The following is a 57,671-nucleotide window of genomic DNA, read 5'->3' as shown; positions in this document are numbered from 1 at the left end:
CTCAAGGTTATTCAGCACCAGCGTACGTGGACAGTAGTGGACAAATTTCGACCGTTTATCGAAAAAGGCACTGTCATATTCATCTGCCTCAATGACGAAAAACGGGCTATCGCCCAACCGTGCCGAGACATCGAAGTTACCCGGTACGCCGCCGATGACAAAACCCGGTGCCATCCCACACGACTCAAGGATCCACGCAACCATACCGGAAGTTGTCGTCTTACCGTGGGTCCCGGCTACGGCAATCACCCAGCGATCACGCAGAATAAAATCATGTAGCCACTGCGGGCCTGAGACATAGGGAATATTATTTTCGAGCACCGCTTCGACGCAGGGATTACCCCGCGACATCGCGTTACCGATAATCACTAAATCGGGAGCCGGATCCAGCTGCTGGGGATCGTAGCCTTGCGTCAGACTAATGCCTTGTTGTTCCAATAAGGTACTCATCGGTGGATACACGTTCGCATCAGACCCTGTTACCTCATGTCCCAAAGCGCGCGCGAGAATGGCTAAGCCACCCATAAATGTTCCACAGATACCGAGAATATGAATTCGCATAAAGAGATCTACCACTAAGTTTTTTGTACAGTTTACCTATATCGCATTTAGGAGCAACTGAGAGGATTGATTTGATCCGGTCCGCAGTGTAGCTTGACTAGACTGTTAATGAAAAGTAAACCAATATACGATCAGGATACGCAATGAAGACCTTAGGCGAATTTATTGTTGAAAAACAAGCAGACTTTCCCCATGCCACCGGTGAGCTCACCGCCCTTCTTTCAGCAATCAAACTTGGCGCGAAAATTATTCATCGTGATATCAATAAAGCGGGCTTATTAGATATTCTCGGCGCGAACGGGATCGAGAATGTACAAGGCGAGCAACAGATGAAGCTCGACTTATACGCGAATGAAAAACTGAAATCTGCGCTAAAAGCCCGTGGGATTGTTGCTGGGATCGCCTCTGAAGAAGAGGACGAGTTCGTTATTTTTGAAGGCTTCGAAGATGGCCGTTATGTGGTCTTGATGGATCCGCTGGACGGTTCATCAAACATCGATGTTAACGTTTCGGTAGGAACTATTTTCTCTATCTATCACCGCGTCACACCGGTCGGTACACCGATTACCGAAGAAGACTTTATGCAACCGGGTCGCCAACAAGTGGCCGCGGGCTACGTCGTCTACGGTTCGTCGACCATGTTGGTGTATACCACTGGTAACGGTGTTAACGCCTTCACCTATGATCCGTCTTTGGGGGTATTCTGCTTAAACCAAGAGCGTCTTACCTACCCCTCTACCGGAAAAATGTACTCCATTAACGAAGGTTATTACGTGCATTTCCCGGCTGGCGTGAAAAAGTACCTGAAATTCTGCCAAGCAGAGGATGAGGCGACGCACCGCCCTTATACCTCGCGCTATATCGGCTCATTAGTGGCTGACTTCCACCGTAACCTACTCAAAGGCGGCATTTACCTCTATCCACAAACAGCGAGCCATCCAAAAGGGAAACTCCGTTTATTATACGAGTGTAACCCAATGGCCTTCTTAGCAGAGCAAGCGGGCGGCAAAGCCAGCGACGGTGTCAACCGTATTCTCGATTTGAAACCGCAAACCATCCATGAACGTTGCCCATTTTATGTCGGTAACCAATACATGGTGGAAGATGTCGAACGTTTTATCAGTGAAAATCAGTAAGCGATTGAAAAAATCGGACACATACCGGTGCGTAATTCGCTATACTGCGCACCACGAATTTTACTGATAAATAGGAATCAATCATGAGCTTGAACCTCGTCGAAGCAGGTAAAGACTTACCTGAAGATATCAACGTTGTTATTGAAATCCCTGCAAATGCTGCACCGATCAAATATGAAGTTGATAAAGAATCAGGCGCTCTGTTTGTTGACCGTTTCATGGCAACCGCAATGTTCTACCCATGTAACTACGGTTACATCAACCACACCCTGTCTTTAGATGGTGACCCGGTTGACGTCTTAGTCCCAACGCCTTACCCATTACAGCCAGGTTCAGTCATCCGTTGCCGTCCAGTTGGCGTCCTGAAGATGACCGACGAGTCAGGCGAAGATGCTAAAGTGATTGCTGTGCCACACAGCAAACTGTCTAAAGAGTACGATCACATTAAAGATGTTAATGATCTGCCTGAGTTACTCCGTGGCCAAATCGCACACTTCTTCGAGCAATACAAAGCGCTTGAGAAAGGTAAGTGGGTAAAAGTTGAAGGTTGGGGCGACGCTGCTGCTGCGAAAGCAGAAATCGTTTCTTCTTTCGAACGCGCCCAACAGAAGTAATTGCTCCAAAAAAAACGCCGTCTATCGTGACGGCGTCTTTATTTTAAGGGTTATCACTCCTATCTAGCCAATCCCCACTCGCTATTTGTGGGCGACCTGCCACAGAACGCTGATAAATATACACCCACGCGCTGCCGTAAGGCGTCGAGACCAGCTGGCGTTTATATTCGCCCCCTTTGGTTCTCAAGGCATCCAGTTCACCTAAGGTCATGGCATCGATACGATACACTTCACCCTCAATCGTCCCTTCACCGGGGATCACCCCCGGATAGTGGCCAAGATTATAAAGCTCGTAGCCTTCGACTTTATAGTCACCCAGCCACTGAGCATTCGTCATCCAATGACTATTTCCCTGCTTACGTCGTAAACTGCCATAGACAATGATTCGCATAGCTAAAACTCAAACTTATAAAGCACATCCAATGCCTGGTCGACGCCAGACACTGCTTCCAGGTAGAGTTTAGGCATCAAACGATATCGTAGCGTAAGTGTTGCTAACGAATCGAAGAGTCCCACTCCGTATTTTACTTGTAGGCCTGGTAGTACATAGCCACTGACTTGGACTTGTTGGCTGTCGCCAACGCCCGCGGTATCTAACGCTAAATTGCTGACACCAAAAGTCTCGCCGATTTTACCCATAACTTGACCACTTTGTGCAACCCCTAAACCAACTAAAGCAGAAGTTAATGCATTACTGTCATCACTGTTTCCAAGACCTTGGCCTCTTAATAAATAAGAGAGTGCGGCTTGCTGAGACATCGTCGGGTCGGAGAAGACCTCAACTTTCGGCTCATCGGCTAAACCGGTGACACGGATACCCGCGGTAACGTTGTCCTCGGTTGCATCGGGGTTACGGATAGCCTCTAAGTTCACATAAGGTTGGTCCGGCGGCCCCGAGAACTGTAGCTGCCCTTTGCGCACGATTAAGTCTTGTCCATAAGCATGGAAGCGGCCTGAAGGAATATTGATTTGTCCATTTAGGCCCAAGCCATTTTTCCCTTGCCCAACTTTAAGGTCGCCATTCAACAGCGCGTTAAGACCAAATGCCGATAACCTTACATCATCGCCTACATGAATAATCAGGTTACTGTTAATCGCCATGCTAGTCGTGGTCGGTTTGATCGGCTGTAGATGTTCGTCGAGCATCACTTCATCCGACGATACGCCGACCGCGCTTTCTGGCACATCTTGCACCACGATTCTCGCCCACGGAATATCGACTCGCCCATCGAGGTTAAAGGCCGCTGGCGTGGCATCAAAAGTGAGGTCCGGCGAGACATCCATCCTCACCATCGGTGGCACGGTGACGCGGATTTTTTCACCCTTCGCGGCAATGTGCGCACGCCAGTTATCAAGCTGACGCCAATCGGCATTGCCCGACAGATTTAAATTACCATGAGCCGTTTGGATTAATCCTTCAAGCGTCGATGACATGCCATTAAAGACCATCGAAAGGTTCGCATCAGTCAATTCTACCGGCATCGCACTGGTTTGTGCTTTTGCATTTTTAAGCGCGAGTTGACCAAACACTTGTGGATTTTGTAACGAGCCGCCTAAGCGTAACTGGCTATTCAGTATCCCTTGAACACTTTCGCCTTTTGATAGCGCCGGATTAAGAATTGCCAAGGAGAGATTATCGATCCCTACCGTCCCGCCTAAGGTCCGACGATTCTCGGGATCAGCAACCTGTACATTACCGGTTAGCTGTCCATTGTTAGCCAGCTTGATAAGCCACTGCAGCTGCGCTTTACCTTTCACTAATGCCGCTTTCAGATCTAACCGGTCGAAAGCAATGGGTAGCATCTTACCTTGTACATCTTGACGTACCTCGACCCCTTGGCCGGTCAAGCTTAGGTTCGCGTCAGGTAGTCCGCCAGTCGCCGTCCAATTTACCCGCGTATCGCCACTAAAACGTCCTGATAGCTGCGTTTGTGCGGGCAGGAAGTCTTTTAGCATCGCCAGGTCGAGTTTGCGGATCTGCAGATGTGCATGCCCCGCTGGGCCCGCCACGATAGGTTCGGGTACGCATAGCTCCGCATTAGGATTCAACCAGCAATGGCTACCGACGGTAATCGTCTGTTTAAGATTCTGATAATCGAGGCTCATCGCACGGCTTAAGGTCACATTACCCACTGGCGTCGAGAATTGACTCCGAGTTAAGCTACCTTGCCAACGTTGCTGCTGACGATCGAAATGGCCTTTTAGCGCTAACTCGCCTGCCACCGGCTTGCCAGTGACTTTCAAGGTGAGTTGATGGGCTTGCTCATTACCGCCAGCGTTTAGCAGAATTTGCTGAATATCGACCCCTTCTTGATGCAACTGTTGCAGATTCAGGTTCAAGTTACCCGATATCTGCTCAGCAGAGCTGACATTGCCCTTCAAGGCTAATGACTGCAGGCGTATCTGCTGCCAACGCAAGGCTCGTCCTTGCAGATCAACCTTCAGCTCCGGCTGCTTGAGGGTACCTCGGGCATTGATCACCCCTTTAAGGGTTCCGCCAAGTCCTGGCAAGGCATTGTCGAGCGCCGGTGCATCAATATCCGCATCGAGCATCAGCGTATCGTTCAGTTGGCCATGAACATTGAAGTGGTTACGACCCAATGCGACTAACATTTTCGGCACTTTCCACTGCATGTAGCTATTGCCTTGCAGGCTGCCTTCAATATTGACCGGGTTCTGTTTAACGTTACCTTTAATATCAACTTTCGGCACACTTAACTGCCAAGTCCCACCAAACACACTCCCTTTGGTTGTAATTTGACCATCGAGCTTGGTAGGCCAGTCTGGGTATTGCCGTGCAGTATTGATGTTGTTTAGGGTTAACTCACTGCGCCAGCTGATCGCTTTATTCCAATCCACTAATGCATTGAGATCAATATTCCCTTGCAGGGCAGCGACACGGAGCCGGTCTAAGCTGAACTGGCCGAGATCGCCCTTACCGTTTAACGAGATTTGTGCAGGCGGAATATCCTGCCCGGTTAAGGCTGCCGCCAGGTGAATACGGTAATCAGAAGCCTTACCCGACGTCTCCACATTAATGTTATCGACCTGGACCTGTGCGGGGCCGGTGAGCGGCCAGCGTAAACGTGGGCTGTTCAGTTTTAAGGAGAAAGGTAAGCCGATCGTCGCCGGTTTTGCCATAGCATTCAGCTGAGCTTTCACCGGGCCTGAAAGATTTATTGCTAAATCAACTTGCTGTTTCATGTTCCCTTTCAGCGTCAGCTTCACTTTTTGCCCTTTAATCGGGTCAACATTTAGCGTGCTGTTAAGGTTCATGTTAACGGGCCAATTATTGGCTAAATCAGCGTCGCCGCTGGCATGCAGCTGCCCTTGTATCGCCTGAACTTGTAACTGTTGTAAGGCAATATGGTTATTCTGGGCACGAGCTTTCAGATTAAGTTGATTAATGGTTAACTCGGTGTCCCCCGTTACCCTCAAGGTATTGCCGGTAATCCCTTGAATATCGACATCCACCGGTAGGGTCACTGAAGGTAGATCCAATAATGGCTTAGCAAATAGCGCACGTAGGGTATCGCCCAATGGCGGCTGTTGCGCCGCAAGACGAGCCTGTTCGTCTTCCGCTTTCTTCTGCTGTGCGGCCTGCTCAGCCGTTTGAGTGATCGCGGTTTTGGTCGCTTGTGCAGCGTTATCCACCGCCACTTTCGCTACGGTCGGTAAGGCTAATAAGAAATTATTAATTTGGGTGGGGGCTAACGTAATTTGACGATTCTGCCAAGCAATACCTGTACTGAACTCGCCGAGTGCAATACTTGTATCATCGACTTTAACATTGATATTTCGCAAGCCGAGATGGTTAAGCGTCAGTGGATACGGTGTTGAAATATCGGTTAACGGTTCGCTTTTTGTCTCGTCAACCGGCGCAGTGGGGGCCATCTTACTGGTATCAACCACGACACTGACATCGCTTAGTGAGAGATCGTCAACACATACCGAGGAGTGCCAAAGACAGGAAGTTTTCACCGCCAGATGAAGCTGGCCCCCGCGTACCTCGACCCCCTGCATTTGATAAGTGATATCCCGCAACGTTAGGTCACGCCAGCCGCCTTCGACTTTGCTGATATGCAGGCCAGGCACCCAACGGTTTGCCCCTTTGAATAACAGATGCAAACCAGTGGTTGTACCAATTAAGAAGGCAACGGTCGTCATCAGCAGTAAGACGATGACGAGCAGGCCGATTAATCCTTTTTTCCACCAACTCATAATTCAGGTCCTAAGCCAATATAAAACTGAACACCATGGGAATCTTTGTCACCAAGCGGGGTAGCGATATCGAATTTGATCGGGCCAACAGGCGAAGCCCAACGTACCCCTACCCCAGCACCGGTTTTGATATCGCTATCTTTGAAATTGTTAACCGCTTCACCGCTATCGAGAAACGCCGCCCCCCACCATTTCCCAGTGACGTTATATTGATATTCAAACGACCCCGTCGCCATTTTGCTGGCACCGGTTAAGTTGTTATCGCTATCACGAGGTGAGACATCTTTATATTTGTAGCCACGGATACTGCGGTCGCCCCCGGCGAAGAAACGTAGATCCGGCGGGACTTTGTCAAAGTCGTCAGTTTCAATCCAGCCTAATGTCCCCCTCACGACGAAGCGGTGTTTCTCCGCATAGGTCCGGATCCACACATTAGAGGCTTGTAATATGACAAAGTCAGCCCCTGAGCCCCAGGTCGTATCGGAAAAATCGACTGAGTAGCGCTGTGAGTCGCCCCATGTCGGCATCAATCCCCCGCGCGAACGGGTTCTATTAATGCTCGCACCAGGATAAAGCAGCATCGTGGTATTGGTGTAATTACCTTGGGTATAGTGGTCCAAACGCCACGTTAAATTGAGCGCTTTTTGCCAACCACTGCTGTTTTCCCAATAGCGCGACCCGACGATCGTCGTCGAATCGGCCTTGGTATCGTTTAAGTCCGTGCGCTTCAGCCCACCCTTAATGGTGTAATACTGCTCGATAGGGTTTTTTAATAGTGGGATTTTATAGGTGAAATCTAATTGCTGCTCAGGTTGCGACAAATAGGTATTAGCCGTAATGCTATGGCCATATTCATTCACCCACGGTCGGTTCCAAGTGGCTTTAAGTTGCGGACCAACGTCGGTCGAAAAGCCCGCGCCGGCCTCTAAGCTGTTTTTCACCGCAGGGGTCACCGCTGCATTGATCGGTAAGACTTTAGTTTTTTGCGCACCCTCAAATTCAGGCGCAGCCACTACCGAACCGAACCAGCCCATTGCTGATAAGCGACGGTTTAATTCTGCTAAGGTTTTTGAATCGTAGTAGTCACCTTCGTGGAAAGGCACCAATTTTTCTAAATACTCTTCTCTGATTTGCGATCCTGAGAACGTCACTTTGCCAAAGCGATAGCGTTGACCGGTATCGTAGTCGATATCCCAAAACGCTTGATGTAAAGGAAGCGATACCCCTAATTGGCTTTTACGATAAGCCCCATCGAAGTATCCTTTACGTAGCGCAATACTGGAAAAGCCGTTTTTGAATTTATCGTAATCACCATGGTTGAGAACGGTCCCAACTTTAGGACGACCTTGCTCAACCCATTGCTGGTACTCAGTGTCGTGCTGCCCCTCACCTTCGACTGATAAGGTGCTGCCACCGATTTTGACCGGCACTCCCGGATCAACATGGACAGTCAGTACGTTACCAGAGGGCAGCGCTTGTTCCGGCGAAACACGATAGGTAATCACCGGCTCATAATAGCCCAGTGCCCGCAAACTTTGTTTGATGACTGCATCCAGACGTGCTTGAAAACGGCTATCCGCACTGATCTCTTCGCTGGTAATGGTCGCCAACCTGACTCTGACATTATTTTGTAGTTCGCCAGAGAGACCTTCAAGGTTCAACCTGACCGTCGCGGCCTGAAGTGAAGGGGCGGCGAACAAAAGTGCTGCCATACTATAATGGGTTAAACGTGCCACGAACTCTCCTGTTAAACATCCATTTGCAGCAGCAAATCGCGTAATGACATTGAAATATACACACTGTAGTAAGCTTAGTCTTGCCTAAACCTTATAAAGGCGAAATTGAATAAAAATTTTTCTTATCAATTACGTCATTGTCCAAAAACCCTGCGCAAATTACAACCAGTGATCGAAAAGCCTTCTATAAGGCTGAATTTCTGCTCAGATCCCTCTAGCGACTTATTCCTCGCTACTGCTATACTCTGCTTAGGCAGTCATCACTGTCACTTCTGTTGCTGAGCATTATTCATAGTGAATATGCCCTGACAGACATTTTTGGCACGGATAACGTGTTCTTCCTCACTGATTGCCTGAATAATGCTTTGTTGAGAAGTTGCCCAGGCCAAAAATGACAAGCTTATAAACTTCGGACTCCTTATGTTAGATAGCTTACTTGTCATCCTAGTATTAATTGTTATTAGTTTTTTCTTTGCTATGTCAGAGATCTCTCTGGCCGCTGCCCGGAAAATTAAACTCAAACTCCTCGCCAATGACGGTGATATCCGTGCAGAGCATGTGCTCAAGCTTCAAGAATCACCCGGCATGTTCTTTACCGTTGTACAAATTGGGGTTAATGCCGTAGCCATTCTGGGGGGTATCGTCGGAGACTCCGCTTTCATGCCAGTTTTCTCTGATTTCTTTCATCGGTTCTTATCTCCAGAATTATCAGAAAAGCTGAGTTTTATCTGTTCTTTCACCATCGTGACAAGCCTCTTTATTCTGTTCGCTGACCTCACACCGAAACGTATTGGTATGATCGCTCCAGAAGCCATCGCACTACGTATTATTGGACCGATGCGGATCTGTTTATTGATTTTCCGTCCATTAGTCTGGTTTTTTAATGGTATGGCTAACAACGTTTTCCGTCTCTTTAAAATCCCCATGGATCGCAAAGACGATATCACGCCAGATGATATTTATGCGGTAGTGGAAGCGGGTGCCTTAGCAGGCGTGTTGCGTAAGCAAGAACACGAGCTGATCGAAAACGTTTTCGAACTTGAATCACGTACTGTCCCTTCCTCTATGACCTCACGGGAAAACATTGTCTGGTTTGATCTGAATGAAGAAGAAGCGGTCTTAAAATCGAAAATTGCCGATCACCCTCACTCGAAATTCTTAGTCTGTAATGGTGATATTGACCATATCGTCGGTTATGTCGATTCTAAAGAGTTGCTGTTACGTGTGCTGGGTAATCAGAGCATGACCTTAACCAGTGGCGTACAGATCCGTTCAGCCTTGATCGTACCGGATACCTTAACGCTCTCTGAAGCTCTAGAAAGTTTCAAGACTGCGGGTGAAGATTTCGCGGTGATTATGAACGAATATGCCTTAGTGGTCGGGATCATCACGCTCAACGATGTGATGACGACGCTGATGGGCGATTTAGTTGGGCAAGGTTTTGAAGAGCAAATCGTGGCGCGTGATGCCAATTCGTGGTTAGTCGAAGGCGGAACACCGATTGATGATGTCGTACGTGTACTGCATATCGAAGAGTTCCCTCACTCGGGTAACTATGAAACCATTGGCGGTTTTATGATGTATATGCTGCGTAAGATCCCTAAGCGGACTGACTTTGTCATCTTCTCTGGCTATAAATTCGAGGTGGTTGATATCGACAACTACCGGATTGACCAACTGTTAGTCACTCGAGTAAGCGATGAACGCCCTACTCCATTAACCCCTGCGGGCCAAGTTATCGACGAGATTACGGGTAAGCAGCAATAATGGCTCGGGCCACAGAAGCTGAGCTTCGGTGGCCCGATAATTAGAATTTGATTTGTAACTTATTCACCTGACGATTAATTTCAGACATTATGCTTAAACGCTGAATATCGCCATTCACAGGTTTCAATACCCTTCCTTGGTCGAAATGAAACTCGCCAACATCCTTAATATAAATCTCGCCTTTGAATAGCGTCTTAACGTAACGGGCGATTTGAATCGGATTATATCGCTTATAAATTTTCACTGAGTCTTTCTCTCTTTCGCTCCTGCGTTCTGAGATAGAGTGTAGTTTGTTATCCAGAAAACACAAAAATTACAGACTAATAACCTTTGATTAACCTATCAAAAATAATGATTTTGACTAGTAATTCAGTATTTGATAATGAAATCCAAGCCTTTTTATTTCTTACGATTAAGAAACTACTCAGAATTATCGGCAGGTTTGATGACAAATTTATGGCGAAAGAAAATTCTTTTGCCCCCGCCTATGAGGGAGCAAAAGAAAAGCAGTGGAATTAAAACAGCGACACACGAAAGCCGGGATTTAAGAAGGATTCACGAGGGGTATAATCGAGTGTGCGACCATGCCAATCCGTGACCTGAGCGCCAGCGGCTAGGGCTACAGCGTGGCCAGCCCCCGTATCCCAAATATTGGTCGGCCCGAAACGAGGATAAAGCTGCGCCTTCCCTTCTGCGACTAAACAGAATTTAAGGGAGGAACCAATCGCCACGGTCTGGTGTTCGCCAAGTTGATGTAAATAATCGCTGAGCTCAGGGTCATTATTAGCATGAGAACGACTCACCACGACGAGAGGTGGCTGCGCATTCGCGACGGTAATTTGATGACGTGATCCTGTAGCGTCCTCTTTCCACGCTTTACCCTCTGCTGCGCAGTAAAGTTCATCTAATACTGGGGCATAAACCACACCAAGTATTGGTTTACCCTCCTCTATCAGGGCTATATTGACGGTGAACTCACCATTACGCTTGATGAATTCTTTGGTGCCATCGAGAGGATCAACCAGCCAGTAGCGGGTCCACGTTTGCCGTACTGACCATTCCACGACTGACTCTTCAGATAAGATAGGAATATCAGGGGTTAAGGCCTGTAAGCCATCAATAATTACGCGATTTGCTGCTAAGTCCGCGGCAGTGACTGGCGAATCATCCGTTTTGATCTGCACATCAAGCCCCTCTTCGCGATGATAGATTTTAAGGATCTCTTCACCAGCTTGGCGTGCGATCTGATTAATCTGGTCTAACATTCTCAGCCTCCCGTCAACGACAGTTAGTATTATCAGAACTTATAATGGTTGAGGTTACCATACTCCGTCAAAGGGGCTGGGTAAACCTCGTTACGTGGGCGAAAAAAAACCGGCCCTAGGCCGGTTGATTACTGCGATTGAATTACAGGATATCCAGTAATTCAACTTCAAAGACTAACGTACTGAATGGCGGAATTGAAGCCCCAGCGCCACGCTCGCCATAAGCAAGATGTTGAGGGATGACAAGCTCCCACTTTGATCCCACTGGCATCAAGGTTAACGCCTCGATCCATCCAGCGATCACACCGCTGACCGGGAATTCGGCTGGCTCACCACGAGCGACTGAGCTATCGAACACCGTACCGTCGGTTAATTTACCCGTGTAGTGTACGCGCACGCGGTCTTGGCGAGAAGGAATAGCGCCTTCACCTTGCGTCAGTACACGGAACTGTAAACCAGATTCAGCGCTGTTCACGCCTTCACGCTGGCGGTTCTCTTCGAGGTACTTTGCCCCTTCAGCAGCCATTTCTTTAGTGCGTTCATCACGAACCGCTTCCGCACGCTCGTGCATTTCACGTAATGCACGATGTAAAACATCCATAGGCACAGCCGGCGAATTTCCTTCCAGCGCATCACGCAGACCAGCTAATAGCGCTTCAGGCTCAAGACCTTGTAATCCTGATTCTAACAATTGCTGTCCGACTTGCAGGCCAATGCCATAGCTTGCTTGCGTTTCGACACTGTCAAAAGAAAGAGTCGTCATTTCTGTTCCTTTTCTCTAAATAAATTGAACCGCAAGGATAGCAGCGTCCAAGCTATTCGTAAAATTGATCCGCCGAGTAATGACTTTTTCTTAAGAAAGATTAACAATGATAGCGGTAATAGCGGCTGAACCTCAACCCAATGCTAAAGGAGAGAGTGATGAAGGAGAGGTTTTCGACTTTGCTTAACGCAATCGGGCAATTTTATCTGCGCGAGGTCCGCCCACGCCTTGAACCACTGCTCGCCCCCTTCTCTCCTTGGCATCGACGGGCGATGGCCGCCGCAGCTCTGCTGGTCATTATCGGCTTACTATTACCCGGGCCCCCCTCCCCTCCAGATGTCACACTGCGCCACGTTGACCTGCCTAGTAACCTCGCTGACCAAAGCGATACGCAGGGGTCATGGCACACCTATCATGTTGCCGCAGGAGAAACCTTAGCGCAGCTATTTCGCGATCAGGGACTCGCCATGGAAGCCCTCTATGCGATGGTTAACGTGCAAGGGAGTGATAAACCATTGGGAACATTAAGTGCCGGCCAAGCCGTGAAGATACGGATGACATCCAACAATACCGTGACAGGATTAACGCTTGAGAATACGCGGGGACAAGTGTTGTTCGTACGCCAGGAAGACGGGCGTTTTCTGCGAGTACAATAGTTAAAAGCAAAAATGCCGGCTTTCGCCGGCATTTTTCTCACAGCTGATATTACTCAGCAGCGATTTTGATAACCAGTTTAGCGAAAACTTCGCCGTGAACTTGGAAATCAACTTCGTGGTCACCAGTGGTGCGAAGAACACCATTTGGTAAACGCACTTCACTTTTAGCAACAGCAACACCTGCAGCGGACACAGCATCCGCGATATCGCGAGTACCGATTGAACCGAACAGTTTACCGCCATCACCCGCTTTAGTCGCGAGGGTGACAGTACCCAGTGCATTGATTTTCTCAGCACGAGCATTCGCAGCAGCCAGAGTTTCCGCTAATTTAGCTTCTAACTCAGCACGGCGAGTTTCGAAAAACTCGATGTTGTTTTTAGTTGCTGGGACAGCTTTACCTTGTGGTACCAGGAAGTTACGAGCGTAGCCCGCTTTAACGTTGACCTGATCACCTAGGTTGCCCAGGTTTGCTACTTTATCAAGCAGAATAACTTGCATTACCTTATCCTCTTAAAGTCGTTAATGGACAGCTACCGATTACTGATGACGATCAGTGTACGGTAACAGAGACAGGTAACGCGCGCGCTTGATAGCACGGGCCAGCTGACGCTGGTATTTTGCACGGGTACCGGTAATACGGCTTGGTACAATCTTACCGCTTTCAGTGATGTAGTTTTTCAGCGTTGCGATATCTTTATAATCGATCTCTTGAACGCCTTCCGCGGTGAAACGGCAGAACTTGCGACGACGGAAATAACGTGCCATTTGGCTAGTCTCCAGAATCTATCAATTCAATCTGCTCGGCATGCAACACTAATTTACTTTGGCCTGTTTTCGCCTTATGGCTATGGACAAAACCTTCGAGTAAGAGCTGCTTACCGACCGTTATATGTTGAGTAATGAGCTGATGTTCATGTCCACTGATTATCACAGGGATACGGCATACAGCCAGCCGGGTTATCCCGGCTTCCCGCTGCATAGATTCGTGTTCTAACACGAATTGACAATGCGGGATTCCTGAGGGGCTAGTTTTTCTTACGACGGCTGTGCACACGTGCCCAGACAGTTGTAGACGGTTAGCCACCATCAAGAATTACTCTTCAGAATCCTCAGCATCTGAGTCATCAGCGGCTTCGTTAGCAAAGTCATCACGACGATCACGACGTTCTTCTTTTGCTTTAACCATCGGTGATGCTTCAGTTACCGCATGCTTAACGCGCATGACCATGCTGCGGATAACGGCGTCGTTGAAGCGGAAGTTTGTTTCCAGCTCGTCAATCACTTCTTGCGGAGCTTCAACGTTCAGAAGAACGTAGTGAGCTTTGTGCAATTTGTTGATTGGGTAAGCCAGCTGACGGCGGCCCCAGTCTTCCAGACGGTGGATCGTGCCTTCTGCACCAGTGATAGCACCAGTGTAACGCTCGATCATGCCAGGAACCTGTTCGCTCTGGTCAGGATGAACCATAAATACGATTTCGTAATGACGCATCGGTTGCTCCTTACGGATTATTCAGCCTCCTGTCAGGGTCAGCCGCGGCCCATGGAAGCAAGGAACGTTTTAAAATGCGGCTGAAAAATTTGACGCGTAATAATACTGATACTGGGAGCTAAACACAAGACAATACACAGCTTATTTAGTCAACATCTCGATTATTACCCACCATGCCCCATCCAGGTCTATACTGGGGAGAATTGTCATAGGAGGAATTATGTTAAAGCCAATCGGTATTATCGCTGCGCTATTGGTCGCACCAGGTGCTTTTGCCGCGGACACAACCTTTAGTGATCTCGTCAAAACGCCGGAGGGGGGGAAAGCACTCGCTGCCTTAATCAGCCACCAGCACCTGCCCAACTGGATTAAAACCGGTGGCGTGGAGTCTCCCGCACAAACCGTAACGGTTAAAGGGAATGATTATCAGGTCTACGCCATTTGTAAACCGCATAACTGTGGTAACCAACAATTTGCCGTGCTTTACTCCGCAAAGCTCAAGCAGATGAGTGGGCTTTACTTACAAACTAACGAAAAATCGCATCGTGAGACTTTGCAATGGCTCAACGTGAGTGATGAATTATCGATTGATGGTAAAACGATTCTCTACGCTGCGACGACGGGTAGCTTATCAAATCACCCAACAGCCTTTAATTATGGCGAGTAACCAGTAACGTCTCATTTGCCGAGGGCGGTTTTCGCCGTCCTCTTTCCCCCCCTCCCCAGCCCGTTTTGCTCCTTTTACCCCTGCCAAAAACTTTATTATGGCTCCCTACTTTACACTCTCGAAAAAAAGCCTATTTTAGCAAGTCAGAAACCATTTCTAGGCTGCATTCACCGGTAGTTGGGCATAGAAATTGCTTAAGCAGTATTACCCAATCTTGTCCCAGGTGGTGTTGAATGACTCAAGAAGTAACATATAAGCGTAATTTAGGATTATGGCAGGTGGTGATTGTCGGCATTGCCTATATGACGCCGATGACAGTATTTGATACTTTCGGTATTGTTTCAGGGATGACCTCAGGCCGCGTTCCCTTGGCCTACCTCTTAGCGCTGTTTGCCGTATTATTGACTGCGTTCAGTTATGGCAAAATGGTTAAAGTCTTCCCTAAGGCTGGTTCGGCCTATACTTACGCCCGAAAAACCTGCGGAAACAGGGTCGGATTTTTAGTGGGCTGGGCTTCCCTGCTTGATTATATGTTGTTGCCGATGATCAATGCGCTACTTGCAGGGATCTACTTACGCTCGTTATTTCCTCAAGTTCCTTCGTGGTTATGGATCGTCCTGTTTACGGGCTTAGTCACTTGGGTGAATAGTCGTAATATTCGTTTACTGGCTAATCTTAACTTTCTTTTTGTCGGGGCCCCTGTACTGTTAATGGCAGTGTTCGTTTGGTTAGTGATTCAAGGTGTGGGACATCAGCATGGTCATGAGGCAGTCTGGACATTAAAACCGCTATGGAATGGTGAGCAGACATTTCTGCCGCTGGTAGCCGGTGCCGCGGTACTGTGTTTCTCATTTCTCGGCTTTGATGCCGTGACAACCCTATCCGATGAGTCTCATCAACCGGACCGAACTATCCCGCGGGCAGTGCTACTCACGGCATTAATCGGTGGCATTATTTTCTTTGTCGCAGCATGGTTCACCCAGCTTTACTTCCCGACCAATATTCAATTTAAAAATCCTACCGAAGCTATGCCTGAAATTGTGCTCTATGTCGGGGGTAAATTTTTCCAATCCGTTTTTCTGGTGGCGATTTTAGTCAACACCTTTGCCTCAGGCCTGGCTTCCCACGCCAGTGCTGCACGGTTACTGAATATTATGGGACGCGATGGTATTTTCCCTATTGCAAAGTTTCGCTATATCCACCCTCGCTTAGGCAGTCCGCTCTACTGCGTGCTGTTTGTTGGGGCGTTAGCGATGACCGCTGTTTTCTTTGATCTTGATACCGCAGTCTCGTTGATTAGTTTTGGCGCGCTGGTTGCTTTTACATCCGTTAATGTGTCAGTTATCGCCTATTATGCTATTCAGCAAAAACACTTAAAGACCCTCTCGCATTGGCTCGCACACCTATTGATTCCCGTGGCCGGTATAATATGTGTCGGCGTGATGTGGCTAAACTTGGACCAAGATGCCATGCGATTAGGGCTCGTCTGGACGGCAATCGGCGTATGTTGGATCATCTGGTATTGGTGGACTAAGAGAGAGCTGGTCTTTAGCCAGTAAGGAAAGACCCGCCTACCTGAGGTAAGCGGGTGATTAATTAATGGATGAGTGAGGGAGAGGCTTGGGTGGTCGCGCCTTTCCCTGAAGAGGGGGATAATTGTTCTAATACTTTTTCCACCTGTTCTAAGACCTGATCACACTGTGCCAGGGTTAAGGTTAGAGGCGGCTCAATTCTGACGGTACGAGCATTATTCAAGGTCCCCGCCACTAATATCCCCCGACGGAACATTTCGCTGGCAAAAGCATAGCCCGTCTCGTTGTCACAAAACTCCAGTGCCTGTAAAAACCCTATCCCTCGCGCCTCAGTAATAATTTGAGGATAACGCTTGGCGCACTCTTTAAGCCCCTTAAGCAAGTAATCCCCTTTGTGCTGGGCCTGTGCAGCAAGGTCATCACGCAGCAGTACGTTTATCGTCGCCAATGCTGCCGCACATGCCATCGGATTACCGCCAAAGGTTGTGGTGTGTAAGAAAGGATTATCGAAAAGCACCGAAAAGATGCGTTTGCTGCCGATCGTTGCACTAATCGGCATCACTCCGCCGCCCAGCGCTTTCGCGAGGCAGAGAATGTCTGGCTCCACCCCGTAGTGCTCACAGGCAAACATTTTCCCCGTTCTGCCCATGCCCGTTTGTACCTCATCGAGAATCAATAATGCTCCTATCTCATCGCACAATGCACGTACCGCAGGTAAATAGTCCTCTGGCGGGAGAATAACGCCGCCCTCACCTTGAATAGGTTCGAGGATCACCGCAGCAATGCCCTCTCCCCGAGCCTCACACTCCGCTACTTTAGCCCGCATCGCCCGAATATCACCAAAATCGACATGATGAAAACCCGGGACTAAAGGTTGGAAAGGTTCACGAAAGACAGGTTTGGCGGTCGCCGATAACGATCCTAGTGACTTACCGTGAAAGGCGCCATTCGCGGCGATAAAGCTGAATTTCCCTTGGGGGGCCTGGTATGCTTTGGCTAATTTCAGTGCTGCTTCCACAGACTCGGTACCGCTATTACCAAAGAAACAATAATTCAACTCCCCCGGCGCAAGGCCTGCTAAGGCCTGTGCCAAGAGGGCACGTAAGGGATCGAGCAATTCTTGACTGTGCAATGGCTGCTTGTGGAGTTGATGTTCCACGGCGTCAACAACGGTCGGATTACAATGACCTACGCTGAAGATTCCGTAGCCGCCCAAACAATCGATATACTCATTGCCTCGTGTATCCGCTAGGGTATTGAGACTGGTAGCACGCCACTCGACTGCGGCATAGCCGCCACCCGAAGTGACTGATTTGCGGTATTCTAGGAACCCGGGGTTAACATGCTGACGAAAACCGTCGACGGTCAGTTGATTGAGGAGCGCGAGCTGGTCTGAAGAAAGGGTATCACTTTGAATAAAATCTAATGCCTGCTGAGTCGACTCTAGCGGGGTTAAAGGTTGGTTTATACGGTTCAAAATAGGCTCCTAGAAAGTGGCACCACAGAGTGCACCTATAGTGATGCATATTTCATTCCAGAATAAGTTTATGCTGCTCACACAATTCGCCGAATATTTTATCGAAGTGTAATGCAGCTCACAGCTTAAGTCGTGTTGCACGCTATATTACAGGCCATTACTGTTGAATATTTATTAATCATTAAGGCTGCTCACCTTAAATTGTGATAGAAATAGTAAATACCCGAGAAACCTTCAAGGAAAACAGATATGCCCTCGTGCCGTTTTGTTTTACTCACCCTCTCAGTGTGTTTGCTCGCGGCCTGCGACGATTCTTCTAAAGCGCAACCGCGTGAAGTCGCCGCCAAGGAAGCAACGCAGAATACATCGTCAGAAAAAGTAGAAAACTTTCAAAAACAGAACGTGAATGATAAATCGACGATACAAGCCATGATTCTTGAAGGTGCTAATAAAAAATTACCGATCTTAATCGATAAGGCAACCTTATTGACCGAGGTCTCAGCGAAAAGTAATACCTTTATTTACCATTACGATGTGAAAGGGATCCCAGTCTCCGTAATAAACAGATTATTGGCGGGAAAATATGAAGAAAGCGATACAGGCTCAATACTGTAAAAACGATGACAAGATAAAGATTTTTCGGGAATTCTTTCCTGAAGGGTCTAAGTATAACTATTTTGTCGATAACAAGCTTATTTATTCTGACACGATAACGCCTGCAGAATGTCACTAAGATTACTAAGCATCTTCTCATTGTAGAAGATGCTTATCCGCTATTTATTGACGCTGACGTACCGCTTCAAACAAACAGATACCAGTAGCAACCGAAACGTTGAGTGAAGAGACCGAGCCGGCCATTGGAATGCTGATCAGCTCATCACAATGTTCGCGCGTTAACCGTCGCATGCCTTCGCCTTCAGCGCCCATCACCAGCGCCATTCCGCCGGTCATTTTGCTTTGATACAACGTATGATCGGCTTCCCCAGCTGTCCCGACAATCCAGATATGGTATTCTTGTAATAGGCGCATCGTTCTTGCAAGATTCGTCACACGAATAAGCGGAACGGTTTCTGCCGCACCACAGGCCACTTTCTTAGCTGTAGCGTTTAACGCTGCAGAGCGATCTTTCGGGACGATCACCGCTGCCACACCTGCCGCATCAGCACTCCGTAAACACGCACCAAGATTATGAGGATCCGTGACGCCATCCAGAATCAATATCAGCGGTTTCTCCAGCTTTTCCAGCAAATCAGGCAGATCGCCTTCTTGATACTGACGCCCCGGTTTCACTAATGCCAAGATCCCCTGATGCACGGCACCTTCTGCGGCCTCATCTAACCACTGACGGGTCGCCACTTGAATAGTGATGCCCTGCGACTCCAATACTTGGATCAGCGGTTGTAAGCGACGATCATCACGGCCTTTTAAAATGAAGACCTGTTGAAAGCGCTGAGGTTGGCGTTCCAATAAGGCTTGAACCGCATGGATGCCAAAAATTTTTTCGCTCATAATTTTTCTATTAATTGCCTTGAGAGGGCTGGCAACGCAACATTGCCAGCAGATTCTGCTTACACTTATTCTGCACGATTTTTCTTCGCTGCACGCTTCGCTTTCGTAGCTTCCGCTATTTTACGTGTTTTTTCAGAGACTTTTTTAGGTTTTTTATTGGCGGCTTTTACGGTGCCCGCCCCCTCTTTTTTCTTCGTCCCACGAAAAGCACTATCCGGCTCGAAATTGACTTTCTTACCTGCGTTACGGCGTTTTTTGACTACACCGGAAGCGGTTTTCTTGGCGCGATCTTTCTCGGTTTTCCCTTCACCCCGCGGCTTACGCTGACTTGAGATTAACGCAAAATCGATCTTACGTTCGTCCATATGTACTGCATCAACCCGGACTTCAACCATATCGCCCAAACGGAACATTTGGCCGCTAGCTTCTCCGGTTAAACGCTGTCCAATTTGATCGTAACGGTAGTAGTCATTATCCAAGGTAGAAACATGTACCAGACCGTCAATAAATAGGTCAGCCAGCCGCACAAAGAAACCGAAATTGGTCACGCTGGAGATAACCCCCGTAAAGGTATTCCCCACCTGATCCTGCATAAAGTCGCATTTTAGCCAGTCAGCCACATCGCGTGTCGCTTCATCAGCTCGACGTTCCGTCAATGAACAGTGTTGGCCTAACTGCAACATTTGCTGCATATCGTAATGGCAACCGCCGCCTGGAGTCATTGTATCGACCGGCTGTCCTTGCTCCTTAGCGATCAGATATTTAAGTGAGCGGTGCAGCAATAAATCTGGATAACGACGGATCGGCGACGTAAAGTGCGCATAGGAGGTCAAGGCTAAACCGAAGTGTCCACGGTTTTCAGGATCGTAAATCGCCTGCTTCATCGAGCGTAGCAGCATCGTTTGCAGCATCTCCGCATCCGGTCTGTCCGCTACGGCTGTCAGTAACTCTGCATAATCAAGCGGAGTCGGTTTGTTACCACCAGTCAATGTTAGCCCCAGTTCACCCAGTACTTTTCGAAAGCTTTTGATACTTTCATCTGTCGGACGATCATGGTCACGGAACAAAACTGGCTCTTGATACTTCTCAGCAAAACGTGCCGAGGCAATATTGGCCAGAATCATGCACTCCTCGATTAATTTATGCGCAGGGTTACGGCGCAGACGCTCGACACGTTCAATGCGGCGTTCAGCATTAAAGATAAACTTCGGCTCTTCGGTCTCAAACGAGATACCGCCACGTTGCGTACGGGCTGTTTCCAGTACTTGATACATGGCATACAGCTCTTCGAGATCTTTTACCCGAGGAGCATATTGCTCACGTAGTGCTTCATCACCCTCGAGAATCGACCATACTTTATTGTAAGTAAGTCGAGCATGAGAGTTCATTACCGCTTCGTAATGTTTGTAGCCGGTTAATTTCCCACGCGCTGAAATGGTCATCTCACAGACTAGGCAGAGACGATCAACCTGTGGATTCAGCGAGCACAGCCCGTTTGATAAGACTTCGGGTAACATTGGGACAACTTGCGTGGGGAAGTAGACTGACGTCCCGCGTTTTTCGGCTTCGTGGTCCAGTGCGGTGCCAGGACGGACGTAGTAGGTCACATCCGCAATCGCGACCCACAGCCGCCAGCCGCCGCCGCGCTTTTTCTCACAATACACTGCATCATCAAAGTCACGCGCATCTTCACCATCAATGGTCACTAACGGCTGTTGACGTAAATCGATACGCCCTCGTTTAGCGCTTTCCGGGACGTCTTCACTAAGATGACTAATCTCAGCTTCCACGTCAGTGGGCCACTCGTTAGGAATTTCATGCGTGCGCAGTGCCATATCCACCGCTAAACTCGTGCCCATCTCATCACCAAGAATTTCAGTGATCTTGCCGATGGCTTTCATTCTGCGCGTAGGGCGTTTTTCTAAGGTCACCACGACCACGGCACCCATACGTGCCTGCATCGCAGGGTCCACTTCGATTAAGATATCGAAACTCAGACGACTATCGTCAGGTACCACAAAGCCTGCACCCGCGTCGGTAAAGTAGCGGCCAACAATTTGTGGGTTGCGTGGCTCTACCACACGAACCATTCTGGCTTCGCGGCGACCTTTACGATCAGCCCCCATCGGTTGGGCCAAAATGATATCGCCATGTAGGCAAAGCTTCATCTGCTCAGCGGAAAGATAATAGTCATCTTTCTGGCCTTCAACACGTAGGAAACCATAGCCATCTCGGTGACCAATCACTTTGCCACGAATAAGGTCTAAGCGCTCGGGTAAGACGTAGCATTGACGGCGAGTGAACACCAACTGTCCATCACGTTCCATGGCTCTTAAGCGGCGACGTAATGCTTCAAGTTGCTCTTCACTAGTAATATTCAGTTCCGCTGCGATTTCATCACGACGAGCGGGCGTTTCACGTTTTTCTAAATGGGCGAGGATAAACTCGCGACTCGGAATCGGATTTTCGTATTTTTCCGTTTCTCGTTGTAAAAAGGGATCTTGTGACACAGGGTCCTCCAATGTCTCTAGTGTAAGTTCTCTACGGAGATTTCAGCGTTGAAAATCCGTTTCAAGTTCCCGTCATTCGCAATGTCCGCTAAGGTGTATTTATCTAACTCAGCGAGAAATTCTTTCATCGCTTGCGCGAGTATTCTTTTCAAATGACAGGACGGTGTAATTAAGCAATGGTCACAATCGACAAGCTGTAGGGGTTCCAAACGACGGACGACATCCCCGATATTGATTGATTCTGCAGGCCTTGCAAGGCGTATTCCTCCCTGCTTTCCTCGGCTTGATTTAATAAAAGCTTCCTGATTCAATTTATGAACAATTTTAACCATATGGTGGCGAGAAATCGCATAGAGTTCGCTGACTTCAGTAATAGTCGTCATTTTATCCGCAGGCAAACTCGCCATAAATATCAATGCTCGTAGCCCATAGTCAGTAAAACTGGTCAGTTGCACATCAGCCTCAATAAATACTCCGGACGAAAGATAAATGGCTCGACTGAATTATAAACCAATCTCGATAGTGCGGGCCTTTTGTATGTAGGTCAATACACAGAGAACACTGCAAGGAAGATTTAGTCAGGTAGGAAGGAAAAACAATGGCCGGTATTATACCGGCCATTCTTATCACATTAGCTGTCAAACGGATCTCTTAAGATCATCGTTTCGCTACGGTCAGGGCCAGTAGAAATGATGTCTACTGGGATACCGGTTAATTCTTCAATACGCTCAATATAATCTAGGGCTGCTTGCGGCAGACCTTCACGGGTTTTCACACCGAAGGTGTTCTCATCCCAACCTGGCAGTGTTTCATAAATTGGCGTTAAACCTTCCCAATTTTCTGCTGCCAGAGGCGTAGTATCGACCTCTTTACCGTTAGGTAAACGATATCCCACACAGATCTTAACTTCTTTTAATCCATCAAGGACGTCTAATTTCGTTAAGCAGAAGCCTGACAGGGAGTTAATTTGTACTGCACGACGTACCGCAACAATGTCTAACCATCCAGTACGACGACGACGGCCGGTGGTTGCGCCAAATTCGTTACCTTTTTTACCTAAAAACTCACCGATATCATCGAACAGTTCTGTCGGGAAAGGACCCGCGCCCACACGGGTAGAGTAAGCTTTAACGATACCTAAAACATAATCGACGTAACGAGGTCCTAAACCACACCCCGTTGCCACGCCGCCGGCAGTGGTGTTCGAAGAGGTGACATAAGGGTAGGTACCGTGGTCGATATCTAATAGCGTACCTTGAGCGCCTTCAAACATCATAAAGTCGCCACGTATGCGCGCTTTATCGAGCAGATCAGAGACATCTACGACCATTGACGTCAAAATATCTGCCATCGCTAAGGTATCGTTTAAGATAGTGTCGTAATCAACCGCTGGCTCTTTGTAGTAGTGCACCAACTGGAAGTTGTAATAGTCGACGATCTCTTTTAGCTTAACGGCGAAGGTCTCTTTATCAAAGAGGTCGCCTACGCGTAAGCCACGACGAGCGACTTTATCTTCGTACGCTGGGCCGATACCGCGGCCGGTTGTGCCGATAGCTTTTGCGCCACGCGCTTTTTCACGCGCCACATCCATTGCAACATGGTATTGCAGGATCAGCGGACAAGCTTCAGAAATCAGTAAACGTTCACGTACTGGGACACCACGATCTTCCAGGCCTTTCATCTCTTTCATAAGAGCTTCTGGAGAAAGCACGACACCATTACCGATGATACTGGTAACATTATCACGTAGGATACCTGAAGGGATTAAGTGAAGAACGGTTTTTTCACCGTTGATGACAAGCGTATGACCCGCATTGTGTCCACCTTGATAGCGGACGACATATTTTGCGCGCTCAGTCAGCAAATCTACAATTTTACCTTTGCCTTCGTCACCCCATTGGGTGCCAAGTACGACAACATTATTACCCATTTTCTAAAACCATTGATTGCTTAAAAATGGATTCTACCACCAGCTTTTGTCGGTTTCAGCTTTTTTAATAAGCCAAAGTCGCTTTTTTATTTAAGCAAAACATTTAATGAAAAAATGATATTTCTATAGATTTATATTCTGCATATTACCTATGCATCATATAAAATATCACTATCCCCACGACGACAAAGGCACCGCCGAAGCGTCTTAAGAGCTTTTCTGGCGAACTGATTAAGGTAAGTAAACCTCTTTTCCAGACCTTAGGCAATAACATGGGACCTAAACCTTCCACAATTAATAATAATGAAACGGCCGTCCATATAGCTGAGTGCATGAGTGTTCCTTACAATAAAAGGGTCGGTAAAATCACCGACCCCACCATTCTACTAGGAATTAAACATAATTGCAGCGTTAGGGCGATTTCATAAAACGCAAAAATTCGCTGTTGTTGTCCAGAAAGAGTAATGAATTGCCGGAAGCAAAACTCTTCTCGTAGGCAGAGAGCGAACGTAAAAAAGAGAAGAACTCAGGGTCTTGCGAATAGGTGCTTGCAAAGATATTCGCCGCGGCAGCATCCCCCTCCCCACGTATTATCAAGGCTTGTCGTTGCGCTTCAGATAAGGTTTTAGTGACGCCATAATCAGCCTGTGCCCGTAATTTCTCTGCCTCTTCTTTACCCTGAGAACGCTGACTTCTCGCCACAGATTCACGTTCTGCACGCATCCGATTAAAAATTGCTTCAGAGACTTCAGTCGGCAGGTTAATCTGCTTGATACGCACATCGACAACATCAATTCCTAAAGCTGCCATACTGTTAACATTGAGGCTATCTTCTATTTCCGGGATGACAGATAGGTCTGCCTGGACAGTTTCGAGTTCGTCTTGGTCCGTGCCAGCGCTCCCTTTATTAAGAGTATCACGAACATCAGTGGTCAATCGACCCCGTGAATCTGTCACAATATCTTTAACATCAAGCCGCCCAATTTCCGACCGCAGTCGATCGCTAAACTTACGTTTTAGCAGTAGTTCTGCCCGAGAAACTTCGCCGCCCCCGGTGGCGAGATAATATCGACTAAAATCACTGATTCGCCATTTAATATAAGAGTCAACGATCAGATCTTTTTTCTCTTTAGTAACGAATCGATCCGCTTGATTATCCAGCGTTTGGATCCGTGCATCCAAGACTTTTACCGTTGACACTAAAGGCCATTTCGCATGCAATCCCGGTTCATACACCATGGGGATGTTTTGCTCATCACGTAAGACTTTACCAAAACGGACCACGATACCGCGCCCACCCTCAGGGATAATAAACCAAGCATTGAAGAGTATGACCAATGCGATTAAACCGATTGCAAGTAAGGCTTTACCCATTGTCACGTCCTCCTTGACGAGAAAAATCATCGATTGTCGATCCACTCCGATCGTTAGTGGGGCTTCCTGCCTCTCTTTTTGAGGGAGTTTGTGCGTTTTCCTGATATTTCAACAATTGCTCTAGCGGAAGTAATGTCACCGTATTGCCTTGCTGCCCAGTAAGGACTTTCGGCGTATGCGCGAGGATTTTTTCCATGGTTTCCAGATAGAGCCGCTGCTTGGTTACCTTGGGTGCAGCATGATACTCCGGTAAAATTTTATTAAAGCGAGAGGATTCCCCTTCGGCTTCAAGAACAGTGCGAGTTTTGTAAGCACGGGCATCTTCAAGTATCCGTTGGGCTTGCCCATTTGCTCTAGGTTGTACCTCATTAGCGTAGGCTTCCGCCTCACGCACGTACTGTTCTCGATTTTCGCGCGCGGCAATGGCATCATCAAATGCCGCCTTAACCTCTTCAGGGGGGCGAGCGGCCTGAAAGTTAACGTCTAGGACAGTAAGCCCCATTTGATACGGCAACATGGTCTGTTCAATTTCACGTTGAGTCTCACTGCGAACAATGGTTCGTCCCTCAGTCAGCACCCGATCCATCGTCGAACGACCGATAACGCCACGCAAGGCACTGTCTGTCGCCTGACGTAAGCTATCTTCCGCGTTCACTACTGAATAAAGGTAACGTACAGGGTCGACCACACGATATTGAACATTCATTTCAACCCGCACCACGTTCTCATCGGCCGTTAGCATGCTCCCCGTCGCGGCTAGCTCTTTTACCGAGGCAACATTCACGGCAGTCACCCGGTCAATTAAAGAAGGGTGCCAATTCAGCCCGGGTTCAACGAGATGACTATATTTCCCCAACCGAGTGACAACCCCTCGCTCGGCCTCGCCAATGGTGTAAAAACCACTGACGCCCCATAATCCTGAGACGACGAGTACTATAGGTAACAGTGTCGAGAGAACGGGCTTCGGAGGCAATGAGGAGGGATCCTGTCGCCGTCGTCCTGCTAGCCTAAACCCTTTGGCTATAACCTGACGAAACAGCTTTTCAAGGTCAGGAGGACCATGTTGTAAGTTGGCTTGATGAGAATCAGCGCAGCGAGTTTGCGCTAATGGACTGCACCGGGTTTCCTGGCTACCCGCTTGTTTCCACATCATACTAATCTCCATTTAGTGACATTGTGGAGGCCCCAACCTTGGGGCCAAATACTTATTTTATAACGTAATCGGATAAAGCAGGATAATGTTTACTTAAACGATGCCATTCAACGATCGGTAAACGGACCTGTAAACCGATTGAACCATCATCCTGATTCCATTCTTCCTCGATCGCGTCAAGTTGATATAAACGGCTACGCAGTCGACCCGCTTCGGGAGGAAGATTAAGGGTATGTTGGGCTATCTCACCAGAAAGCCGTTCTGAAAGGGCCTGCCACAGTAAAGGTAATCCTAACCCACTCTGCGCAGAAAGCCATACCCTTATCGGCACGCCCTCTTCGTTGCGATCAATACGTGGCTCGAAACCTTCTAGCTGGTCAATTTTATTCATGACATGCAATGAAGGTATCTCATCCGCCTCGATCTCAGTCAATACTTCGTCGACCGCCTCGATATTTTCATTCACACGTAAATCAGCTGCATCGATCACGTGTAATAACAGCGTGGCTTCACGAGTTTCTTGTAGAGTTGCCTTAAATGCCGCAACTAAGTCATGGGGCAGATGTCGGATGAACCCTACGGTATCCGCCAGTACCACTTCCCCGACATCAGTCACCGACAATCGCCGTAACGTCGGGTCTAGCGTTGCAAAAAGTTGGTCAGCCGCGTAGACCTCGGCCGAAGTAATACTATTAAAAAGTGTCGATTTTCCGGCGTTAGTATATCCCACTAATGAGACGGTAGGAATATCGGCCTTTGCCCGCGCTTGTCGTCCCTGTTCACGCTGCTTTTCAACTCGCTGCAATCGGGAGAGAATAAGGGTGATACGGTTACGCAATAGACGTCTGTCGGTTTCAAGCTGCGTTTCACCAGGGCCACGTAAGCCAATCCCACCTTTTTGACGTTCTAAGTGAGTCCAGCCCCGAACTAATCGAGTCGCTAAATGACGTAACTGGGCCAATTCAACCTGTAATTTACCTTCGTGCGTGCGCGCTCGCTGCGCAAAGATATCGAGAATAAGACCTGTACGATCGATGACTCGACATTCGCACAATTTTTCTAAATTTCGTTCTTGGGCGGGGCTTAGGGCATGGTCGAAAATCACGACACTGGCCCCGGTAGCGTTGACCGCATCAGCGATCTCTTCTGCCTTGCCTTCACCGACGAAATATTTGGGGTGGGGGGATTTACGGCTTCCCGTAACGACTTGCAGGGCTTCAACCCCTGCGGAAGAGACAAGTGTTTCGAACTCTTGTAGATCTTCGCTTTCTTTATCTTGTGAAAACCAGATATGAACTAAGACGGCCTGTTCGCCGGCATCATAACGCTCAAACAAGCGGTAACCTCACTGAAAGGGTGACAACCAGAGAGCCTGAACTCTCCGGTCGAAAGGAAATTACTCTGCAGACTCACCTTCATGGTGTGAACCCGTACCAGCAGCGCCATTATTATGATAATTGCTGCTACCTGGTGCATTGGTGTGGTGAGAAACAGGGCGCGATGGCACGACGGTTGAGATAGCGTGCTTATAAACCATTTGACTCACGGTATTTTTTAATAAAATGACGAATTGGTCAAAAGATTCAATTTGCCCTTGAAGCTTAATACCGTTAACCAAGTAAATAGAGACGGGTACACGCTCGCGACGCAAAGCGTTTAAAAACGGGTCTTGTAATGATTGCCCTTTAGCCATTCTATCTTTTCCTTATACGTTCGTAGTGTAATTATTATAGAGTTTAGAAACCGCTATGGCATACCATGCCTGAAGATTGTAAATAATCAATCAGTTATAGCACGAATAACGTTTAAAACTTTCTCACGAGCCTGAACGGGTTGCAGGCTATCAAGCCAAACAAGTGCTTTCCACCCCCGCAACCACGTCATTTGTCGTTTAGCCAACTGGCGAGTGGCACATATGCCACGGAAAACCATTTCATTATAATCTATTTCGCCGTCAAGCCATGACCACATTTGTCGATAACCGACACAACGCACAGAAGGCATGTCGACATGAAGGTCACCACGCTGATAGAGCGCCCTAACTTCATCTTCAAAGCCCTCATCTAGCATTTGCTGGAAACGCATTTCAATCCTTTGATGAAGCACTTCACGGTCTTGAGGAGCGATAGCGAACTGATACACGTCATAAGGAAGCGCTTCCCCTGCCGTTTCAGTTAACTCTGTTAGAGTTTTACCTGAAATGAGAAAAACTTCCAGTGCTCGCGTCAGTCTTTGTGGATCGTTAGGGTGAATTCTCGCTCCCGCCTTCGGATCTCTCAGACAAAGTTCTTGGTGAAGAGTTTCCCAACCTTCTAATTTTGCCCGTTGTTCCAATTGCTGGCGGATCTCAGGATTGGCAGAAGGTAGAGGCGACAAACCTTCGAGTAACGCTTTAAAGTAAAGCATCGTCCCCCCCACCAATATAGGAATCGCCCCGCGTTGCGTGATTTCAGCCATTTTCTGCAAAGCATCCCGACGAAAATCAGCCGCAGAGTAACTTTGGCTAGGATCGATCAGATCCAATAAATGATGTGGGGCTGCGGCCTGTTCCACCACAGTCGGTTTTGCTGTGCCAATATCCATGCCGCGATACACCAGTGCCGAATCAACACTAATAATCTCTACGGGCAAGGTTTTCGCCAGTTCAATGGCTAAGGCCGTTTTACCAGACGCCGTAGGCCCCATGATAAAAATGGCTTTAGGTAATGGGGATGTCATGTCATTCATTTAATAGTGCTTCAAAAAAAGGATCTAAGTGTAACGACTGAATGAGGCCCGCTGGGGGGGTGCTCACCTGTTCGGGCGCCAGCCGTTCTAAATCGGCTAAAAGGCTAATCGCTTGTGAGTGGCTCCAAGTCGGGTCAGTACTCATACTCTTTCCCGCTAACCATGATGCTAACGCGGCTTGATTGACATCAGAGGCCGAGGACAACCACGTAATGAGTTCTGGCAGTAATCTTTGTAGATTCTGGGTACGCATAGGTAAAGGCACCGCACGCAGCGTACTGTAGTGACCGTCGTTCTGTAGATCCATCCCGAAGCGTTGCAGTAACTCACTATGCTCAGTAATAATCTGCTTCTCCGCCGCGCTACTTTTCACGCGTAACGGAATAAGTAAGGGTTGCGATACCAGCGGCTGAGTAGCCGGATTCAGCTGTTTTGCCAGCACCAAACTCGCCGCTTTGGTTAAAGAGAGCAGGGCAAGACCACTTGAACGCTCGAGGAGCGCAAAGCGTTGGTCACAGACCGTTAAGACTCGCCCGAAACCTTGAGAATGTCCCGCTAAAGGTTCGCTATAGTCAACCGCCAAGGTATCTTTCTTCACCTCTTCCACTTTTGGGGTCGAACTCACTAAGCGCTGATAAACTTCAGCCTCTTTCTTGCGATAAGGCTCAGGCGAATAATTACGCTGTCCAGTAGCCGATTGGCTCGGTTGTGCGAACTTATTTTTACCCGCCGAGCTACGGTTCTCCGCAATGACTGGTTGGGACAATGGCGCGGGTTGACGTTCCTCTAGCGTTAAGTCGGTTTCACCCGGCGTCAACGCACTGGCTATGCCTTGATAAATAAAGTCATGCACTAGCCGTGATTGATGAAAGCGAACCTCGTGTTTTGCCGGATGGACATTCACATCAACTTGATGAGGATCCACCGTGAGAAAAAGCACATACGCAGGCGTTTGCTGTTGACCAATATGTTCTTGATAGGCTTGGCGGATAGCATGATTAATCAGTTTATCGCGCATCATACGACCATTAACATAGCAGTATTGGGTCTCGCTAGCATTTTGCGCATAATCGGGAGAGACCACCCAGCCTTCAATGCCTAAGCCATCATGTTGCCAATCTATATGCACGGCCTGTGAGACAAAGTTAGCCCCACAAATCGCGGTCAGCCGCTGCTGTTTCTGCTTCTCATTATTCGCTACACGGTAGTGTCGGACCGTTTTACCATTGTGGATAAGAACAAATTCGACATCGAAACGGGCTAACGCGATACGCCGAATCACCTCATCGATATGGGCAAATTCAGTTTTTTCGGTACGTAAAAATTTACGTCGAGCGGGCGTATTATAGAATAAATCGAGGACTTCTAAGGTCGATCCGCAAGGATGCGCGGCGGGCTTAAGACTGACGTTCATCTCACGCCCTTCAGCGTAGGCCTGCCAGGCTTCTTGCTGCGTCTCGGGACGCGAAGTTAGCGTAAGCCGGGAAACCGAGCTAATACTGGCCAGTGCTTCGCCTCGAAACCCCAGACTCATTATCGCCTCAAGATCGTCCAACGAGGCAATCTTACTGGTCGCATGGCGAGCGAGCGCCAACGAAAGTTGTTCTTTATCGATTCCACAGCCGTTATCTCGAATGGCAATCCGTTTAGCGCCGCCCTTATCGATCTCAATATGAATACGCGTTGCTCCGGCATCAAGACTATTTTCAATAAGTTCTTTCACCACAGAGGCAGGGCGCTCTACCACTTCCCCCGCAGCAATTTGGTTAGCCAGCTGCGGCGGTAAAATCTGAATTGGCATATAAAATCCTCTGCGGTGACCTCTTCGCGCTACGGTTGCGGAATTAACAAGGTCTGACCTAACATCACATTGGCGGAACGAAGCTTATTCTTAGTAATGATAGTTTGGGCACTCACCCCATATTTCAAGGCTATTGCATTTAATGAGTCCCCACGAACGACTTTATGTCTGATCACCTTCGTCGGTGACAAAGCGGTTCCTTTCACACCACCAATTCGTAAACGCTGACCTACCCATACTCCCGACTTTTTTAATTTATTTTGTGTCATGATCGATTGACTGCTCACACCATACCGAGCGGCAATTCCCGATAACGTTTCACCGCGTTGGACGACGTGTAATTGGTTTCCTTGAGTCGAGACGGTTTGAGCCGGACTGGCCACCGCCGGACGGTTTTCGCTGGTAGTAATAAATTGGTAAGGATGACTGCGGAAGTAAGCGCGTAATCCCCGATAAATCGCATGGGCGATTTTGGTTTGATAAGCCGAGTTACCGAGCAACTTCTCTTCTTGCGCATTACTGATAAATCCGGTCTCCACTAGGAGTGAGGGAATATCCGGCGAGCGGAGTACGCCTAAACTCGCGTGCTCTGGCAGACGTTTGTGTAAAGGGGTCACTTGTCGAAGATTCTGCAAAACCTTGGTCGCCACGTCATAGCCAACACGTTGTGAATGACCAAATTGAAGATCAAGTACGGCTTGGCTTAAGTAGGGATCAGACTGGCTATTGGCCAGTAAGTCTCCGGCTCCGCCGAGTAGTTCAGACTGTTTCTCGGTTTGTTCTAACCAGTTCGCCATTTCTGAGTTTGCGCGGCGATTAGAGAGTACCCACACCGATGCGCCGCTCGCAGAATGCACAGGAGCCGAGTCAGCGTGTATAGAAACTAATAAACTCGCATTCTCTTTACGAGCAACTTCTGAACGTCCCATTACCGAAATAAAGTAATTACCGTTTCGGGTTAACACCGGTTTGAACATGGGATCTGCATCGAGAAATTTCTTTAATTTGCGGGCAATCGCGAGGGTCACATTTTTTTCTTTTAAACCATGTTGACCAATAGCCCCCGGATCTTGCCCACCATGCCCTGCATCGATCGCCACAATCACCACCTGATTACGGGCGACTTGCCCACCGGGATAGCTGGTGGTGTTACTATTGGTAACGGCAGTTTTTACTGACGTGAAAGGGTTTTTCTCGACCTGTTTAGCCACCGCGGCTGCCGGCGGCGCGGCTTTGCCATTAAGCGTGACCACCACTTGCCACTGGCTACCAACCTGTCGGGTCGTCACCGATGACCCTGAGGACTGTGTCAATTCAAATACGAGTCGAATCGCCTGTTGATTCGGCGGTTGGCTGGTGCGAATACGCTTGACAAGATTGGCCCCACTAAAGCTGAGTGGGAGACCTTTAATGGCACCACTTTCATGGATATCTATCACAAAACGTTCGGGATTGTGCAAACTGAACCACGATGAGGTGGGCTTATCCGCAAAACTTAAGGTCACTATTGATTGTGTCTCTCGATTATCCACCTGAATATCCGAGAGCGATGCCGCCACTACCGCTCGACTAACGAGGCAACATAGTACGACGAAAATTAGCCGCCGTATGGTCATGCCTCGCCCTCGTCACACGCAATTTTTTGTAATAAATGTTCACCCCACGGTGAGCTTGCAACAATCTCCGCTTCTCTTCCCTCACCTTGATACGCTAAGGTAATGGTGAGGTCCGGCGATGGCAAAATACCGGCTCCCTGCTGAGGCCACTCCACTAAACAGATAGCATCGCCAGTAAAATAGTCACGTACCCCCATGAACTCGAGTTCTTCAGGGTCAGCAAGACGATAAAGATCGAAGTGATAAGCTAAGCGATGATTAATTTCATAAGGCTCCACCAGCGTGTAGGTGGGGCTTTTTACATTCCCTTGGTGGCCTAGCGCTTGCAGAAAACCACGGCTAAAGGTTGTTTTCCCCGCCCCTAAGTCGCCGACCAAATAGATAATAGTCGCTTGCGCACTGGCCTTTGCTAAGCGGGCACCTAATGCCAAAGTGTCCGCTAACTCAGTCAGCATAAATGTTTTTGTTATCATGTTACTCATTGAGATCCTGAAGTGGATTGACACTTATTCTTAATTTTTCAATCACATCCAGAGCAAGCATTCCGCGCATTCCGTGGTCATTCGCCACGAGATCAGCGGCATGGCCATGGGCAACAACGGCGGCACAGGCGGCTTCAAACGGTTCCAGCCCTTGACCGAGGAGGGCCGTGACTACGCCAGTTAACACATCACCCATCCCCCCACTCGCCATACCAGGATTACCGACATAGGCAATTGAGGTGGCTGAGCCATCGGTAATTATGGTACCTGAGCCTTTCAAAACGGCGACCCCGCCAAAACGCTGCACCAATAGATGCGCCGCCGCTAAGCGGTCAGCCTCTACCTCAGCAACGCTGATCCCCAGTAATCGGGCTGCTTCTCCAGGATGTGGAGTCAGGACCCGATTTTGACGTTTATCCGGTTCGATTGCTAGGAGGTTTAGCGCATCTGCATCCCATACCATGGTTTTTTTACTTAATTTTACGTCTTCAAGCGCATTTTTTGCCCAGTCGGATTGGCCAAGTCCCGGACCAATCGCCACAATATCTGCCCAATCCAGTGCCTCTTTAAGCGATTGAGGGGTCAGTTCTGCGACCATCAACTCAGGCCTTGCGGCCAATAATGGCACTATATTCGAGGGATGGGTCAATACTCGGGCGAGACCTGCTCCGCTTCGTAGCGCGGCCTCACCACTGAGCCGTATAGCACCTGCTGTCCCCTCTGCGCCCCCAATAATCACCACTTTTCCCATATCGCCTTTGTGGGCGCTGGCTTGGCGTTGGGGTAACCATTGCGGCAAATGCCGAGCAGTAAGGCATTCAATCGGTGGCGAAAGCTGAGGCAATAATCGAGAAAGTCCCAAGTCGGCCACCCACAATTTACCGCTGTAGGCTCGCCCCTTACCGGTTAACAACCCCGGTTTTAATGTAATAAAAGTCAGTGTGACTGCCGCCTGTAATGCAGAACCTAGTGGCTGACCTGTTCGAGCTTCTAAGCCCGATGGAATATCGACGGCTAATACGGGCGCGGCGTGATGATTCGCTAAGTCGATCAACCCTTGGCTTTCCTCGCGAGGAGCCTGATGTAAGCCAATACCAAAAAGCGCGTCAACAATGAGATCGATATCGCATGGCCAAGGATCGCCTGCGGATAATGGGGCTTGAGGCGCAACATTATCCCACACCGCTTTGGCACGCGCTGCCTCGACCGGTCTCTCATTGTGCAACCTAGCCTCTACAACCGTCACTTTGATGCCAGCTTGGTGAAGAAGATAAGCCAGTACAAATCCATCACCACCATTATTTCCGGTTCCACAAAGTATCAAGCAGTGTCGTGCGTCCGCATAGTGTTTGGAAACCAGCCTTGCAAGCGCCTCACCCGCTTGCCACATCAAGGTATAAGGGGAGCCATCATGCTTATGGCATAATTTCTGTTCAAGTCCTGCAATATCGCCGACAGGCCAACAATGGCTTGGAAGCTGTTCATTAACCGTTGATATACCACGCATCATTTCGACTCCTACTCAAATCTCGCTAACCGAGCGATGGAAGAATAAATAAGAAGAATAGGTCGAAACCGGCCTAAGCGACAGAATTACAACGATAATTTCTCTGTGAATAGCTTTTTTGGTCTGAGGGAGGTAATAGGCGTTATATAAAAAAAACCAGGGAGTAGAAAATAAAAATACCATAGTAATCATACAGATATGATTATTCGCGTAATTCGAGTTGTTAGAATCCAGCGTTGGACACCCTGTGGATAACTCTGTTGAAAAGTCTTACAAGTACTGAAGAAACCTGTACTACAGATTGGCGTGATTATGAATGGATGATGGCTATAAAAATTTGGAGCGGGAAACGAGATTCGAACTCGCGACCCCGACCTTGGCAAGGTCGTGCTCTACCAACTGAGCTATTCCCGCATTATGGTGGGTACGACTAAGTGACATCCTGGAGCGGGAAACGAGATTCGAACTCGCGACCCCGACCTTGGCAAGGTCGTGCTCTACCAACTGAGCTATTCCCGCGTCCTGAACAGTAAAAATATTTATTACCGTTACGGGGTGCGAATTATACGAGAATAATCGTCCTGTGCAACCCCCCTACACCGCTTTTTTTATTTTTTCGTTCCAACTGCCGATTTACTCGGCAGTTTGCGCAGTTATTATCCTAAAAGTTACAACTTTAGAAAGTTTTCACGGTAAAATGCCAACTCGGCGATGGATTCTCGAATATCGTCCAGCGCTTGATGTGTCCCTTTTTTATGAAACTTTTGTAAAATATCTGGCTTCCAACGACGCGCCAACTCTTTCAACGTACTGACATCCAGTGCGCGATAGTGAAAATAGTTTTCAAGCTGTGGCATGTAGTTAACTAAAAAACGACGGTCCTGTCCGATAGAGTTACCACAGATAGGTGAACTGTTTTCGGGTACCCACTGTTTTAGAAATTCTAAGGTTAGCTGCTCTGCCTCCGCTTCCGACACGGTACTCTGCCTAACCCGCGCGACCAATCCGCTTTGGGTATGTGTGTTAACGTTCCACTCATCCATTAAGGCGAGCTGTTCGTCGCTTTGGTGCACAGCCAATACTGGCCCTTCAGCAAGCACAGTTAAATTCGCATCGGTCACTATCGTGGCGATCTCAATAATCCGATCACGTAATGGGTCTAACCCCGTCATTTCTAAGTCGATCCAAATAAGATTATCTTTATTTTGCGTCATCATCGCCCTCGCTTACCGGCTAAATTCGCCATTTGTTCTCATTAAGGTGTATCATAGACCTTTTGCCCCCTCAGGGCGAAACATCTATTAGGTGAGAGGTTGTGTGAGTAAAAATAAACTATCAAAGGGCCAACAACGGCGAGTTAATGCCAACCATCAACGTCGGTTACAGCAACGTGAGGGAAAAGTGGAGCCTGATGATAGCCTATTTGCTGAACCTCAAGACGGCCGGGTGATTAGCCGTTTCGGTATGCACGCCGATATTGAAGATCCACAAGGCCAAATTTGGCGCTGTAATTTACGTAGAACGATTCGCTCATTGGTCACCGGCGACCGTGTGGTATGGCGTGCGCCTTTAGAAGGTATGGGTAAAGGTATTGTTGAGGCCGTCCACGAACGACAATCGGTACTGACCCGCCCCGATTACTACGATGGGATCAAACCCATTGCCGCTAATATCGACCAAATCATTATTGTCTCCGCAATTTTACCTGAGTTGTCATTAAATATTATTGACCGCTACTTAGTGGCCTGCGAAACCCTGAACATCGCCCCCCTATTAGTATTGAATAAGACCGATCTCCTCGACGATGACGCCATGGCATTTGTGGATGAGCAGATGGCAATCTATCAAGATATTGGTTACCCCGTGTTAAAGGTTTCTAGCCATCAGCGGGAAGGACTTCAGCCGCTCGAAGAGGCGTTAACTGATCGAGTCAGTATTTTTGCTGGGCAGTCGGGCGTCGGTAAATCGAGCTTATTGAACGCGTTATTAGGCTTTGATACCCTCGATAATAATGCCATCTTAACTAACGACGTTTCAGATAACTCAGGCTTAGGTCAACATACCACTACCGCTGCTCGGCTCTATCACTTCCCACAAGGTGGCGATGTTATCGACTCACCGGGGGTACGTGAGTTTGGACTATGGCACTTGGAGCCGGAACAAATCACTCAAGGATTTGTCGAATTTAAACAGTATTTGGGCCTGTGTAAGTTTAGAGATTGCAAACATCTTGACGATCCAGGTTGCGCGCTGCGTCACGCCGTTGAGATAGGCGAGATTGATGAACAGCGTTTCGAGAATTATCATCGCATCCTCGAGAGCATGGCTTCAGTTAAAATAAGAAAAAATTTCACCAGTAAAGAGTAGTCGCCGTTAAGGCTTAATCCCTCTTACTTTACACACCTATACGGTTGTGGCATTACCCACAATAACATTTTAGAACGATTGAGTACGCCAGGAGGCGCCCGTGTTAGATAAGTTGAAATTAGGTATCAACGCTCTTCTTCCTAAGAAACAACTCACAGAACTTGCAGGTTGGGGAGCAAGTCGCCAAGCTGGCTGGCTAACCAAGGCCGTTATTGATATTTTCGTCTGGTATTACAAAGTGAATATGCAAGAAGCCGCTAAACCAGATACCGGGAGCTACCGGAGTTTTAACGAGTTTTTTGTACGGCCGTTAAAGGATGAAGCTCGGGTGATTGATCATGCGCCGAATATCCTTGTCCAACCTGCAGACGGCGCAGTAAGCCAATGTGGGCGTATCGACGAAAACCAAATTTTCCAAGCTAAAGGACACTATTATACGCTGGAAGCCCTGCTGGCAGGGAATGAAGAACGCGCGCAGCACTTTTACAATGGTCAATTTATTACCACCTACTTGGCCCCGCGCGATTACCACCGTGTGCATATGCCATGTAATGGCATTTTACGCGAAATGGTCTATGTCCCCGGCGATCTGTACTCCGTTAATCCCCTAACAGCACAAAATATTCCAAACCTCTTCGCCCGCAATGAGCGCGTTATCTGCTATTTCGATACCGATATGGGGCCTATGGTGCAAATCTTAGTTGGTGCAACCATTGTCGGGAGTATTGAAACCGTTTGGGCAGGTACCATCACCCCACCGCGTGAAGGCGTTATTCAGCGTTGGCATTACCCTCAAGCTGACGAGAAAGGCGCGATTGTCTTACTGAAAGGCCAAGAGATGGGCCGTTTTAAACTCGGCTCTACTGTCATCAACTTATTCGCTCCAGATCAAGTCCGCCTCAGTGAAGCATTAGAAGCTCAGGCTCCGACAAGAATGGGGCAGCCTTTAGCGGAAAAAATCGCTACCAAGGCGCCTACCTCTACCCCACCACAAAATGAAAGTGGCACGGTAGAACAGACCGAAGCCTAACACTGAGGGCCTGGCAGTGCGTATATTACCCGTTATTCTACTGAGCTTAGGGCTTAGTACTACTTTCGTTAGTGATGCACTGCCTGAACCCCCGCAGATCCGGCAAGCGCTGGAACAAGCGCAAAATAGTAAAAACCCCGCTGCACAAACCGACATTATTCAAGCCTTAAAAAGTGCGCTGGATTACACTAACCAGCGTAATCAATCGATTGAATACGCGCGGCAATACCAGCAAGTTATTGATAACTATCCGCAACTTGCGGCGACTTTGCGCCAACAAATTACCACGCTTAATGAAACCAGTAAGCGGGTTAATCCTGCGTTATCCAGTAGCGATATCGAACAAGAGATCTTGCGTGTCAGTAGCCAACTGTTGGAAGAAGGGCGCTTAGCACAACAGGAGCAGGACCAGGCTCGGGAAATCAGTGACTCACTCACTCAACTTCCCAGTGATCAAACAGATGCTCGACGGGCGCTCTCTGAAAGCGATCGTCGCTTACAAAATTACCAACTCTCCTCAACGCCACTTGGCCAAGCCCGGGGCAATGCTTACGAGACAGAAAACGCAGCCAACAAAGCACGGGTTAATGAGCTGGAACTGGCACAGCTCTCTGCCAATAATCGGCAAGAGCTTGCAAAGTTACGTGCTGAGTTACATCAAAAAACGATTGCGCAGCTCGATGCCTATCTTCAAGCCCTGCGCACCCGACAAAGTGCGCTCCGCCAAGATGAGGCGCAGCGCGCCTTAGAACGTACAGAGCAACTGGCAGAAAATAGTGGTGACTTACCGCCAGTTATTCATGAGCAATTCACCGTTAACCGCGAGCTCTCGGCTGCACTGAACCAGCAAGCCCAACATATGGAGCTGGTCTCTTCTCAGCAACGACTTGTCGCCAACCAAACACAGCAAGTGCGTCAAGCGCTCTCCACTCTACGCGAACAATCACAGTGGTTAGGCGAGTCAACGCTATTGGGTGAGGCACTGCGCGCGCAAGTGGCTCGATTACCTGATGCACCGAAATCCCAGCAGATCGATAGTGAAATGGGTGAACTACGTGTTCAGCGTCTGCATTACGAAGACCTACTCGCCCGCCAGCATGCGTTACGCGAGACACGTCAAGCCAGCGGTAAATCGATTACCAGCGAGCAACGGCGGATCCTCGATGCACAGCTCAATACGCAGGGCGAGTTACTCAATTCATTAATTTCAGGCTGTGATGCCTTAATTTTAGAAATCACTAAATTAAAAGTCGCGTATACACAGCTACAAGATGCCTTGGGCGATGTCACGGATGCCACACACCGATATCTTTTTTGGACGGCGGATATCAATCCCATCACCCTGCATTACCCACTTCAGGTCGTGCAAGACCTAACTCGGTTATTATCTTTAGACAGTTTGGGGCAATTAGGTAAGGCCTTGGTGATGGTTGCCACTAGCCGAGAGTCTATTTTACCGGTCATTGGCGCGCTAATATTAGTGATCGTAAGCCTGAGCTCACGTCGCCACTATCACGCCTTTCTTGCACGGTCTGCCAGCCGTATTGGTAAAGTGACCCAAGATCGCTTTTCCCTAACGTTACGCACCGTATTCTGGTCAATACTCGTCGCCCTACCCTTACCGGTTCTGTGGGCGACGCTCGGTTATGGGCTACAACGCGCTTGGCCTTATCCGATTGCGGTAGCCGTGGGTGATGGCGTGACGGCTACCCTGCCCTTACTCTGGGCCTTCATGATCAGTGCGACCTTCGCCCACCCAAATGGCCTGTTTATCGCCCATTTCCGTTGGCCATCACAGGCGGTGTCACGAGCGGTTCGCTATTACTCCCTCAGTATCGGCTTTATCGTTCCCCTAACGATGGTATTAATCACCTTCGACAATATTGAAGATCGTCCATTTACCGCCTCATTGGGTCGACTAAGTTTTATTCTGATCTGTATCGCGCTGACTATTGTATCCAATGCGCTACGCCGTGCTGGCCTGCCTCTCTATTTTGACCGGCAGGGTAATAGTCACAATATGGTCAACCGCTTACTGTGGGATATCATGATCCTTATCCCACCTATTGCGATTATTGCCTCGCTACTGGGTTATCTGGCTACTGCTCAAGCACTCTTAGCGAGAGTCGAGAGTTCAGTGGGAATCTGGTTTTTATTGCTGATCGTTTACCATATTATTCGTCGTTGGATGTTAATCCAGCGTCGCCGTATCGAGTTTGACCGCGCACGCCAACGTCGGGCAGAGATCCTCGCCAGCCGTGCACGAAGTCATCAAGAGGATGACAGCACCGCACTAAATAGCGAAAGCCAAGAGACGATTGAAGAGCCAGTGATTGATCTCGATACCATTAGTGCGCAGTCGCTACGCTTAGTACGCTCGCTGCTCGCGCTGGTCGCGCTTTTTGCCTTAATTCTACTTTGGTCCGAGCTACACTCTGCGTTCGCCTTCCTTGAGAATATCCCACTGTGGGGGGTGACCTCGTCGATTCAAGGCGTGGAGAGCGTACAAGAGGTGACATTAGGCGCGGTGCTGATTGCTATCTTAGTATTGATCATCACCCTGCAGCTAGTGAGAAATATGCCAGCGATGCTTGAGCTGGCTATCTTACAGCATCTCAGTCTCGCGCCGGGAACAGGCTATGCCATCACCACGCTAACTAAGTATTTATTAATGATTATCGGCGTAATGATGGGCTTCTCAATGCTTGGTATCGACTGGTCTAAGTTACAATGGCTAGTCGCGGCAATGGGTCTGGGATTAGGCTTCGGTTTACAGGAAATTTTCGCAAACTTTATCTCAGGCCTGATTATTCTGTTTGAGAAACCGATCAGAATTGGTGATACCGTCACCATACGAGACTTAACCGGCACTATCTCGCGGATTAATACCCGTGCGACGACTATTACGGACTGGGATCGAAAGGAAATTATTGTGCCTAACAAAGCCTTTATTACCGAACAGTTTATTAACTGGTCCTTGTCGGATGCCCATACACGAGTGGTATTAAACATCCCGGCCCCCCCTCATGTCAGCAGCGCCGTAGTGACTGATTTACTTCTGGCGGCAGCTAACCGCTGCAGTTATGTCTTAAAAACGCCCGCAGCAGAAGCGTTTTTAGTGGATATCCATCAAGGTATTCAACTGTTTGAATTAAGAATTTATGCCGCTGAGATCGGACACCGTATGCCACTGCGTCACGACCTGCATCAACAGATTCTAAATAGCTTTAATGAACATAATATAGAGCTGCCTTACCCGCCTGTTCAGGTAAGGATGGAACAAGTCGGTAAATCAGCGGCGGCCATGCAGTCAACCCAGTACCACGCGGGTGGCCTGTAATACACTCAGCCAGTCATCGTGACTGGCTGGGGTGATTAGCTATTCTCGACGGTAAAGGCCATAACCTCTTTTAACGAGTCCGCTTTCAGGGCAAGCATAACCAAACGGTCAATGCCCAATGCCACCCCCGAGCAGTCAGGCATACCGGCACTTAGTGCCGCCAATAGACGCTCATCGATCGGATGTTCAGGTAACCCCATTAGCTGGCGACGACGGTTATCCGCGACAAAGCGTTGACGCTGCTCATCACTATTGGTTAATTCACGGAAACCATTGGCCAACTCTACGCCTTTGAAATAGACTTCGAAGCGCTCAGCTACACGATGGTCTTCGGTACTGATCTCAGCCAACGCCGCTTGGGATGCAGGGAAGTGATAGACGAAGGCGGGTTTATTTTCTTGCCCTATCTGCGTTTCAACGCCTAGCATAAATAACAGCTGAAGGACGGTATCCCGGTCCTCTTCTCGCTCAACTAAATCTCCTACGCCAAGTTTCTCTGCGCAGGTCACTAATTGCTCTTTGTCTGCCGTGAGCGGATCAATCCCTAAATAGCGCTGGAAAGCTTGTTGATAGGAAAGCGTTTCTGCGGGTTCGCACTCAATAATCTGCTGCAGTAAATCATCAACTTCATTCATCAACCGATACATATCGTAATGCGGACGATACCACTCAAGCATAGTGAATTCTGGGTTATGATGACGTCCAGCTTCCTCATTACGGAAGCAACGACTCATTTGATAGATCGGCCCGCTGCCTGCGGTCAGCAAACGTTTCATATGATATTCAGGGCTAGTCATTAACCATAAATCACGCCCTTGTGCCGCACCAGGCCCCACAAAGCGCGTGATAAAAGGGACCAGATGAATATCTGTCACCGTCGCTTGGCTCATTGCGGGGGTTTCGACTTCTAAAACTCCACGATCAGCAAAGAAACGCCGAATATCGGCTAGCAAATTTGCACGCTTAAGCAGATTGACAATAGGCGCGCTCGGCAGCCACAAGTCCGATTCGTTCATCAAGATTATCCTTCCAAAAAAAGTCATAGGGGACGATGCGTCCGCATAGTGGGTATGCACTGGCTTAAACGGTGAAAAAGGGTGATAGGCTATCAGCTAGCAACGTGAGAAATGGCGTGACCTAGGCTAGAAACATCCTCGCCCATCCCACGAAATGTATTACAAGCGGTGAGCGACGCGCTAAACAGAAATAAAATAGCCACTGTTATTACTAATGATTTCATCGCGCTTTACCTTTAGAAAAAACGCGCCATCAAGGCGCGCTTACACTTACTTAACGCGCGAAACGTATTCACCAGAACGTGTATCAACACGGATAATTTCACCGATTTGAACAAACAATGGTACTTTTACTACAGCACCGGTTGTTAGTTTAGCCGGTTTACCACCTGTTCCAGCCGTATCGCCTTTTAAACCAGGGTCAGTTTCGACGATTTCAGCTTCAATGAAATTTGGTGGAAGAATGCTAATCGGGTTACCATTCCATAAAGTAACGATACATTCAGCTTGGTCTTGCAACCAGATGTCGTTCTCACCGACAGCTTTAGCGTCTGCCGCTAATTGCTCGAAAGTGTTGTTGTTCATGAAATGCCAGAACTCACCGTCGTTGTAAAGGTAAGTTAAGGTTACATCAACAACATCAGCACCTTCTGCTGAATCGGTTGATTTGAAGGTTTTTTCAATCAGTTTACCGGTTAGCAGGCGACGCATTTTTACGCGCGCGAAAGCTTGGCCTTTACCGGGTTTAACGAACTCACTTGCTTCGATAGCATAAGGTTCGTTGTCGAACATGATTTTAAGACCGTTACGAAAATCGTTGCTAGAATATGTTGCCATGAAGGCCCTCTATAAATAATCACTGGTATGAAGCCAAAAATGGCAAACATTGTAACCCTAAATACCCCTGCGAGAGAAGATTGGTTGCAGCAACTTGCAGACGTTGTAACAGAACCTGCTGAATTACTACAACTTTTAAATCTCGATCACCTACCTGAACTCCAGGCAGGCCATGACGCACGCCGTTTATTTGCACTGCGTGTCCCCCGTGCATTCATTCGTCGAATGGCTCAAGGCGATTCTAACGATCCCCTACTACGCCAAGTCGTCACGCAAGCCAGCGAGTTTACCGTAACGCCTGGCTATTCGACTGATCCACTTGACGAACAAACCGCGGCAGTACCTGGGTTACTCCATAAATACGTCAACCGTGCGCTGTTATTGGTAAAAGGGGGCTGCGCAGTCAATTGTCGATACTGTTTTCGCCGCCATTTCCCGTACCAAGATAACCAAGGTAATAAGCGCAATTGGCAAGTCGCGCTTGATTATATCCGTCAACACCCAGAATTAAACGAAATTATCTTCTCCGGCGGTGATCCCTTAATGGCTAAGGATCATGAGTTGGATTATTTAATCGGTGAACTGGAAGCGATTCCCCATATTCAACGCTTAAGGATCCATTCGCGTTTACCGGTCGTCATCCCCGCGCGGGTCACAGAAACATTATGCCAACGACTTGCGGCCTCTCGCCTACAAGTGATCATGGTCACCCATGTCAATCATGCTCAAGAAATTGATGCCGAGTTCGCCCACGCAATGGCTCGCCTTAAAACCGCGAACGTCACGTTACTGAATCAAAGTGTTTTATTGCGCGATATCAACGACGATGCCACCATTCTTGCTACCCTAAGTAACCGTCTGTTTGATGTCGGAATTATCCCGTACTACCTCCATGTTTTGGATAAAGTGCAGGGGGCCGCACACTTTTATGTCTCCGATGAAGAAGCGCGTATCATTATGCACGGCTTATTGAGTAAAGTGTCTGGCTATCTAGTTCCCCGTCTTGCTCGGGAAATCGGCGGTGAACCGAGTAAAACACCATTAGACTTGCAGCTCCGTCAGGTGTAATGGGAGTGGTAACTACAGCTGACGATTAATCTTTTATGAAAGGAATATCTATGAAAAAGCGATTATCTGTACCGTTACTCTCTCTTGCAGCCCTGCTTGTCACCCAGCAAGCATTTGCTGTACAGACCTGTGCTCAAAAAGAAGCCGCGTTAAACGAACAACTGAGTTACGCACAACAGCATAACAATAGTCATCAAGTGGCAGGCTTGAAAAAGGCCTTAGCGGAAGTCAAAGAGAACTGTACCGCGTCAAGTGTTCGGCGCGATGCAGAACAAGACGTTGAAAAGTTACAGCGTAAATTAGAAGAAAAACAGCAGGATTTGCAGGAGAGTCAACAAGATCTTCAAAAGGCAACCGCGAAGAATAACGCAGAGAAGATGGCAAAATATCGCGCGAAAATCGCTGAGAAACAAGCCGATATTGAGAAAATTACTGCAGAGTTACAACATAAGCAACAAGGCTTACGTACCCTCAACTAGGGCTATCGATAGGCGTATCAACCCAGTTTGATACGCCTATCGATTAAACGATTAAGGGCACTTATAAACTTGGCCAGACATCTTAGTCGCGACCGGTACAAAGCTCGACACTAAGCTAAGCCCTGGAGTGCTTGCGTTATAAATAACGTTACCGCCCATTTCTGCAGCACGATTACGCAAGTTATTCGCCGCGCCACGCAAAGAGTTACCCCCTTCGATTTGCTGGCCAGAGAACCAATTGCTCTGCTCGCCACTCGCCGTACCAATATAATGGCATTCCGTGCCGGGTTGTTGGTCAATGAAGCGCACATTCTGCCCCGCCGCATTCAATTGATTACCGGACGAACTACAGCCAGCGACGACAAGTACTGCAACCAAAACCGGAATGACTGAAAGTAAACGCATTTTATTCCTCGTTATTATACGTAGTAGAGTATTACTTGGTGCCTAGTTAGGCTTTACAACGTCTTGGCTTACTTAAGAGCCGTTAGAATATCGGCAATCATCGTTAAATTCCAGCTATGCCGTGAAAAGTCCCCCATCGTGGATTGCCCGGCAAGAGTGACTTATCGGCTAAAAGATAAGCCTAGTTGAGTTCCGATAAGGTAACAGATTACTCTCCTCGCTTATCCGATAGACATAAAAAACCCTAGCTTTCGCTAGGGTTTCGGCTGGCTAACTCGGCAGCTTACGCTGTCTGGCTAGAGAGGCAATGTTTGCCAGTGACCGGAGTCACCTTACATCATACCGCCCATTCCACCCATGCCGCCCATTCCACCGGCTGCACCTAAGTCAGTTTTGTCATCTTTAGGCAGTTCAGTGATCATGCATTCAGTCGTGATCATCAGACCCGCAACAGAAGAAGCGTATTGCAGTGCAGAACGCGTTACTTTAGTCGGATCCAGAATACCGAAGTCGATCATGTTACCGTATTCTTCCGTTGCAGCGTTATAACCGAAGTTGCCTTCGCCTTGCTTCACTTTATCTGCAATGACAGAGGGCTCTTCACCTGCGTTAGCGACGATTTGACGGAGTGGCGCTTCCATCGCACGCAGTGCAACACGGATACCGACGTTTTGATCTTCGTTATCACCGGTCAGGCCAGTAATTTTCGCGGCAACGCGGACTAATGCAACACCACCGCCTGCCACAACGCCTTCTTCAACAGCGGCACGCGTCGCATGTAAGGCATCTTCTACACGTGCTTTTTTCTCTTTCATTTCAACTTCAGTTGCTGCGCCCACTTTCAGAACGGCTACACCGCCAGCAAGTTTCGCTACACGCTCTTGAAGTTTTTCTTTGTCGTAATCAGAGGTTGCTTCTTCGATTTGTTGACGAATTTGCGTTACACGGCCTTTGATGTTCGCTTCTTCACCAATACCATCGATGATAGTCGTGGTATCTTTGTTAATCACCACACGCTTAGCTTGGCCCAGATCTTCTAAAGCTGTTTTTTCCAGCTCCATACCAATCTCTTCAGAAATCACAGAACCACCGGTTAGGATTGCGATATCTTGTAGCATTGCTTTACGGCGATCACCAAAGCCAGGCGCTTTAACCGCAGCCACTTTCACGATGCCACGCATGGTGTTAACCACTAGGGTCGCTAGTGCTTCGCCTTCAACATCTTCAGCAATAATTAGCAGAGGTTTACCTGCTTTAGCCACGGCTTCGAGTAAAGGTAACAGTTCACGGATGTTAGAGATTTTCTTATCGGCTAACAGGATGAAAGGTTGTTCTAATTCAACTGCGCCGGTTTCTGGTTTGTTGATGAAGTAAGGAGACAGGTAACCACGGTCAAACTGCATACCTTCTACTACGTCTAACTCATCTTGTAGACCCGTACCTTCTTCAACGGTGATAACACCTTCTTTACCCACTTTTTCCATCGCTTGAGCGATCAGGGTACCAACGCTGGTGTCAGAGTTGGCAGAGATGGTGCCGACCTGAGCAACCGCTTTAGAGTCAGAGCAAGGAACGGATAGGGTTTTCAGTTGTTCAACCGCCGCGATAACCGCTTTATCGATACCACGTTTCAGATCCATTGGGTTCATGCCCGCTGCAACCGCTTTAAGACCTTCGTTAACGATAGATTGCGCAAGAACGGTTGCGGTAGTGGTACCGTCACCTGCTGCGTCATTCGCTTTAGAGGCAACTTCTTTCACCATTTGAGCGCCCATGTTTTCGAACTTGTCTTCTAATTCGATTTCGCGCGCAACGGAAACACCATCTTTAGTGATGGTCGGAGAACCAAAGGATTTATCCAGAACAACGTTACGGCCTTTAGGACCTAGAGTCACTTTTACCGCGTCAGCAAGAATGTTTACGCCGCGTAACATTTTAACGCGTGCATCATTACCAAATTTTACGTCTTTAGCAGCCATTTTCTATTCCTTCAATATTTAATAATGAAATATTCCGTGTAATTACGCAGTCACTACGGCGAGAATATCGTTCTCTGAAATGATAAGAACTTCTTCGTTATCAATCTTTTCTGTTTTAGCGCCGTAACCTTCGTTAAAGATCACTACATCACCGACTTTTACGTCCAGTGGTTTTACTTCACCATTTTCAAGAATGCGACCATTGCCCACAGCTAAAACTTCAGCACGGGTTGATTTGCCCGCTGCAGAACCAGTCAATACGATACCGCCTGCTGATTTTGCTTCAACTTCTTTACGCTTAACAATTACACGGTCATGTAATGGACGAATGTTCATTTGATCGTTCTCCTATGAGATAGCTAATCACGCATTATTTTAAATTTGATGCCAAACTGGCTTCGTGACTTTAGAGGTAGGGACGATAGGCTTCACTTTCAAGGGTAGATGAGAAATTTTTTTGAAAAAATTTCCCTATTGAGACCTTTTTAGGCTACTAAGGCGCAGGGGAGTCCAGAGATAACACGCTAGGCTCAGCTAGCGTGATATAAGAGGGAGTTAATCTGTTTTATGAGTTGAGGCGCTGTCATCGCGATGGTCGAGTTGTTTCTCTTCACGACGCTCAAACTCTCCCTCCATGGTGTGACCAGTATCCCTACCCGCCTGGCCTCGGCCTCCCCAAACGGTGATAAAAGGCATCAGCTTATGAGTGAGTCGTTGCTGCACCGGAGGAAGCAGCAATAGCGCCCCTAAGAAATCGGTAAAAAAGCCGGGTAAAATCAATAAAAAACCCGCTAGAAATAGGGATAATCCACGCGTCATTTCAGGGGCTGGATTCTCATTACGGACCAGTTTTTCCTGCATCAGGCGGAAATTTTTGATGCCTTGATTTTTCACCAGAGATAACCCTATAGCTGAAGTGGCTATCACCAGTAATAACGTTAATAGCACACCAAAGAGATGAGCGACTTTAATAAAGAGTGATATCTCGATCCATGCCAAGATAAATAAAGCTATAAATGGTAACCAACGCACGGTGGTCTCCTCAGATTCGTAAAAAGGATCGCTGTTCGACCTATTTGCTAATCATGGGTACGTATTACGCGCAATTCAAGGTAATTCCCCTAGAAAGCAGCATAAAGGGGCGACTTTTTTGTCAATATTTGTCATCTCGAAATCCCTAGCGTCGAATCAATGCCGTAAACAATTCGTTTTTACTATTGTTAAATCCCAGTGCCTGTCCATACACTAAGCACAATGATTCGGTAATCTCGGTTACCGAGGGATTAAATGTAAAAAAAAAGTTACTATATAGTGATCTGTGTGGCTGAATTTTAAATAAAACCGCCTATGATCGCGTCACGGTTTGCTACGCTTCGCGCAGCGCCGGTTAAATCTATACGGCAACATTACCGTCGACATGGAAAACGACGACCTATTATAAGAAGGCTCTCATGACCAAAAATATTCGTATCGAAGAAGACCTCCTCGGCATGCGTGAAGTCCCCGCTGATGCTTACTTTGGAATTCATACGTTACGTGCGATTGAAAATTTTTATATAAGCAGCAGTAAAATCAGCGATATTCCTGAATTTGTTCGCGGCATGGTAATGGTGAAAAAGGCTGCAGCATTGGCCAACCGTGACCTTAAGACGCTGCCACGCAGTATTGCTGAAGCGATCATCAAAGCCTGCGATGAAGTCCTGAATAATGGAACCTGCATCGACCAATTCCCTGTTGATGTCTATCAAGGGGGCGCGGGTACCTCGGTCAATATGAATACCAATGAGGTGCTGGCCAACATCGGGCTGGAGTTGATGGGTTACCAAAAAGGTGAATACCAACACCTTAACCCGAATGACCACGTTAATATGTGTCAGTCGACCAACGATGCCTACCCTACCGGTTTCCGTGTCGCGGTGTATCACTCACTACTTAAACTTATAGAAGCCATCACTCAGCTAAGTGAAGGCTTTGATCGTAAGTCAAAAGAGTTTTCCCATATCTTAAAAATGGGTCGCACCCAGCTACAAGATGCGGTACCGATGACCGTCGGCCAAGAGTTCAAAGCTTTTAGCGTGTTATTGAAAGAAGAAACGAAAAGTATTCTGCACACCGCTCAGCTATTGTTAGAGGTCAACCTGGGTGCAACGGCTATCGGCACGCGCCTCAATACGCCTGAAGGCTATCAAACACTCGCGGTTAACTACCTTGCACAAATCACGCAACTCCCTGTTGTCGCGGCTGAAGACCTTATCGAAGCCACCTCCGATTGTGGCGCTTATGTCATGGTCCACTCTTCGTTAAAACGTCTGGCCGTTAAGCTCTCGAAAATCTGTAACGATTTACGCTTACTTTCTTCCGGTCCTCGCGCAGGGTTAAACGAGATCAATCTGCCGCAATTGCAAGCCGGTTCATCGATCATGCCAGCCAAGGTCAATCCGGTTGTGCCCGAAGTGGTTAACCAAGTGTGCTTCAAGGTGATTGGTAACGACACGACCGTGACCATGGCGGCGGAAGCTGGGCAATTGCAGTTAAATGTGATGGAACCCGTCATCGGCCAAGCCATGTTTGAGTCGATCTCAATCCTCAGCAATGCTTGCTACAACCTGTTGGAGAAATGCGTCAACGGCATTACCGTTAACCAAGCTATTTGTGAGTCTTACGTGTTTAACTCGATCGGTATCGTCACTTATCTAAACCCTTATATTGGTCATCATAATGGCGATATTGTGGGTAAAATCTGTGCTGAAACCGGGAAAAGTGTCCGTGAGGTCGTACTTGAAAGAGAACTGCTCACTGAGTCAGAACTGGACGATATTTTCTCCGTCGAAAACTTGATGCATCCTGCCTATAAAGCGAAATTATTTAACGAAGACTCCTAATCAGTCATCTTCGGCACAGCATTGCTGGCTTTTTCAGCAATGCTGTTTTCATGTTATGCTCTCCCATCTGTTTTTTACACCTCTTTGCCTCTTAACAATAGTGAATGGTTCTATGAGTTCAGGCCTCTTTGTTCGTATATTTTTACTGCTCATAACGTTATTACCTGTTGGTGCGCAAGCCGATCTTTTTGGACAACAAAAAGGGTTTGTTCCCGTCGATCAGGCATTTGGCTTCGATTTTTCTCAGCAGGCCAATACCGTCACACTGCGCTGGCAGGTTAAACAGGGTTACTATCTTTATCGTCAGAAAATAAGTGTAGAGGCGCACGATGCCTCGCTAGGCGCATGGCAGCTCCCACAAGGTAAGCCCCACCGTGATGAGTTTTTTGGTGATAGCGAAATTTATCCGCAAGATATCGTCCTCTCGCTACCGCTTACCGCCACCCAGCATAATCCTACGCTAGTGGTGACCTATCAAGGCTGTGCCGCCGCAGGTTTTTGCTACCCACCGGAAACCAAAACCGTCCCGCTCAATGCAGTGGTCGCTAAGCCGGTCACAGCGCCCTCTTCGCAATCACTCCCCCCCTCATTGCCCTATACGCCACTTTGGGCACTGTTAATCGGTATTGGTGTGGCTTTAACGCCCTGTGTGTTACCGATGTATCCGCTGATCTCAGGAATTATATTGGGTCGTAAACAGCAACTCTCCTTTTCCCGTACCGCATTACTCGCGATTGTATACGTGCAGGGTATGGCGATCACCTACACCATACTGGGAGTTGTCGTCGCCGCAGCAGGGTTAAAATTTCAAGCCGCGTTACAGAACCCGATTTTATTAACGCTCCTATCAGGCCTCTTCATTTTACTGGCCCTATCGATGTTTGGCGCTTTTAGTTTACAACTCCCAGCCTCACTACAGACTCGTTTAGCGCTACTGAGTAATAAACAACGAGGGGGGTCGATAGTCGGCGTACTCTGTATGGGTATTCTAGCCGGACTGATTTGTTCCCCCTGCACTACCGCCCCACTGAGCGCCATTTTATTGTATATCGCGCAGAGTGGGCAGGTGTTGCAAGGGGCGGGAACGCTCTATCTCTATGCCTTAGGGATGGGATTACCCCTGATTCTGGTCACGCTGTTTGGTAATAAACTTCTTCCCCGCAGCGGGCCATGGATGCAAACCGTTAAAGAAGGTTTTGGTTTTGTGATCCTTGCCCTGCCCGTTTTTCTGCTCGAACGAGTGCTAGGAGAGGTCTGGGGAGAACGTCTCTGGGCTTTGCTGGCTGTCTCACTAGCAGGTTGGGCGTTTATTTTATCTGTAAAAAGTACTAAGACCTGGGGGCGTTGGCTGGCATTGGTCTGGTTAGTGCTGGCAGTGATCGCCGCGCGTCCTCTTCAAGAGGCCCTGTTCACTTTTACCGTGACAGCGACGGTTAAGCCTTCTGCTCAACAGTTCACCCCTATTGCAAATCGACAGGAGCTGGAGCAAAAACTGAATAAACCTCATCAATCAGTCACCATGCTCGACCTGTATGCCGATTGGTGCGTGGCCTGTAAGGAGTTTGAGAAATATACCTTCTCTGATCCCAAGGTCCAGCAAGCGATGAGTGGCATGCAACGCTTGCAAGCCAATGTGACAAAGAATCAGCCGCAAGATGTTGAACTGTTATCTTCACTGAAGGTGCTGGGGCTACCAACTTTACTGTTCTTCGATGCACAAGGCCAAGAAATTCCTCACTCTCGCATTACCGGCTTTCTGCCGCCAGAAGCGTTTATTAAGCGACTGCCCACTGCAAAGTAATTCGACAGGGGAAGCACGACGCTTCCCCTTATCTCGCCATCGGGTTAAACAGAGATCTTGCTCAAAAAAATAACAAATACCCCCTCCCGGTTGTTAACAGATGGTTACTAGAATCCATCCATCCTGATACATTCGTATCAACTAATGCTTCCCAACTCAGCATGATGTTAGCGCATCCGTTATTCTAACGTGATGATAAATAACTATAAAAATGTAGGAGGAACGACCTCCTACCCCAAAATGGAAGGTGTTGATATGTTAACAATACTGGGATTCAGCATGGTGATTTGCTTTATGTATCTCATCATGACCAAGAGAATGTCAGCCCTCATCGCACTTATCCTTATTCCTATTCTGTTTGCTCTACTCGGCGGTTTTTATCAAGGCTTAGGAGAGATGATGCTTAAAGGGGTGAAAACCCTCGCGCCAACCGGTGTAATGTTAACGTTTTCGATACTCTATTTTGGCATCATGATCGACGCTGGGCTTTTCGATCCCCTGGTCAAATTTATTCTTCGCATCGTCAAGGGCGACCCCGTTAAAGTGTTAGCCGGAACGGCCATCCTGACGTTACTTGTTTCACTGGATGGTGATAGCTCCACCACTTACATGATCGCTATTGCTGCGTTCTTACCCTTATATCGTAAGCTCGGCCTGAATATTTTAATGATGACCTGCGTGGTCAACCTTGCCAGCGGTATTATGAATCTCTCCCCTTGGGGCGGCCCCACCGCTCGTGCAGCGGCGGCCCTCGATATCGATGCCTTAGATATTTTCGTTCCGATGTTACCGGCTATCTTTTTAGGCTGCGTGAGCTTAGTTGCGCTCGCGACGTGGTTTGGTATCCAAGAGCATCGTCGCCTAGGTCGACAAGAAGTAGGTGCCTTGCACGATATCCAACTCAATCTCGGCGGCGGTACCTTCGAGGAATGTGAGAAAAATAAACGCCCAAAAATGTTTTGGCCCAATTTACTCCTGACCACCGCACTATTGGTACTGCTCGTTGTCGGCATTGTGCCAATTCAAATTCTATTTATGGTCAGTTTCGCCCTAGCAGTCATGTTGAATTATCCTAAGCTTACTGAACAGAAAGACCGCATTGCCTCACACGCGGCAAATGTTTTGGCTGTTACCTCGCTGATTTTTGCAGCCGGGGTCTTCACCGGGATCCTGTCCGGTACAGGAATGGTCGATGCGATGGCGAAATCGGTCCTCTCTATTATTCCTCCCGCTTTTGGCCCTTACTTGCCAGTGTTTACTGCCATTATCAGTATGCCTTTTACCTTCTTTATGTCGAATGATGCCTTCTATTTCGGGATTCTGCCGGTTATTGCGCAAACTGCTGCGGGTTATGGTATCTCCGCCGAAGAGATCGCTCGCGCCTCTATTATTGGTCAGCCTTTTCACCTCATTAGCCCCTTAGTCCCTTCGTTATACCTGCTCACTGGACTGGCGAAAGTAGATGTCGGAGAGCATCAGAAATTTGCCATTAAGTGGGGAATTTTTATTAGCTTGATGCTGATGGTGGGTGGCCTATTGTTTGGCGCCTTCCCGCTTTACCATAGCGGAAACTAATCACTAAAAAGGGTTTCCAACCGAAGGGAACCCTCTCAATGTCGATTTATTCCGCAGGTTGCCTAAAAACAGTGCAAACAGCCAAGATCTTGGTAATTTTCATTAAAAGATATTGACGCGAATGCCGGATTACGGTTTAATGCGCCCCGTTGCCCGAATAGCTCAGTCGGTAGAGCAGGGGATTGAAAATCCCCGTGTCCTTGGTTCGATTCCGAGTTCGGGCACCACTATTCAAAGCCGGTTGGTCAGATTTGCAAGATGCAATCCTGACGGACACGAAGACGAGCCAGTAAAAACACGACGTAGCGCTGTTACTTGTTGTTGAAGAAAGGCTCTTGAAGAACAGACTTGTTACAGCAAGTCTGTTTTTTCGCGTCTGATATTTGCAAGAAATCTTTTCAATGTCAAATAATGTTAGTATTTGACACCATTCCTAAGGCTTTCCTCATTACATCAATTCAGTTTCCAGTATATCCCGCAGGCTATCAACACTTTCATCAATGTATTCCAGCGTCGATGTAATGCTGACATGACCCAGAAGTTTCTTCACCGCGTACAAATTGCGTTCTGGTGATTTCATCATGTGTGTTGCCACCGTATGGCGGAACCGGTGAGGGGTAACCGTAAACTTACACTCCCGTGATAAGCGCCGGAAGAACGCTCGTAATGGATACTCGTTCATCACCTCTGGATACTTACTCTTCCTCACCAGATCGAACCAGCCCACATTGAATATCTGATCACCCAACTCCATCCCAGCCTCACCGCCTTTTCTCACTAGTTCCTCCAGCGATGGATACAATGACGAGACAATTGGAACCCGATGCTCGCGATGATTTTTAGCTCCCTCGAGATTCAGGTCAATCCATCGCTCCTCAAGATTGATATCGCTTAGCCGGATATGCAGAAGCTGATTTTGTCGAATGGCGGTATAACGAAACACATCCATCACGGTTAACCAGAACCATGCCGGTAGTAGCGCATTTCTACGACCGTTGAACATACTGCTGTTCCCCCTCCCTGTCTCAGCGTCCAGATGTTGCTCCATCAGCCGGTACATCGCGTCCATTTGCGTCTGTGTCAGCGTTTTCTTCTTTTTCGTTCCAGGGCGAACAACCGCGCCATTGAAAGGATTTTCAGCCTGCGGCAACAGCCCCTGCTTAATGCCGAAATTAAATAGCGCCCTCATATGGGCAACTTTGTTATTCCACGTCCTGGTAGCACAGTTCTTATCATTCAGCACTGAATGGCACCACTTCAGTACCATCAGGTGATCGATCTTAGTCGGATTAAACGATGTAAATCCTTCGAATGAGCGAACTACTTTCTGGTAGCTCCACTCCGTCGCCGGCCGTAACGATTTGCTGTAAAAATACTGCTCAGTAAGAAGCCCAAAGGAAAAGTCATCCATAATAATATCCTTATAAAACAATTAGTAGCGGGTTATCTCCAGGGTTGTTATTACCCGGAAAAATTTTACTGGCAAGTACCAGATAGCCACTCAGTTTCTCAAAGCGTCCTTCCCGTTGCTCATTCTGGTACAACTGACAGGTATACATCGTACCATTGTCCTGCCGATGATGGCCCAGTCGCTCAAATGCTTTCTGAAGCCGGGCCTTATCTTTTCCCGGCGCATTCGTCTCTGTCAGATACTGGTGAAAAATCCCCGGCGCACGCAGAAATACGTAACCAGCGACCAGGTGAATCCGCCCATCAGGTTAGTTCGTTGTCAGGCTACCAGAACTACATCCCGCAACCAGCCATTGCCAGAATGCCTCTCCAGGATCGTTCGACTCGCCAGATGGCGTGGTTTCTCCGGTTTCTACTGCATCTGCGCTGGCGAATCCCATCATTGCCAGCAATGTATCAGTATCATCCTGCTCTTCCTGCTCATCCGGGAATATCAAGTCTGTATTCAAAATAGGATCAGGTTCCGCTGCCGGAAGGATTTCCTCTTCGGAATACGATGCAACCAGTTCCGACACATCATCAACGAATCCGGAAAGCAACGCGTCCCCCAGCAATGGTTCAGCCTGAGCTGAAATGCTCATCGACGGAACAGCAGGTGGCTCACCTTCTGGTGCGCCAGCAGTAAGGCGAATAGCTTCTGATACAATGGCATTGATCACACCCGACTGCGCCCGGAAGCCAGTCAGGTACGTTGACAGAGTCTTGATGGCTTCCGGCCAGCTGCTCAACCAGTTAATCGCTTCTAGAGGGATAATCTTCCACGCAAGCATTGCGCCAAAACTTTGCAACCGTTCCGGCGACTGTTCCGGCGTAAAACGAAAACGATAAGGCTCCTGAGGTGCGTCCAGCAGGGGAAACCAGCGTTTACCGTTTTCCAGCTCGACGTGAAGATGGCAAAGATATTCAAGCGAAGGTAGCATAGCCGTATACACAACAACCGCATTCCAGGCCGCGCTTTGCGCGGCCTGTTCTTCAGGCGGTGCGCCAACCGGCAACATGTAGCTTTTCGACAACCGCGCCGCATAGGATACCGTTTCCAGCATATAGTCAGCCATCCCTCCGGGATGGGCATATGGCCCACTTTCCGTAAGAGGAAACTGCTGCATCAGCATCACACAATGCTCCAGCGGAGCAAGGTAATAGTGGCGATACATGTCTTTCGGCAGGGACGAATAATCCCAGAGCGATTGCAGCCACTGCTGACGGCGGGTTGTCGCCAGCAGTTCACTGGCGGTCATGGGTAGAAAATAGCCCGGGAGCAAAGAGGGTTTTATCGACTCAACGATCGGGAGAGCATCCGGGCGTGAACGCCCCAGACGGAGAAAAGATTTCAGATTCAACATAGCGGAAGCCTGTTAAGTGGAAATTCCGCTACGTTAAACGCTGATTCTTATTGGGCAATCAACAACTCACAATTCGATATCGAACTTTTAGCCTGTCAGGCCAGTACGCTTCTGGCAAGCTCAACAAAGTTCATTCTCCTGCTAGCCTCATTTTTACTGTTTATCAGTTTCAGGAAATAGTCGTGCTCAAAAATAATTTCCCTTTTGCATACCGTTTCCTGTTTTGAGTTTGCAATATTGAACTCAATACTTTCAGACAACGTATGTTGATTAACATGGCGACGATGTCTGATGAAACTAAAACTCAAATCGCAGAATTTTGTATCGTCCTTAATATCAATTTTCCCATTGGTATTACAGGTTAAATCTGGTCGTCTGGTTAAGAGATCTTCGGTGAGTTTTTTATCGAAAAATGTTCGACCTCTCACCCGCTTAGCTTGCATCATGTATGCAAATACCCAAGGTATATTCTGCCGTGTTGCTCCCCTGTAGCGCCAGCCTTCAGCCGCGCGGTATTCTTCAAGCATCTGTTTCGCCAGAGCAAATGAAATCCTCATTCCAGTTGTCTTTTCTAACAGGTAAATAACCCGGTCAAATTGCTCAATTAAGATTTGTTTTATCAATACAGCAAGCTCACTACCCGCCGCTCGCCGATCATCTTTCGTTAGATGCTTATTCTTGCTTGCATAGGGGCACCACTCATATTCTTCCTTATCAGTACGACCTTTCAACGGTACAGACACGGCACCGGCAGTCGGGAAGAAGTGCTTCCCATACGGCGCATCACGCTCAAGCATTCCTATAATCTGGATCGGGTTATCACAAGCCGGGCAAACCGCAAACCATCCTTGGTGACCATTAATTGGCTGATACCAGGGAGCCTGCTTTTTCGTAACCTGATCAAAGTTATCTTGGGTAATCTTGTGAAACTGCTGTGTATCAACGGAAATTTTGAATACATCCATTGTTATGCCTCATGGCGGGTATCCCAACGCAGTATGGTTAGCGATAAAACACCACCAGTCCGCGTCAATTTCAGGTACATGGCCGTGTTCCTCTGCCACTTTCAGACACGAGAGTATCATTTCAAGGGAAATGGCGAAATGTTCATGACCATTATCAAGCACAAAAACTGCACTGCTGTCACAGCAGTCAACATCAATATGAGTACGCGTTACACTAGGAATATTCTCTTTCATCAGTAAGACCTTTTTATTCGATAAAAACGAAAACATATCCCGATGAACCAAACTAACAATCGAAAAGTCTATTCTCAGAATTGAAAATTACCCCGCAAGGCATTCAGGTGAAATCCTTCTGGGCACTGAGCATGTAAGTGCAAGTCCAAACTAATCATTGCCCGCTCAGGTTCATATCCTGTACGATAATTTTAAAAACTCTTGTCTTATCAATAGGGATTGTTAACTTAGGATGTGGAATGATGAAAGAGAAAAAGGCATCCCCTAGCAGTAATGAGAATGAATTCAACATAACGCTGCCTTCTTCAGTTATGGAAGAGTTCAAATGCCAAGGATCATTGTTTGCCGGTACCGCTGCTGCCAGTAAGGCTATCGAGGCGCTGACG

General features: G+C 48.0%; 54 protein-coding genes and 3 tRNA genes (1 of these 57 only partly in view). 16 read left to right on the top strand and 41 right to left on the bottom strand.

Going from position 1 to position 57,671, the window contains the following annotated elements:
- Nucleotides 1-561: the start of a UDP-N-acetylmuramate:L-alanyl-gamma-D-glutamyl-meso-diaminopimelate ligase gene (gene mpl, locus BMX14_RS01720; protein ID WP_092671814.1), read on the bottom strand. It extends 807 nt beyond the left edge of the window; only the first 561 of its 1,368 coding nucleotides appear in the window; the start codon lies at nucleotides 559-561; its stop codon lies beyond the left edge, outside the window.
- Between the two features lie 143 nt (nucleotides 562-704).
- Between mpl and fbp the strand changes: the two genes are divergently transcribed.
- Nucleotides 705-1,697, top strand: coding sequence for a class 1 fructose-bisphosphatase (fbp, locus tag BMX14_RS01715; protein ID WP_092671811.1), 993 nt, complete (start codon nucleotides 705-707; stop codon nucleotides 1,695-1,697).
- Nucleotides 1,698-1,780: 83 nt separating this feature from the next.
- On the top strand, nucleotides 1,781-2,311 hold the full coding sequence (ppa, locus tag BMX14_RS01710) for an inorganic diphosphatase (protein ID WP_048912771.1): 531 nt from the start codon (nucleotides 1,781-1,783) through the stop codon (nucleotides 2,309-2,311).
- A 43-nt stretch (nucleotides 2,312-2,354) separates the two neighbouring features.
- Here the strand turns inward: ppa and BMX14_RS01705 are convergent, their stop codons facing one another.
- Genes BMX14_RS01705 through tamA form a run of 3 tightly spaced genes read right to left on the bottom strand, consistent with a single transcriptional unit; the run spans nucleotide 2,355 to nucleotide 8,244 of the window.
- Nucleotides 2,355-2,702 carry a gamma-glutamylcyclotransferase family protein gene (locus BMX14_RS01705; protein WP_092671808.1) on the bottom strand — a complete coding sequence of 116 codons (348 nt, stop codon included), beginning with the start codon at nucleotides 2,700-2,702 and terminating at the stop codon, nucleotides 2,355-2,357.
- Nucleotides 2,703-2,704: 2 nt separating this feature from the next.
- Nucleotides 2,705-6,532 (bottom strand): autotransporter assembly complex protein TamB, encoded by a 3,828-nt coding sequence (gene tamB / locus BMX14_RS01700; RefSeq protein ID WP_092671805.1) that lies wholly within the window; start codon nucleotides 6,530-6,532, stop codon nucleotides 2,705-2,707.
- Nucleotides 6,529-8,244 (bottom strand): autotransporter assembly complex protein TamA, encoded by a 1,716-nt coding sequence (tamA, locus tag BMX14_RS01695; RefSeq protein ID WP_092672449.1) that lies wholly within the window; start codon nucleotides 8,242-8,244, stop codon nucleotides 6,529-6,531. The genes tamB and tamA overlap by 4 nt, the downstream gene beginning before the upstream one ends.
- A 444-nt stretch (nucleotides 8,245-8,688) precedes the next feature.
- On the opposite strand from tamA, the gene BMX14_RS01690 reads away from it, so the two are divergent.
- Nucleotides 8,689-10,035 carry a hemolysin family protein gene (locus tag BMX14_RS01690; RefSeq protein WP_092671802.1) on the top strand — a complete coding sequence of 449 codons (1,347 nt, stop codon included), beginning with the start codon at nucleotides 8,689-8,691 and terminating at the stop codon, nucleotides 10,033-10,035.
- Nucleotides 10,036-10,075: 40 nt separating this feature from the next.
- Here the strand turns inward: BMX14_RS01690 and BMX14_RS01685 are convergent, their stop codons facing one another.
- From BMX14_RS01685 to fklB, 3 genes are all read right to left on the bottom strand, one after another.
- Nucleotides 10,076-10,279 (bottom strand): DUF1107 domain-containing protein, encoded by a 204-nt coding sequence (locus tag BMX14_RS01685; RefSeq protein WP_092671799.1) that lies wholly within the window; start codon nucleotides 10,277-10,279, stop codon nucleotides 10,076-10,078.
- A 271-nt stretch (nucleotides 10,280-10,550) separates the two neighbouring features.
- Nucleotides 10,551-11,300 (bottom strand): 3'(2'),5'-bisphosphate nucleotidase CysQ, encoded by a 750-nt coding sequence (cysQ, locus tag BMX14_RS01680; protein WP_092671796.1) that lies wholly within the window; start codon nucleotides 11,298-11,300, stop codon nucleotides 10,551-10,553.
- Nucleotides 11,301-11,442: 142 nt separating this feature from the next.
- Nucleotides 11,443-12,063 (bottom strand): FKBP-type peptidyl-prolyl cis-trans isomerase, encoded by a 621-nt coding sequence (fklB, locus tag BMX14_RS01675; RefSeq protein WP_092671793.1) that lies wholly within the window; start codon nucleotides 12,061-12,063, stop codon nucleotides 11,443-11,445.
- Between the two features lie 158 nt (nucleotides 12,064-12,221).
- Between fklB and BMX14_RS01670 the strand changes: the two genes are divergently transcribed.
- Nucleotides 12,222-12,719 carry a LysM-like peptidoglycan-binding domain-containing protein gene (locus tag BMX14_RS01670; protein WP_230527225.1) on the top strand — a complete coding sequence of 166 codons (498 nt, stop codon included), beginning with the start codon at nucleotides 12,222-12,224 and terminating at the stop codon, nucleotides 12,717-12,719.
- Nucleotides 12,720-12,768: 49 nt separating this feature from the next.
- Here the strand turns inward: BMX14_RS01670 and rplI are convergent, their stop codons facing one another.
- From rplI to rpsF, 4 genes are read right to left on the bottom strand one after another with little or no spacing between them, the layout of a single operon-like run.
- Nucleotides 12,769-13,218, bottom strand: a complete 450-nt coding sequence (gene rplI, locus BMX14_RS01665) for a 50S ribosomal protein L9 (protein WP_092671786.1) — start codon at nucleotides 13,216-13,218, stop codon at nucleotides 12,769-12,771.
- A 39-nt stretch (nucleotides 13,219-13,257) separates the two neighbouring features.
- Nucleotides 13,258-13,485: a 30S ribosomal protein S18 gene (gene rpsR, locus BMX14_RS01660; protein WP_000135199.1), complete on the bottom strand. Its 228-nt coding sequence runs from the start codon at nucleotides 13,483-13,485 to the stop codon at nucleotides 13,258-13,260.
- Between the two features lie 4 nt (nucleotides 13,486-13,489).
- A complete protein-coding gene (gene priB / locus BMX14_RS01655) occupies nucleotides 13,490-13,804 on the bottom strand; it encodes a primosomal replication protein N (RefSeq protein ID WP_230527238.1) in 315 nt (104 codons plus the stop codon).
- A gap of 9 nt (nucleotides 13,805-13,813) precedes the next feature.
- Nucleotides 13,814-14,209, bottom strand: coding sequence for a 30S ribosomal protein S6 (rpsF, locus tag BMX14_RS01650; protein ID WP_092671781.1), 396 nt, complete (start codon nucleotides 14,207-14,209; stop codon nucleotides 13,814-13,816).
- Between the two features lie 220 nt (nucleotides 14,210-14,429).
- Between rpsF and BMX14_RS01645 the strand changes: the two genes are divergently transcribed.
- Complete coding sequence (locus BMX14_RS01645; RefSeq protein ID WP_196237598.1) at nucleotides 14,430-14,876, top strand: Ivy family c-type lysozyme inhibitor; 447 nt, start codon at nucleotides 14,430-14,432, stop codon at nucleotides 14,874-14,876.
- A 233-nt stretch (nucleotides 14,877-15,109) separates the two neighbouring features.
- A complete protein-coding gene (locus BMX14_RS01640; protein ID WP_092671775.1) occupies nucleotides 15,110-16,435 on the top strand; it encodes an APC family permease in 1,326 nt (441 codons plus the stop codon).
- Nucleotides 16,436-16,472: 37 nt separating this feature from the next.
- On the opposite strand, the gene ygjG is transcribed toward BMX14_RS01640, so the two are convergent.
- Complete coding sequence (ygjG, locus tag BMX14_RS01635) at nucleotides 16,473-17,885, bottom strand: putrescine aminotransferase (RefSeq protein ID WP_092671772.1); 1,413 nt, start codon at nucleotides 17,883-17,885, stop codon at nucleotides 16,473-16,475.
- Between the two features lie 249 nt (nucleotides 17,886-18,134).
- Here ygjG and BMX14_RS01630 point away from each other — a divergent pair, with 249 nt between their 5' ends.
- Entirely contained in the window at nucleotides 18,135-18,500 is a 366-nt protein-coding gene (locus BMX14_RS01630; protein ID WP_092671769.1) for a hypothetical protein, read from the top strand.
- Nucleotides 18,501-18,662: 162 nt separating this feature from the next.
- Here BMX14_RS01630 and rlmB read toward each other — a convergent pair whose 3' ends face one another.
- The 17 genes from rlmB to orn all read right to left on the bottom strand — a co-directional run bounded on the left by rlmB (nucleotide 18,663) and on the right by orn (nucleotide 35,708).
- Nucleotides 18,663-19,394, bottom strand: coding sequence for a 23S rRNA (guanosine(2251)-2'-O)-methyltransferase RlmB (rlmB, locus tag BMX14_RS01625; protein WP_092671766.1), 732 nt, complete (start codon nucleotides 19,392-19,394; stop codon nucleotides 18,663-18,665).
- A 65-nt stretch (nucleotides 19,395-19,459) separates the two neighbouring features.
- Nucleotides 19,460-21,904, bottom strand: a complete 2,445-nt coding sequence (rnr, locus tag BMX14_RS01620) for a ribonuclease R (protein ID WP_092671763.1) — start codon at nucleotides 21,902-21,904, stop codon at nucleotides 19,460-19,462.
- Nucleotides 21,905-21,921: 17 nt separating this feature from the next.
- Entirely contained in the window at nucleotides 21,922-22,359 is a 438-nt protein-coding gene (nsrR, locus tag BMX14_RS01615) for a nitric oxide-sensing transcriptional repressor NsrR (RefSeq protein WP_092671760.1), read from the bottom strand.
- Nucleotides 22,360-22,535: 176 nt separating this feature from the next.
- Nucleotides 22,536-23,834, bottom strand: a complete 1,299-nt coding sequence (locus tag BMX14_RS01610; protein ID WP_092671757.1) for an adenylosuccinate synthase — start codon at nucleotides 23,832-23,834, stop codon at nucleotides 22,536-22,538.
- Nucleotides 23,835-23,979: 145 nt separating this feature from the next.
- The gene (locus BMX14_RS01605; RefSeq protein WP_092671754.1) at nucleotides 23,980-24,168 is read right to left on the bottom strand and encodes a DUF2065 domain-containing protein; all 189 of its coding nucleotides are present in this window, start codon (nucleotides 24,166-24,168) and stop codon (nucleotides 23,980-23,982) included.
- 77 nt (nucleotides 24,169-24,245) lie between these two features.
- Nucleotides 24,246-25,208 (bottom strand): protease modulator HflC, encoded by a 963-nt coding sequence (gene hflC / locus BMX14_RS01600; protein ID WP_092671751.1) that lies wholly within the window; start codon nucleotides 25,206-25,208, stop codon nucleotides 24,246-24,248.
- A complete protein-coding gene (gene hflK, locus BMX14_RS01595; RefSeq protein ID WP_092671748.1) occupies nucleotides 25,201-26,361 on the bottom strand; it encodes an FtsH protease activity modulator HflK in 1,161 nt (386 codons plus the stop codon). The genes hflC and hflK overlap by 8 nt, the downstream gene beginning before the upstream one ends.
- Nucleotides 26,362-26,413: 52 nt before the next feature.
- Nucleotides 26,414-27,697: a ribosome rescue GTPase HflX gene (gene hflX / locus BMX14_RS01590; protein WP_092671745.1), complete on the bottom strand. Its 1,284-nt coding sequence runs from the start codon at nucleotides 27,695-27,697 to the stop codon at nucleotides 26,414-26,416.
- Nucleotides 27,698-27,757: 60 nt separating this feature from the next.
- The gene (hfq, locus tag BMX14_RS01585; RefSeq protein WP_092671742.1) at nucleotides 27,758-28,054 is read right to left on the bottom strand and encodes an RNA chaperone Hfq; all 297 of its coding nucleotides are present in this window, start codon (nucleotides 28,052-28,054) and stop codon (nucleotides 27,758-27,760) included.
- A gap of 86 nt (nucleotides 28,055-28,140) precedes the next feature.
- On the bottom strand, nucleotides 28,141-29,088 hold the full coding sequence (gene miaA, locus BMX14_RS01580) for a tRNA (adenosine(37)-N6)-dimethylallyltransferase MiaA (protein ID WP_092671739.1): 948 nt from the start codon (nucleotides 29,086-29,088) through the stop codon (nucleotides 28,141-28,143).
- Entirely contained in the window at nucleotides 29,081-30,889 is a 1,809-nt protein-coding gene (gene mutL, locus BMX14_RS01575) for a DNA mismatch repair endonuclease MutL (protein WP_092671736.1), read from the bottom strand. The genes miaA and mutL overlap by 8 nt, the downstream gene beginning before the upstream one ends.
- Nucleotides 30,890-30,918: 29 nt before the next feature.
- Nucleotides 30,919-32,505 carry an N-acetylmuramoyl-L-alanine amidase AmiB gene (gene amiB / locus BMX14_RS01570; protein ID WP_092671734.1) on the bottom strand — a complete coding sequence of 529 codons (1,587 nt, stop codon included), beginning with the start codon at nucleotides 32,503-32,505 and terminating at the stop codon, nucleotides 30,919-30,921.
- Nucleotides 32,502-32,978: a tRNA (adenosine(37)-N6)-threonylcarbamoyltransferase complex ATPase subunit type 1 TsaE gene (gene tsaE, locus BMX14_RS01565; protein ID WP_092672446.1), complete on the bottom strand. Its 477-nt coding sequence runs from the start codon at nucleotides 32,976-32,978 to the stop codon at nucleotides 32,502-32,504. Before tsaE ends, amiB begins: the two co-directional genes overlap by 4 nt.
- A 1-nt stretch (nucleotide 32,979) precedes the next feature.
- Nucleotides 32,980-34,497, bottom strand: coding sequence for an NAD(P)H-hydrate dehydratase (locus BMX14_RS01560; RefSeq protein ID WP_196237597.1), 1,518 nt, complete (start codon nucleotides 34,495-34,497; stop codon nucleotides 32,980-32,982).
- A gap of 335 nt (nucleotides 34,498-34,832) precedes the next feature.
- Nucleotides 34,833-34,908, bottom strand: a tRNA-Gly gene (locus tag BMX14_RS01555).
- Between the two features lie 29 nt (nucleotides 34,909-34,937).
- Nucleotides 34,938-35,013 (bottom strand) — tRNA-Gly (locus BMX14_RS01550).
- Nucleotides 35,014-35,162: 149 nt separating this feature from the next.
- Entirely contained in the window at nucleotides 35,163-35,708 is a 546-nt protein-coding gene (gene orn, locus BMX14_RS01545) for an oligoribonuclease (RefSeq protein WP_092672440.1), read from the bottom strand.
- Between the two features lie 103 nt (nucleotides 35,709-35,811).
- Here orn and rsgA point away from each other — a divergent pair, with 103 nt between their 5' ends.
- From rsgA to mscM, 3 genes are all read left to right on the top strand, one after another.
- Nucleotides 35,812-36,861: a small ribosomal subunit biogenesis GTPase RsgA gene (rsgA, locus tag BMX14_RS01540; protein ID WP_092671731.1), complete on the top strand. Its 1,050-nt coding sequence runs from the start codon at nucleotides 35,812-35,814 to the stop codon at nucleotides 36,859-36,861.
- Nucleotides 36,862-36,961: 100 nt separating this feature from the next.
- Complete coding sequence (gene asd / locus BMX14_RS01535; protein ID WP_092671728.1) at nucleotides 36,962-37,891, top strand: archaetidylserine decarboxylase; 930 nt, start codon at nucleotides 36,962-36,964, stop codon at nucleotides 37,889-37,891.
- 16 nt (nucleotides 37,892-37,907) lie between these two features.
- On the top strand, nucleotides 37,908-41,231 hold the full coding sequence (gene mscM, locus BMX14_RS01530; protein WP_092671725.1) for a miniconductance mechanosensitive channel MscM: 3,324 nt from the start codon (nucleotides 37,908-37,910) through the stop codon (nucleotides 41,229-41,231).
- Nucleotides 41,232-41,266: 35 nt separating this feature from the next.
- On the opposite strand, the gene epmA is transcribed toward mscM, so the two are convergent.
- From epmA to efp, 3 genes are all read right to left on the bottom strand, one after another.
- Nucleotides 41,267-42,247 (bottom strand): elongation factor P--(R)-beta-lysine ligase, encoded by a 981-nt coding sequence (gene epmA / locus BMX14_RS01525; RefSeq protein WP_092671722.1) that lies wholly within the window; start codon nucleotides 42,245-42,247, stop codon nucleotides 41,267-41,269.
- Between the two features lie 92 nt (nucleotides 42,248-42,339).
- Nucleotides 42,340-42,471: an entericidin A/B family lipoprotein gene (locus BMX14_RS01520; RefSeq protein WP_092671719.1), complete on the bottom strand. Its 132-nt coding sequence runs from the start codon at nucleotides 42,469-42,471 to the stop codon at nucleotides 42,340-42,342.
- 46 nt (nucleotides 42,472-42,517) lie between these two features.
- The gene (efp, locus tag BMX14_RS01515) at nucleotides 42,518-43,084 is read right to left on the bottom strand and encodes an elongation factor P (protein ID WP_092671716.1); all 567 of its coding nucleotides are present in this window, start codon (nucleotides 43,082-43,084) and stop codon (nucleotides 42,518-42,520) included.
- A 39-nt stretch (nucleotides 43,085-43,123) separates the two neighbouring features.
- On the opposite strand from efp, the gene epmB reads away from it, so the two are divergent.
- Nucleotides 43,124-44,152, top strand: a complete 1,029-nt coding sequence (gene epmB, locus BMX14_RS01510; RefSeq protein WP_092671713.1) for an EF-P beta-lysylation protein EpmB — start codon at nucleotides 43,124-43,126, stop codon at nucleotides 44,150-44,152.
- A gap of 50 nt (nucleotides 44,153-44,202) precedes the next feature.
- Nucleotides 44,203-44,631: a DUF1090 domain-containing protein gene (locus BMX14_RS01505; protein ID WP_092671710.1), complete on the top strand. Its 429-nt coding sequence runs from the start codon at nucleotides 44,203-44,205 to the stop codon at nucleotides 44,629-44,631.
- Between the two features lie 51 nt (nucleotides 44,632-44,682).
- On the opposite strand, the gene BMX14_RS01500 is transcribed toward BMX14_RS01505, so the two are convergent.
- The 4 genes from BMX14_RS01500 to BMX14_RS01485 form a co-directional block, all read right to left on the bottom strand.
- The gene (locus BMX14_RS01500; protein ID WP_092671707.1) at nucleotides 44,683-45,036 is read right to left on the bottom strand and encodes a DUF4156 domain-containing protein; all 354 of its coding nucleotides are present in this window, start codon (nucleotides 45,034-45,036) and stop codon (nucleotides 44,683-44,685) included.
- A 332-nt stretch (nucleotides 45,037-45,368) separates the two neighbouring features.
- Entirely contained in the window at nucleotides 45,369-47,015 is a 1,647-nt protein-coding gene (groL, locus tag BMX14_RS01495) for a chaperonin GroEL (RefSeq protein ID WP_092671704.1), read from the bottom strand.
- A gap of 42 nt (nucleotides 47,016-47,057) precedes the next feature.
- Complete coding sequence (locus BMX14_RS01490; protein WP_092671701.1) at nucleotides 47,058-47,351, bottom strand: co-chaperone GroES; 294 nt, start codon at nucleotides 47,349-47,351, stop codon at nucleotides 47,058-47,060.
- 219 nt (nucleotides 47,352-47,570) lie between these two features.
- Nucleotides 47,571-48,047, bottom strand: coding sequence for an FxsA family protein (locus tag BMX14_RS01485; protein WP_092671698.1), 477 nt, complete (start codon nucleotides 48,045-48,047; stop codon nucleotides 47,571-47,573).
- Nucleotides 48,048-48,466: 419 nt separating this feature from the next.
- Here BMX14_RS01485 and aspA point away from each other — a divergent pair, with 419 nt between their 5' ends.
- The 4 genes from aspA (at nucleotide 48,467) to BMX14_RS01465 (ending at nucleotide 53,500) form a co-directional block, all read left to right on the top strand.
- Nucleotides 48,467-49,897 (top strand): aspartate ammonia-lyase, encoded by a 1,431-nt coding sequence (gene aspA, locus BMX14_RS01480; RefSeq protein WP_092671695.1) that lies wholly within the window; start codon nucleotides 48,467-48,469, stop codon nucleotides 49,895-49,897.
- Nucleotides 49,898-50,009: 112 nt separating this feature from the next.
- Complete coding sequence (locus tag BMX14_RS01475) at nucleotides 50,010-51,698, top strand: protein-disulfide reductase DsbD (RefSeq protein ID WP_092671692.1); 1,689 nt, start codon at nucleotides 50,010-50,012, stop codon at nucleotides 51,696-51,698.
- Nucleotides 51,699-51,953: 255 nt separating this feature from the next.
- On the top strand, nucleotides 51,954-53,273 hold the full coding sequence (locus BMX14_RS01470; RefSeq protein ID WP_092672437.1) for a CitMHS family transporter: 1,320 nt from the start codon (nucleotides 51,954-51,956) through the stop codon (nucleotides 53,271-53,273).
- Nucleotides 53,274-53,424: 151 nt separating this feature from the next.
- Nucleotides 53,425-53,500: transfer RNA gene (locus tag BMX14_RS01465), tRNA-Phe, on the top strand.
- A gap of 221 nt (nucleotides 53,501-53,721) precedes the next feature.
- On the opposite strand, the gene BMX14_RS01460 is transcribed toward BMX14_RS01465, so the two are convergent.
- From BMX14_RS01460 to BMX14_RS01445, 5 genes are all read right to left on the bottom strand, one after another.
- The gene (locus tag BMX14_RS01460) at nucleotides 53,722-54,684 is read right to left on the bottom strand and encodes a tyrosine-type recombinase/integrase (RefSeq protein WP_092671690.1); all 963 of its coding nucleotides are present in this window, start codon (nucleotides 54,682-54,684) and stop codon (nucleotides 53,722-53,724) included.
- A 10-nt stretch (nucleotides 54,685-54,694) separates the two neighbouring features.
- Nucleotides 54,695-54,979, bottom strand: coding sequence for a conjugal transfer nickase/helicase domain-containing protein (locus BMX14_RS16750; RefSeq protein ID WP_329957784.1), 285 nt, complete (start codon nucleotides 54,977-54,979; stop codon nucleotides 54,695-54,697).
- A 12-nt stretch (nucleotides 54,980-54,991) separates the two neighbouring features.
- On the bottom strand, nucleotides 54,992-56,086 hold the full coding sequence (locus BMX14_RS01455; RefSeq protein WP_230527222.1) for a TraI domain-containing protein: 1,095 nt from the start codon (nucleotides 56,084-56,086) through the stop codon (nucleotides 54,992-54,994).
- Between the two features lie 95 nt (nucleotides 56,087-56,181).
- Entirely contained in the window at nucleotides 56,182-57,051 is an 870-nt protein-coding gene (locus BMX14_RS01450; RefSeq protein ID WP_092671687.1) for a hypothetical protein, read from the bottom strand.
- A gap of 9 nt (nucleotides 57,052-57,060) precedes the next feature.
- Nucleotides 57,061-57,321, bottom strand: coding sequence for a hypothetical protein (locus tag BMX14_RS01445; protein WP_230527220.1), 261 nt, complete (start codon nucleotides 57,319-57,321; stop codon nucleotides 57,061-57,063).
- Between the last annotated feature and the right edge of the window lie 350 nt (nucleotides 57,322-57,671).

The sequence above is a fragment of the Rosenbergiella nectarea genome (assembly GCF_900111105.1).
Classification (GTDB): Bacteria; Pseudomonadota; Gammaproteobacteria; order Enterobacterales; family Enterobacteriaceae; genus Rosenbergiella; species Rosenbergiella nectarea.
This window is presented reverse-complemented; position numbering and strand designations above follow the sequence as displayed.

Coding starts and splice junctions, on each gene's coding strand:
- fbp (WP_092671811.1), top strand. CDS start 705: ATGAAGACCTTAGGCGAATTTATTGTTGAAAAACAAGCAGACTTTCCC.
- ppa (WP_048912771.1), top strand. CDS start 1,781: ATGAGCTTGAACCTCGTCGAAGCAGGTAAAGACTTACCTGAAGATATC.
- BMX14_RS01705 (WP_092671808.1), bottom strand. CDS start 2,702: ATGCGAATCATTGTCTATGGCAGTTTACGACGTAAGCAGGGAAATAGT.
- tamB (WP_092671805.1), bottom strand. CDS start 6,532: ATGAGTTGGTGGAAAAAAGGATTAATCGGCCTGCTCGTCATCGTCTTA.
- tamA (WP_092672449.1), bottom strand. CDS start 8,244: ATGGCAGCACTTTTGTTCGCCGCCCCTTCACTTCAGGCCGCGACGGTC.
- BMX14_RS01690 (WP_092671802.1), top strand. CDS start 8,689: ATGTTAGATAGCTTACTTGTCATCCTAGTATTAATTGTTATTAGTTTT.
- cysQ (WP_092671796.1), bottom strand. CDS start 11,300: ATGTTAGACCAGATTAATCAGATCGCACGCCAAGCTGGTGAAGAGATC.
- fklB (WP_092671793.1), bottom strand. CDS start 12,063: ATGACGACTCTTTCTTTTGACAGTGTCGAAACGCAAGCAAGCTATGGC.
- BMX14_RS01670 (WP_230527225.1), top strand. CDS start 12,222: ATGAAGGAGAGGTTTTCGACTTTGCTTAACGCAATCGGGCAATTTTAT.
- rplI (WP_092671786.1), bottom strand. CDS start 13,218: ATGCAAGTTATTCTGCTTGATAAAGTAGCAAACCTGGGCAACCTAGGT.
- rpsR (WP_000135199.1), bottom strand. CDS start 13,485: ATGGCACGTTATTTCCGTCGTCGCAAGTTCTGCCGTTTCACCGCGGAA.
- rpsF (WP_092671781.1), bottom strand. CDS start 14,209: ATGCGTCATTACGAAATCGTATTTATGGTTCATCCTGACCAGAGCGAA.
- BMX14_RS01645 (WP_196237598.1), top strand. CDS start 14,430: ATGTTAAAGCCAATCGGTATTATCGCTGCGCTATTGGTCGCACCAGGT.
- BMX14_RS01640 (WP_092671775.1), top strand. CDS start 15,110: ATGACTCAAGAAGTAACATATAAGCGTAATTTAGGATTATGGCAGGTG.
- BMX14_RS01630 (WP_092671769.1), top strand. CDS start 18,135: ATGCCCTCGTGCCGTTTTGTTTTACTCACCCTCTCAGTGTGTTTGCTC.
- rlmB (WP_092671766.1), bottom strand. CDS start 19,394: ATGAGCGAAAAAATTTTTGGCATCCATGCGGTTCAAGCCTTATTGGAA.
- BMX14_RS01610 (WP_092671757.1), bottom strand. CDS start 23,834: ATGGGTAATAATGTTGTCGTACTTGGCACCCAATGGGGTGACGAAGGC.
- BMX14_RS01605 (WP_092671754.1), bottom strand. CDS start 24,168: ATGCACTCAGCTATATGGACGGCCGTTTCATTATTATTAATTGTGGAA.
- hflC (WP_092671751.1), bottom strand. CDS start 25,208: ATGGGTAAAGCCTTACTTGCAATCGGTTTAATCGCATTGGTCATACTC.
- hflK (WP_092671748.1), bottom strand. CDS start 26,361: ATGATGTGGAAACAAGCGGGTAGCCAGGAAACCCGGTGCAGTCCATTA.
- hfq (WP_092671742.1), bottom strand. CDS start 28,054: ATGGCTAAAGGGCAATCATTACAAGACCCGTTTTTAAACGCTTTGCGT.
- miaA (WP_092671739.1), bottom strand. CDS start 29,088: ATGAATGACATGACATCCCCATTACCTAAAGCCATTTTTATCATGGGG.
- mutL (WP_092671736.1), bottom strand. CDS start 30,889: ATGCCAATTCAGATTTTACCGCCGCAGCTGGCTAACCAAATTGCTGCG.
- amiB (WP_092671734.1), bottom strand. CDS start 32,505: ATGACCATACGGCGGCTAATTTTCGTCGTACTATGTTGCCTCGTTAGT.
- tsaE (WP_092672446.1), bottom strand. CDS start 32,978: ATGATAACAAAAACATTTATGCTGACTGAGTTAGCGGACACTTTGGCA.
- BMX14_RS01560 (WP_196237597.1), bottom strand. CDS start 34,497: ATGATGCGTGGTATATCAACGGTTAATGAACAGCTTCCAAGCCATTGT.
- orn (WP_092672440.1), bottom strand. CDS start 35,708: ATGACGCAAAATAAAGATAATCTTATTTGGATCGACTTAGAAATGACG.
- epmA (WP_092671722.1), bottom strand. CDS start 42,247: ATGAACGAATCGGACTTGTGGCTGCCGAGCGCGCCTATTGTCAATCTG.
- BMX14_RS01520 (WP_092671719.1), bottom strand. CDS start 42,471: ATGAAATCATTAGTAATAACAGTGGCTATTTTATTTCTGTTTAGCGCG.
- efp (WP_092671716.1), bottom strand. CDS start 43,084: ATGGCAACATATTCTAGCAACGATTTTCGTAACGGTCTTAAAATCATG.
- epmB (WP_092671713.1), top strand. CDS start 43,124: ATGGCAAACATTGTAACCCTAAATACCCCTGCGAGAGAAGATTGGTTG.
- BMX14_RS01505 (WP_092671710.1), top strand. CDS start 44,203: ATGAAAAAGCGATTATCTGTACCGTTACTCTCTCTTGCAGCCCTGCTT.
- BMX14_RS01500 (WP_092671707.1), bottom strand. CDS start 45,036: ATGCGTTTACTTTCAGTCATTCCGGTTTTGGTTGCAGTACTTGTCGTC.
- groL (WP_092671704.1), bottom strand. CDS start 47,015: ATGGCTGCTAAAGACGTAAAATTTGGTAATGATGCACGCGTTAAAATG.
- BMX14_RS01490 (WP_092671701.1), bottom strand. CDS start 47,351: ATGAACATTCGTCCATTACATGACCGTGTAATTGTTAAGCGTAAAGAA.
- aspA (WP_092671695.1), top strand. CDS start 48,467: ATGACCAAAAATATTCGTATCGAAGAAGACCTCCTCGGCATGCGTGAA.
- BMX14_RS01475 (WP_092671692.1), top strand. CDS start 50,010: ATGAGTTCAGGCCTCTTTGTTCGTATATTTTTACTGCTCATAACGTTA.
- BMX14_RS01470 (WP_092672437.1), top strand. CDS start 51,954: ATGTTAACAATACTGGGATTCAGCATGGTGATTTGCTTTATGTATCTC.
- BMX14_RS01460 (WP_092671690.1), bottom strand. CDS start 54,684: ATGGATGACTTTTCCTTTGGGCTTCTTACTGAGCAGTATTTTTACAGC.
- BMX14_RS01455 (WP_230527222.1), bottom strand. CDS start 56,086: ATGTTGAATCTGAAATCTTTTCTCCGTCTGGGGCGTTCACGCCCGGAT.
- BMX14_RS01450 (WP_092671687.1), bottom strand. CDS start 57,051: ATGGATGTATTCAAAATTTCCGTTGATACACAGCAGTTTCACAAGATT.
- BMX14_RS01445 (WP_230527220.1), bottom strand. CDS start 57,321: ATGTTTTCGTTTTTATCGAATAAAAAGGTCTTACTGATGAAAGAGAAT.